We start from the raw sequence: 40,747 nt of genomic DNA, 5'->3' as shown, positions 1-40,747 counted from the left end.
CGGGCTGCGGGCTGCGGGCTGCGGGCTGCGGGCTGCGGGCTGCGGGCTGCGGGCTGCGGGCTGCGGGCTGCGGGCTGCGGGCTGCGGGCTGCGGGCTGCGGGAGCATGCCGTCCGGCGGGGCCTGGGGCGGGCGCCCGTACACCCGCGTCAAGCCCACCCCCTTCCCTAACGGGTGATCCCGGCCCGGCCCCTCCTCCTCCCCTCTCTCCTGCCATCCCCCTCCCTGTCCCCCATCCCCTCCCCCTCGCCGAAGGAGAACCCGTGCGGGTCACCCTCACCGTCGTGGACCCCCAGCTCGGTCGTACCGCCGACGTCGTCCTCGTGGCGGATGACGGGACCGCAGTCGCCGAGGTCGTCTCCGCGCTGGCACGGCACACCGGCTCGCCGCCGGACACCGCGGCCTTCGTCGACGGGCTGCCGCTCCGGCTGCCGTTGCGGGACGGCTGCGTGGTGAGTCTCGGCGGCCCCGGCGGCTGCGCGGGCGGCGAGCCGACGGGGCTCGTGGAAGTACGGGTCGCGGGCGGCCCCGACGCGGGCGGAGTGCACCGCCTGGGGGCCGGGAGGTACGTACTCGGCTCCGGCCCCCACGCCCGGCCCCGCGTCGCCGACCCCGAACTCCCGCCCTACGCACTCACCTTGCGCATCGCGCCGGACGGCACCTGCGCCTACGAGTCGACCGCCGGCGCCATCCGTATCGACGGCGCCCCCGCCACGCAAGCCGGCCCCTGGCCGCACGGCTCCCCACTCGCCCTCGCCGAAACCCTCCTCTCTTACGACCGCTACCTCCCGCCCGACGCCACCCTCACCCCCACCGAGGACGGCTCGGCGCTCGCCTTCAACCGCCCGCCCCGCCTCCACCCGCCCGCCCCCGCGCACCGCTTTCGCCTCCCCACGCCCGTCCCACCGCACGAGCCCCGCCCACTGCCCTGGCTCATGGCCGCGGCCCCGGTTCTCTGCGCCCTCCTCTCCGTCGCGCTCTTCGGCCGCTGGTACTACCTCGCCCTCGCGGCGCTCAGCCCCCTGCTTCTCCTCGCGACGCATTACCTGGACAAACGCCACGGCCGTACCTCGCACGCGGTACGCCTCAAGAAGTACGCCGCCCACAAGGCCCGCATCGAGGCCGCCGCACAGGACGCCCTCTCCGCCGAACGGCGGACCCGTATCCGTACCTCCCCCGACCCCGCCACCGTCCTCGGCCTCGCGACGGGACCCCGCGCCCGCCTGTGGGAGCGCCGCCGCACCGACCCCGACCACCTCCTCCTCCGTTTCGGCACCGGCGAACTGCCCTCCACCGTCGTCCTCGACGACCCCGCCGCCGACGAGCACGAGCGCGCCACTCCCCACCCCCTCACCGACGTCCCCGTCACCCTCCCCCTCGCCGCACTCGGCGTCCTCGGCATCGCGGGACCGGAGGCCCGGGCCCTCGCCCGTTGGTCCGTCGCCCAACTCGCCACCCTCCACAGCCCCCTCGACGTCCGCCTCCTCGTTCTGACGGAACCGGCGGGGCGCCCCGAGTGGGACTGGCTCCGCCACCTCCCCCACGCCCGCCCCACCGCGGCGGCGGGCCCCCACACCCTCATCGGCACGGACCCCGAGACCGTCGCCGCACGCGTCAAGGAACTCACCCGGCTGCTCGACTCCAGGAGCAAAGCGGCGAAGGAGCAGGGAAGTTCCGCCCAACGCCTCGATCCCGACCTCGTCGTCGTATGGGACGGCGCACGGCGGCTGCGGGAGTACGCGGGCGCCGTACGCCTCCTCCGCGAGGGCCCGCCCCTCGGCATCCACTCGCTGTGCCTCGACGCCGAGGAGACCGGTCTCCCCGCCGAGTGCCAGGGGCTCGTCGGCCCCGACCCCCGCCACCCGCACCGCCTGCGCGTGCGCCGCACCGGCTCCGCCCCCGTCGAATCCGTACGGCCCGACCTCGTCCGTACCGCCTGGAGCGAGCGCCTCGCCCGCGCCCTCGCCCCGCTCCGCGACCCCGGCCCCGGGACCCCCGACGCCGCTCTCCCCACCGCCTCGCGGCTCCTCCCCCTCCTCGCCCTCGACCCGCCCACCTCCTCCGCCGTACGAGCGCGTTGGCTCACCAACGCCCCCTCCACCACCGCTGTCATCGGCGAGTCGTACGAGGGCCCCTTCGCTGTCGACCTGTGCCGCGACGGACCGCACGGGCTCGTCGCCGGCACGACCGGTTCGGGCAAGTCCGAGCTGCTCCAGACCCTCGTGGCCTCGCTCGCCGCCACCAACACCCCTGAGCACCTGACCTTCGTCCTCGTCGACTACAAGGGCGGCGCCGCCTTCCGCGACTGCGACCGCCTTCCCCACACCGTCGGCACCGTCACCGACCTCGACAGCCACCTCACCGAACGCGCCCTCGTCTCCTTGCGCGCCGAACTCCACCGCAGGGAACGCATCCTGGCCGAGGCGGGCGCGAAGGACATCGAGGAGTACGGCACCGAAACACCGAGCACCGCCAGCCCTTCAGCCACACGCGACGTGCCCGGCGTCCCCGCCGCCAGGCGCCGTCCGCCTCTCCCCCGTCTCCTCCTCGTCATCGACGAGTTCGCCTCGCTCGCCCGGGAACTCCCCGATTTCGTCTCGGGCCTCGTCGACCTCGCCCAGCGTGGCCGCAGCCTCGGCATCCACCTCCTGCTCGCGACACAGCGTCCCGCCGGGGTCGTCTCACCCGAGATCCGCGCCAACACCACCCTCCGGATCGCGCTCCGCGTCACCGACACCGGCGAGTCCAGCGACGTCATCGACTCTCCCGAGGCCGCACACCTCCCGAAGACGACGCCGGGCCGCGCCCTGGCCCGTCTGGGCCACGCCTCGCTCATCCCCTTCCAGACCGCCCGCGTCGCGGGCGGCGCCCCCCGGGCGACGACCGCACCCCGCACCCTGTGGACCCACCCCCTGAACTGGGAAGACCTCGGCCACCCCACACCCGTGCCGCCCCCTTCCAAGGCCCTGGACGACGAGGGCCCGACCGACCTCAAAGCACTCGTCACCGCCATCCGCGAGGCCGCCTCGGCCCTGGCCATCCCGCCGCCGCACGCTCCCTGGCTCCCCCCACTCCCCGACCACGTCCCCCTCGGCAGCCTCACCACGGCGGACACCCCGCCCGGGGCCGCCCCGTACGGCATCGAGGACCACCCGGCCACCCAGTCCCGCAGCCACCTCGCCCTCGTACTCGACACCTTCACCCACCTCCTCATCGCGGGCTCTCCCCGCTCCGGTCGTTCCCAAGCCCTCCGCACCCTCGCCGGCTCCCTCGCCCGCGCCCATTCCTGCGCCGACGTCCACCTCTACGGCATCGACTGCGGCGACGGCGCCCTCGCCGCCCTCACCTCGCTCCCCCACTGCGGAGCGGTCGTCGCCCGCCACGAGACCGACCGCGCGAGCCGCCTCCTCACCCGCCTCACCGAGGAACTCGCCAGCCGCCAAGCCCTGTTCACCCGACTCGGTCACGCCGGCATCACCGAGCAACGCGCCGCCGCGCCACCCACCGAGCGCCTCCCCCATCTCCTCGTCCTCCTCGACCGCTGGGAAGGCTGGCTCCCCACCCTCGGCGCTCACGATCACGGCGAACTCACCGAGCAGCTGCAGGCGTTGCTACGGGAAGGCGCGAGCGCGGGTCTGCACCTCGTCCTCACGGGCGACCGCCAGCTCCTCCTCGGCCGCCTCGCCTCGCTCACCGAGGAGAAGTACGCGCTGCGCCTCGCCGACCGCGCCGACTACAGCCTCCTCGGCATCCCGCCCCGCTCCCTGCCCGCCCATATCCCGCCCGGCAGGGCCTTCCGCGCCGAGTCCGGTACGGCGACGCAGTTCGCCCTCCTCGACGCGCCTCCCGAAGGCCGCGCGCAGACCGCCGCGCTGACCGCGATCGGCGCCGCGACCACCGCGCGCGACGAGGCCGTTCCCGCCTCACGTCGCCCCTTCCGCCTCGACGCCCTGCCTCCCCGTATCGCTTTCACCGAGGCGTGGAAACTGCGCGCCCCGAACCGGGGGCCGCTATGGGCCCTCGCCGGGGTCGGCGGCGACACCCTCACCGCGCTCGGCCCCGACCTCAGCACCGCACCACCCGCCTTCGTCGTCGCCGGCCCCGCCCGTTCCGGACGCAGTACGGCCCTGTGTTCTCTCGCCCGTTCCCTCCACGCCAACGGCACCCGCCTCGTCCTCGTCACACCTCGCCCCTCCCCTCTGCGCGACCTCGCCCCACAAGGCGAGGCGCTCTTCACAGGCCCGGACCTCAAGGCCGCCGACCTCGAATCCGCCCTCGCACACGCCGAGGGCCCCACAGCCGTACTCGTGGACGACGCCGAAGTCCTCACCGACTGCGACGCGTCCCCCGTCCTCTCTCGCCTCCTCCGCGAAGGCAGCACCCTCGGCAGGGCACTCGTCCTCGCGGGGGACGAGGACGAGATCTGCGCGGGCTTCTCCGGCTGGCAACCCGAGGCCCGCACAGCCCGCCGGGGACTGCTTCTCTCCCCCCGCTCCACAGCGGCGGGAGACCTCGTCGGCCTCCGCCTCACCCGCCCCGAGACCGGCGGCCCGGTCATCCCGGGCCGAGGCCTGCTGCACACGGGCGACGGAGAGGCGGTACGGGTCACGGTGCCGCACTGAGCGCGGCGACACCCCGCCCCACCCGCGAGAGACCGCCCCGCACGGACGGGCCGGCAGCGATCCGGAGCCGACTTGTGCGGAACCGTAGCGGAATGCGCGAGGCGGTGCTTTGGACGAAAAAATCGTCTCACTCGGTCGAGTGAGACGTTGTGCGAGTTTCCCGAAGTTATCCACAGATGTGCGGAGAGGGGGGTGGGAGGAGGTGCGGACGCGAAAGAATGGATGCAGGGGCGCCCCCCGGGTGGGTGGGGGTCTGTCCTGAGCCTGGCGCGTCATGCGGAGGCTGGGCAGGCGCGCCTCGGGTGGTGGGGGTCTGTCCTGAGCGTGGCGCGTCATGCGGGGGCTGGGCAGGTGCACCTCGGGCGGGTGAGGGTCTGCCCTGAGCCCGGCACGCCATGCGGGGCTGGGCAGGCGCACCTCGGGCGGGTGGGGGCCTGACCTGAGCCCGGCGCGTCGCGCGGGGCCTGGGCAGGCGCACCTCGGGTGGTGGGGGCCTGACCTGAGCCCGGCGCGTCGCGCGGGGCCTGGGCAGGCGCACCTCGGGCGGGTGGGGGCCTGACCTGAGCCCGGCACGCCATGCGGGGCCTGGGCAGGCGCACCTCGGGTGGTGGGGGCCTGACCTGAGCCCGGCGCGTCATGCGGAGGCTGGGCAGGCGCACCTCGGGCGGGTCGAGGTCCGCCCTGAACCCGGCAGGCCTTGCAGGGGCTGGGCCCGGGGAGAACCGCACGCGCAGGGTGAGCCTGGCGCGCGGAAGGGAAACCGGGCACGCGGGAAAGTGGGCCGGGCGGCGGGAGGGAACGGAGCGGGAGGCCGAAGCCGACCGGGGGCGCAGGCGTTGCGCACAGGCACTGGTCAAGGGCCGGGCAGAGACTCTGCGGGGGGACTCGCCCAGGCCGGGCACCGGGCATGACGGCTGGTGAGGAACTGGGCGAGGTACCGCAGGGGCAAGGCAACTGAACGCGAGCCCGGCAGACACCAGAACTGGGCGCTGGACGCGACTCCGGCAGGCACCGGGACTGGGCGCTGGACGCGACTCCGGCAGGCACCGCGCCACAGCCACCGAACACCAACCCCGGCACAGCCACTGAACGCGAGCCCGGCACACACCGCGACACAGCCACTGGACGCGAGTCCGGCACAGGCGTCGGAACTCAGGACCGGCTGGGACTCGGACAGGGCCAGCCGGCCTGAACCAGACAGCCGAGCTCCGCATCCGGCCATGCCCGCCCGCTCGACGCGAGGCCAACCGAAGACCCGGCCCACAAACCCAGGCAGCACCTACGCACAGCGCCCCACCCCCTCCTCCTCACCCCTCCCCTCCCCCCAGCAGTCGCCCACGCCCAGCCCCGAGGGCGACCAGGCCCCACCGAGGCACCCCAAGCCCCGCTCCTCCCTCAGCCCTTACACCCGCGCCCGCGCACCCCCACCCCACCCGAGCCCACCCACACCCACACCCACCGACCTCGCAGGCGAGGCAGCACCGAATTCCACCTCCCCCAATTCCCCGCACTGGGCGGCGGCCCACCCCCTTTCCCAGCCCCGCCGCACCATTCGGAAACGTACGCCGTACAAGAAGTCCGCCCGCTCTTCCCGCTCGACGAGGTGGCAATCGGAAAGGAGCCATAAAGACACCGGGCATTTCCACCAAGCTCGCGCCGCACCGGACGCGGACGGCACCGCCCTATCCCCCACTCCTATCCCCCGGCCTCAATCCCTCCGCCCCTATCGGTCGACCTCTATCCATCACGTATCGGCCAAGGGAATACACCCGGAGGAGTGAACGCATTCATGACGACAAGCCGCAAATAGGGAAAGCGGAGCGACTACCGCACGACCGTACGTACGGCACAGGCGTACCGATGACGACCCACCGACCGCGCAGGGCCGCCCGACGCACGCACCCTCCCGACTCGCCACCCCGCGAGTCCCCCAGCCCAGACCCACCCCACGCATAAGCACCCGACAAGCCCCACGCGCCGACACCCCCCTACGCCACCACCTCCGACCCCATCCCGCGCAGCGCCCACCCAAGGTCAGCCCCTCTCAGCGCGCCCCCACGCACCACCCGCGCTAGGCCACCCCGCACGCCCCAGCCCAGGGGCACCCCCGCACCTACACCCACCCGGCGCAGCCTCAATCCGCTCTCCCGAGGCAGCCCTCACCCGACCCCCTGAACCCCCAAATCCCTGAGACCCCACGCCCCCAGCCCCCAGCACCCAGCACCCAGCACCCGGAGCCCAGAGCCCCCAAGGCCCCCGGCACCCGGTCCTTTGAGCCCCCAAGCCTCCGGAGCCCTCAGCCCTCAGCCCCCAGCCCTCGGACCCCAGGCCCCCACCCCCTCAAGCCCCGGCCGCCCCCCGCCCCCAACCCCCCTCAGGGCTCCCGCACCTCCACCCGCACATCCCCCGGGAACCCCGTCGTCGGCCCGACCCGGCGGGCGAACTCGCGGACTCCGCCGAGTTGCGGGGCCGCGAAGCGGAAGTCGAGGGTGCGGAAGTAGCGCTCCAGGATCTCGGCGTCGAAGCTCTCCCAGCGTGCCGCCTGCTCGGCGACCTTCGCGACCTCGACGAGCGACAGGTCGCGCGACTCCAGGAAGGCGCGGTGCACCTCGGCGACGACCTCCGGCTCGCGTTCCAGGTAGTCGCGGCGTGCCGCGAAGACCGCGAAGACGAAGGGGAGGCCCGTCCAGTCCTTCCACATCTGCCCGAGGTCGTGGACCTGAAGGCCGAGGCGGGGCCCGTCGTGGAGGTTGGCGCGCAGTGCGGCGTCGCCGATGAGGACGGCGGCGTCGGCCTCCTGCATCATCAGGCCGAGGTCGGGCGGGCAGGTGTAGTACTCGGGAGTGACGCCGTAGCGGTCCGCGAGGAGGAGCTGGGCCAGGCGCACGGAGGTACGGGAGGTGGAGCCGAGGGCGACGCGGGCGCCGTCCAGGTCCTCCAGCGGGCCCTTGGAGACGATCACGCAGGACATGACGGGGCCGTCGCAGCCCACCGCGATGTCCTGGAGCGCCACGAGGTCGTCGCTCGCCTTGAGGAACTCGACGAGCGTGATGGGCCCGATGTCGAGGGAGCCGCCGACGAGCTGTTCGCTCAGTTTCTCCGGCGTGTCCTTGGTCAGTTCGAGATCGAGGAGGGTGCCGGTGCGGGCGAGCCCCCAGTAGAGGGGGAGGCAGTTGAGGAACTGGATGTGCCCGACGCGGGGGCGGGCGGTGACGGGACGGTCGGTGGCGGCGGGGGCGGGGAAGTCAGAAAGGTCCACATCGCGAGACTAGACCTCTAAAGGGGGAAGGAATCGGGCGGGCCCGCGGGCTCGGGCGAACCTTGTGTTTTCGCGTATGTCAAGACGCCTTCACCTGGTTTCAGACATCCGGGTGAAGTGATCTTGCCCTCTATCGCTTTCGGGCGGCCCCATGCTAGGCTCGCCCGCAAGTTGCAGTTTGGTTTCCCTTGCAGTACAGAGCCTGCGGAGCATGTGACCGCGGGCTCTCGTCTTTTCAGGGTATGCATTTGTTTATCGCACGTGCAGGTTCTGGAGCAGGGCAACCCTTTGGCCCAAGGAGGGCTTATGGCTACCGGAACCGTGAAGTGGTTCAACGCCGAAAAGGGCTTCGGATTCATCGCCCAGGAGGGCGGCGGCCCCGACGTCTTCGTCCACTACTCCGCGATCAACGCCAACGGCTTCCGCTCCCTTGAGGAGAACCAGGCCGTGACCTTCGACGTCACCCAGGGCCCGAAGGGCCCGCAGGCGGAGAACGTCAGCGCGCTCTGACACCGGTCTCGCGGAGCCCATTCGCGAGCGGTGGACCGGATTCCCGGTCCCGGACCTAGTACGCAGTACCAAGAGGCCCTGTCTCTGCCCGGCGGCGGAGACGGGGCCTCTGTCTTCTACGGGAACGGGGCGCCCGATGACACGGGCTCAACCTCACGCGACCTCACCTCCCGCGGGTCAAACCGCCGACAGTCCCGACCCGTCCCGCACCTCCCCCGAGTCCCATCCCTCCCTCGGCACCGACGCCAGCAGTCGCGTGTACGGATGCGCCGGGGCGCTCAGGACCTCGGCGGTCGCGCCCTGTTCCACCGCCTCCCCCTTCCTCATCACCAGCACTTCTTCCGTCAGGGACTCCACCACCGCGAGGTCGTGGCTCACGAAGACCAGCGCCACGCCCGTCTCCTCACGGATCTCGCCCAGGAGTTGCAGGATCTGCGCCTGGATCGAGACGCCCAGCGCCGCCACCGCCTCGTCCAGGACGAGGACGCGGGGGGCCACCGCCAAGGCGCGGGCGATGGCGAGGCGTTGGCGCTGGCCGCCGGAGAGGCGGGAGGGGCGGGCCGTGGCCGCGCGGGCGCCGAGGCCGACCTGGTCGAGGAGACTCTCGGCGAGGTTCGGGGGGCGGTCGTGGAGCTTCAGGGCGGTGCGCAGGCAGTCGGCCGCTGTCAGGCGCGGGTCGAGTGACACGTACGGGTCCTGGAAGACCATCTGGATCTCGCGGGCCCCCGCCAGGCGGGCCGCGGCGCGGCGCGGGGTGCGGGCCTCGCGGGCGCCCGTCGATCTCGATACGCCCCGCGTCGGGGCGGGCGAGGCCGACGAGCATCCGCGCCACCGTGGGCTTGCCCGAGCCCGACTCGCCGACGATGCCGAGCGCCCCGGCGTGCGGCACGGTGAAGGAGATGCCGGTGGCGGCGGTGAGACGGCCGCCCCCTGGCAGCGGGTACGTCTTGCGGAGGCCGTCGACGCGCAGCGCGGGCGCGCCCCCGGCGCGACTGCCGTGTCCGCGGCGCCCGGCGCGGGCGCGGGTGTTCGGTGGGCGTCATGACGTGGTCCTTTCGGCGGACCCGCACAGCGCCGCCGACTCCGGCCGAGGAAGAGGTACGGGGCGGGGCCACGTTCTCGCCGAACGCGGTCCCGCCCCCGTACCCCGTACTTCCGTCCTGTCCTCAGACCCCGACGGGCTGCTTGTCCTCGGCGGACCGCTCCGCCGGGGCGGCCTCGGGCTCCTCGTCGAGGGGCGAGGCGTGCGCGTGGTCGAAGGCGACGCGGTCGAGGATCTTCTCGCGCGAGGCGACGATGATCGGCACGACGGACTGCCCGGCGACGTTGGTCGCGGTGCGCATCATGTCGAGGATCGGGTCGATCGCGAGGAGAAGGCCGACGCCCTCCATCGGGAGGCCGAGGGTGGAGAGGGTCAGCGTGAGCATGACCGTCGCGCCCGTGAGTCCCGCGGTCGCGGCGGAGCCGATGACCGAGACGAAGGCGATGAGCAGGTAGTCGCCGACGCCGAGGTGGATGTCGAAGATCTGCGCGACGAAGATCGCGGCGATCGACGGGTAGATGGCGGCGCAGCCGTCCATCTTCGTCGTCGCGCCGAAGGGCACCGCGAAGCTCGTGTACTCCTTCGGGACACCGAGCCGCTCGGTGACGCGCTGCGTCACGGGCATCGTGCCGACCGAGGAGCGCGAGACGAAGGCGAGCTGGATCGCCGGCCAGGCGCCCTTGAAGAACTGGAGCGGGTTGACCTTCGCGACCGTCGAGAGGAGCAGCGGGTAGACGCCGAAGAGGACGAGCGCGCAGCCCACGTAGACATCGGCGGTGAACGTCGCGTACTTGCTGATGAGGTCCCAGCCGTACGAGTTGATCGCGTTGCCGATGAGGCCGACCGTGCCGAGCGGGGCGAGGCGGATGACCCACCACAGCGCCTTCTGGAGCAGTTCCAGAACCGACTCGCTGAGCGTGAGGATCGGCTGCGCCTTCTCACCGATCTTGAGGATCGCGACGCCGACGACGACCGCCATGAAGACGATCTGGAGGACCTGGAGCTGCGAGAACGGCGTGATGATGTCGGTCGGGACGATCCCGGTGAGGAAGTCGATCCACGAGCCGGTGTGCTGCGGCTTCTCCCCGTCGGCCGGGGTGAGGCCCGTGCCGGAGCCCGGGTTGGTGACGAGGCCGATGACCAGGCCGATCGCCACCGCGATGAGCGAGGTGATCATGAACCAGAGCAGGGTGCGCACGGCGAGGCGTGCGGCGTTGTTGACCTTGCGCAGGTTGGTGATCGAGATCAGGATCGCGAAGAAGACGAGCGGCGCGACGGCGAGCTTCAGAAGCTGGACGAAGATCCCGCCGATCTTCTCCAGCGTGGTGCCGAGCCAGGAGATGTCCTGGCCCCGGGCGAGCCAGCCGAGCAGGGCGCCGAGGACGAGACCGCCGAGGATCTGCGCCCAGAACGGGATCTTGGGAAGACGGGGGCGAGCGGACTGCGGGCGGTCGCTCTGCGCGGCGGCAGACCGATCACCCGAAGGTATGTTCGCGGACACGGACACACTCCGGTGAGGCGTGGGTGAAAGGAGGGGACGGGGGCGATACGGGGGAGGTGCTCAGCCGCGCGTGCGCACGACGTCGCTCAGCCGCGCCGACAGGCCGCGCTGACCCGGCGACAGAGATCGACATGCAGCCGCGCCACGAGCAGCAGGCTGCTCCTGGGGTGGCGGGGTGTCGTCGCGTGAGTCATGTCCAGCACGTTAACACCAGCGCTTTGAGGCAATCAAAGCCTTACTTTGGGGCAGGGCTGGGAAACGGCGTGATCACGGCGGCGCGGGGGCGGACGCACGGGTGCGCGCGGGTACGGCGACGAGCGGGCGCCGACATGCGAAATCGCCGCACCCCGGAGGAATGCGGCGATGAGATAGGGAAGTTGACGGGACGTCAGGCCAAGGCGGCGCCGATTGGCGTGAACCGGTTCCCGGGGCTCGAGTGATTCGCGCCACAACGAGGGGAACTCCGGGAGGCCGCGCCCCTTTCGGGGCTTTCGCGAGGTTCGCGTCAGGCGGCGCGGGTGCCGCTGCCGGCCGAACCGCCGGCGGAGCCGCTGGACGCGCGGGTCGCGTCGTCGACCGCGTCCTCCGCCTCCTGGTTCGCCTGGAGGTTCGCCTTGGCCCGGTCGACGCGCTCGACGATCTGGCGAGAGGCGTCGTCCCGTACCCCGCGCAGCAGGACGAAGCTGAGCGGCGCGGAGATGACGAGTGCGAGGAGGATGACCCACAGGTAGTTGGAGTCGCCGAGCCCCTTCGGCAGGGCACCGCTGTAGACGAGGGCCCAGACGACCACGAAGCAGCCGGCGAAGACGCCGAAACGCATCAGGGTGTAACGGAGCATGTCACTTCACTCTTCCGTCGCGAATGGGCCCATTGCGGGGGCAGGACGCACCCCCCAGTGAAGCACGCGGACCCGCTGCCGCTGTCAAGGGGGTGGCGGCGCGCCCGTCCCTTCAGGTCAGCGGCAGGAGCATGAAGATGTCGTCGCGGTCGTCTCCGGGGGCGACGCGGATGCTGTCCGGAATCCGCCCGACCTCCTTGTACCCGCAGCGCTCGTAGAAGCCTTCGAGCCCCTGACCGCCCCGGCACGTGAGCCGGATCGCCTCGATCCCGCCGAGCGAGCGGGCGGCGTCGGCGGCCGCCGCCATGAGCGCCCGGCCCTCGCCCTGCCCCTGGAGGTCGGGGTCGACCATGACGGTGTACAGCCACAGCCAGTGCCGCATGAGGCGGTGCGCGTTGAGCGTGAGGAAGGCGGTGGCCCGTACGACCCCGTCCTCGTCCTTGCCGACGAGCAGCCGACTGCCGCCCTCGGTCATGGTCACGAGCTGCTTCACGAGCTGCGGCCGGATCTCCTCCGGAGTCACGGGCGGCACGAACCCGACCGCCCCACCGGCATTGGTGACCTTGGCCCACAGGCCGAGAATCTCGTCACGAAGCGTGAAATCCACAGCGGGATCGAGCGTGAAGGTAAGGGACATACCCCGATGGTAATCCTTACCCACACCCGCGCCCCGGGCACGCCTCCCAGCCCCGCCGCACAAAATTCAGCCCCTCCGGCGCTTGAGGAGCGGGGCCCGGGGCGGAGCCCCGAAACCGGGGCAGCGCCCCGCACGGGGCCCGGGGCGGAGCCCCGAAACCGGGGCAGCGCCCCGCACGGGGCCCGGGGCGGAGCCCCGAAACCGGGGCCCGGGGCGCAGCCCCCGGCCCCTCCCGCCCCCTCAGACCCGCATGGCCTGCGGCTCGTCCCGCCGCCCCCGCTCCGGCCCCTCGTACTCCTTGAGGATCTCGTAGCGCGTGTTCCGCTCCACCGGCCGGAAGCCCGCGTCGCGGATCAGGTCGAGCAGGTCCTCGCGGGTCAGCTTGTTCGGCGTCCCGAAGTCGTCCGCGTCGTGCGTGATCTTGTACTCGACGACGGAGCCGTCCATGTCGTCGGCACCGAACTGGAGGGCGAGCTGCGCGGTCTGGAGGCCGTGCATGACCCAGAAGACCTTGACGTGCGGCACGTTGTCGAAGAGGAGGCGCGAGACGGCGAAGGTCTTGAGGGCCTCGGCGCCGGAGGCCATCGTGGTGCGGGCCTGGAGCCGGTTGCGGACCTTGCCGTCCTTCATGTCGACGAAGTCGTGCTGGTAGCGCAGCGGGATGAAGACCTGGAAGCCGCCGGTCTCGTCCTGGAGTTCACGCAGCCGCAGCACGTGGTCGACACGGTGCCGGGGCTCCTCGATGTGCCCGTAGAGCATCGTCGCCGGGGTCTTGAGCCCCTTCTCGTGCGCGAGCCGGTGGATGCGGGACCAGTCCTCCCAGTGGGTGTTGTGGTCCACGATGTGCTGCCGGACCTCCCAGTCGAAGATCTCGGCGCCGCCACCGGTGAGCGATTCCAGCCCGGCGTCGATCAGTTCGTCGAGGATCTCGGAGGCGGGCAGCCCGGAGATGGTCTCGAAGTGGTGGATCTCGGTCGCGGTGAACGCCTTGAGCGCGACATTCGCCGGGAGCGCCTTCTTCAGCTCGCTCAGCGAACGGGGGTAGTAGCGCCAAGGCAGCGTCGGGTGCAGGCCGTTGACGATGTGCAGCTCGGTGAGACCGTCGTCCTCCATCGCCTTGGCGAGCTTGACCGCCTCCTCGATGCGCATCGTGTACGCGTCCTTCTCGCCCGGCTTCCGCTGGAAGGAGCAGTAGGCGCACGAGGCGGTGCACACGTTCGTCATGTTGAGGTGACGGTTGACGTTGAAGTGCGTGACGTCGCCGTTCTTGGCGGTGCGCACCTCGTGCGCGAGGCCGCCGAGCCAGGCGAGGTCGTCCGAGGCGTAGAGGGCGATGCCGTCCTCGCGGGTCAGCCGCTCACCGGCGCGCACCTTCTGCTCCAGCTCGCGCTTCAGTCCCGCGTCCATGCGGCCGCCTCCCAAATGTCGTGTTCCGTGCCCTGCCACGCTACCCCGCGCCCGCCGCTCCCCCACGGGCGCCCGGTCACTCCTCCTCGGGCAGTTCCCCCACGCGGTTCTCCCACTTCGTGGAGAGGACGACGGTGGTACGGGTGCGCGAGACGCCCTTCGTGCCGGAGAGCCGGCGGATCGTGCGTTCCAGATCGTCGACGTCGCCCGCGCGGACCTTGAGCATGTACGAGTCGTCGCCCGCGATGAACCAGCAGTCCTCGATCTCGTGCAGATCGCGCAGCCGCTGGGCGACGTCCTCGTGGTCGGCGGCGTCGCTGAGCGAGATGCCGATGAGCGCGACGACGCCGAGGCCGAGCGCGGCGGAGTCGACGGTGGCGCGGTAACCGGTGATGACGCCGGCCGCCTCCAGGCGGTTGATGCGGTCCGTGACACTCGGCCCGGAGAGCCCCACGAGCCGACCCAGCTCCGCGTAGGAGGCCCGCCCGTTCTCCCGCAGGGCCTGGATGAGCTTCCTGTCCACGGCGTCCATATCCCCGATACCTTTCATTATTCGCGTCCCGGCGAGCTTATACATAGAGAATCGAAGGCCCTTACGGCAAGTTTCCTGCGAAATGCGCGTGGCGCGGGGGCGCGCGTGAGGCTTTTACGGCGGTACGGGCACGGGCCGCGCCCGGCCGCACGGCCCGGCCCCGGCCCTGCCGTGCGGGCGGCCCTACCCCTCCCGTACGGCCCGTGCCTCACCCAGCTCGCCGCGCCACCTGCGGTAGAGCCCGTGCTCCACGCCCACCGCGTCGAGCACCCGCCCCGCGACGAAGTCCACGGCGTCCTGGAGGTGCGTGGCACCCGCGTAGAAGGCGGGGGAGGCGGGCAGGACGACGGCGCCCGCCTCGTCGAGAGCGAGGAGGTGTTGCAGCGTGGGGCGACTGAGCGGGGTCTCGCGCAGGGCGACGACGAGGGGGCGACGCTCCTTGAGGGTGACGCTCGCGGTGCGCTGGAGCAGGTCCTTGGAGAGCCCGAGCGCGATGCCCGCCGCGCTGGCGGTCGAGGCGGGCACGACGAGCATGCCCTGCGCGGGGTACGAACCCGAGCTGGGCCCGGCGCCGAGATCGCCCGCGGCCCAGTGCCGTACGTCGTCGAGCGGCGGTACGGGGAAGGTCTCCGGCTTGCCGTCGGCGCCGCGCGCGAGCCAGGCGCCGAGGTCCTCGCGCCAGTGGGCGTCACGGAAGGAGATCCCGGTCTCGTCGAGCAGCGTGAGCCGCGCGGCACGGCTCACGACGAGGTCCACGCTCTCCCCCGCGTCGAGCAGCGCGCGCAGCACGGCGGCGGCATAGGGCGTGCCGGAGGCACCGGAGACACCGACGACCCACGGGCGGCGCGGGGCGGCGGGGGGGTTGGCAGGACGGTCCGGCTGGGCATGCTCCACGGCGTCGAGCCTAATAGGTGGGGGTGCGGGGGAGGGGGGTGGGCGTGTGCGGGACAGTCTCCACCCGCCCCGCGCGGGACAGCCGCCACGCGCCCTTGGGGGGCGACCCACTGGCGAGCAGCACGCGTCCGAGACAGCCCCCACCCGCCCTGGGGGGCGACCCACTGGCGAGCAGCACGCGTCCGAGACAGCCCCCACCCGCCCTGGGGGGCGACCCCAATACCAGTCTCCCGCACCCCGCAACCGCCCCCCGACCATCCGCCCCCATCTGTGGACAACTCCGGGAAACTCGCACAACGACCCACTCTTCCGAGTGAGACGTTTTCCCACCGAGGGGTGTCCGGGCCCCGCTCCTGTGGATAACCGGCCCGCGACACGCCCGGGATGCCGGGTTTCGGAGGAAAGCGGGGCGGGGTGGAACCGGGGTCGCCGCCCGGGCGTTCGGACAGTCAAAGGGGGAGGACTTCATGACGGCAGGCACCACTCCGGCCCGCACCGGCGCCGCTCGCGGGGGCCGTTTCAAGACGGCGGCCCTGCTCGCGGGCGGCTGGCTCGCGCTCCTGTGGCTCCTGGAGTTCTACGACCAGTCGAACGGGAACGCGCTCGACACCTACGGCATCAGCCCGCGCGACGTCTCCGAACTGCGCGACCTGGTCCCGGCCGCGTTCCTCCACTTCGGGTACGACCACCTGGCGGCGAACAGCGTCCCGCTCTTCGTGCTCGCCTTCCTCACCGCGCTCTCGGGCGCGGGGCGTCTCATAGCCGTCTCGGCGGTCGTGATCATCGTGAGCGGCGCGGGCGTCTGGCTCCTCGCCCCGCCCCACTCCGTCACGGCCGGCGCCTCGGGCGTCGTCTTCGGCCTCTTCGGCTATCTGCTGGTACGGGGCTTCGTCGACCGCCGCGTCGTCGACGTCGTGCTCGGCCTGATCGTCGCCGCCGTCTACGGCTCGATCCTGTGGGGCGCCCTCCCCAACCAGTCCGGCGTCTCCTGGCAGGCCCACCTCTTCGGCCTCATCGGCGGCGTCCTGGCGGCCTTCGCCTTCCGTACGCCCCGGTCGGCCAAGTAATCAGGCGCCGGGGTCCACCGGAAGGCCGTCCGTCGGAAGGCGCACCTCGCCCAGGACCGGGCTGTCGATCTTCACGACAGTCCCGTAGGGAACGGTGTCGCGGCCGAGGTAGCCATCCGCCGACGGGTTCCAGTACGTCACGCACTCGGCCCGGTACGGATCGAAGATCAAGTAGTGGGGGATTCCCTTGGCCGCGTACCGCTGGGGCTTCAATCCATAATCGCGGGTTCGGCTACCCGGCGAAACGATCTCCACGACCAGCTCAGCGGTCGCGGGGTCGTACACGCTGCGGTTCTCATCGGCATCGGCTTGGGGAATGACCGCGATATCCGGGCAGAACTCGTTCTCGCCGTCGAAGAGAAACGCGACGTCGCTGGCCAAGCCCCACTCAGAAGCAAGGCATTGCCGCAAGGAGACCCACACCTCGACCATCGTCCGGTTGTGGTGTGGCTTGACCGGACTCATCACGATGCTGCCCTCGACTATTTCCGTGCTGTAGCCGGGGAACGCGTCTTCGAGCCGGCTGAGCTGCGAGTGCAGGCGCTCGGCATCGGTCAGAGACATGGTGAGCCTCCCTCCTGCTCCTCATGGTAGGCGTCAAGCTACCGCTACCGCCCGCTATGGCGGATACGAAAAGCAGAGGGGTCACGCCAAGGGGTGGACCGTCTTCGCGGGCTGACGCCCCTAAACCGTCAGCCCCCGCACCGCCAGATCCGCCAACGCGCACACGAACAGCGCGATCCCGATGAACCCGTTGACCGAGAAGAAGGCGCGGTTCAGGCGGCTCAGGTCGTGCGGGCGCACGATGGAGTGCTCGTAGACGAAGGCGACCGCGACGATCAGGAGGCCCAGCCAGAAGAGGACGCCCGCATCCGTGAGGAGGGCGAACCAGACGAGGAGGCCCGTCGTGACGACGGCCGAGGCGCGCGCGCCCCACAGCGCCGCCGGGATGCCGAAGCGCGCCGGGACCGACTTGACACCGTGCGCGCGGTCCGCCGCGACGTCCTGGCAGGCGAAGATCAGGTCGAAGCCGCCGATCCAGACGCCGACCGCGATACCGAGCACGACCGCGTGCCACGACCACTCGCCCGTGATCGCGACCCACGCGCCGATCGGCCCGATCGCCTGCGCGAGGCCGAGGATCGCGTGCGGGAGGTTCGTGAACCGCTTGCCGTACGGGTAGACGACCATCGGGATCACGGCGAGCGGCGAGAGCGCGAGGCACAGCGGGTTGAGAAGCGCCGCCGCGCCGAAGTAGAAGGCCAGCGCGACGATCGCGCCGGTCCACGCGGAGCGGACGGAGACCGCGCCCGTGACGAGTTCGCGGCCCGCCGTACGGGGGTTGCGGGCGTCGATCTCGCGGTCGATGATCCGGTTCGCCGCCATCGCGAACGTCCGCATGCCGACCATCGCGACGGTCACGAGGAGCAGATCGCCCCAGTGGATGTTCTCGTCCACCTGGAACATCGCGGTGAGCGCCGCGATGTAGGCGAAGGGCAGGGCGAAGACCGAGTGCTCGATCATGACGAGCCGCAGGAACGCCGAGACGCCTCCGCGCGACTGCGGAGGTCGTGCCGCCGCTCCCCCGCCCACCGTGGCCTCGCTGCTCACAGCCCGTACTCCTTCCACCGCTTCGTGACCCGCTCGGCGATCTCCGGATCAGAGGTGATCATCTCCGGCCAGCCGCCGTCACGCGTGTAGCCCTCCTCGGGCCATTTGCGGGTCGCGTCGATCCCGGCCTTGCCTCCCCAGAACTGCTGGTACGAGGCGTGGTCCAGGTGGTCGACGGGACCCTCGACGACGGTGAGGTCGCGGGCGTAGTCCGTGTTCCCGAAGGCGCGCCAGGCGACCTCGTGGAGGTCGTGGACGTCGCAGTCGGAGTCCACCACGACGATGAGCTTGGTCAGCGACATCATGTGGGCACCCCACACCGCGTGCATGACCTTCTGTGCGTGCTTCGGGTACTTCTTGTCGATGGAAACGATCGCACAGTTATGGAATCCGCCCGCCTCCGGCAGGTGGTAGTCCACGATGTCCGGCACGATGACCTTCAGGAGCGGCAGGAAGAAACGCTCGGTGGCGCGGGCGAGCGGCCCGTCCTCCGTCGGCGGGCGGCCGACCACGACGGACTGGAGCAGGGGCCGCTTCCGCATCGTGACCGTGTCGATCGTGAGCGCCGGGAAGGGCTCCTGCGGCGTGTAGAAACCGGTGTGGTCGCCGAACGGCCCCTCCGGGAGCGTCTTGCCCGGCTCCAGCCACCCTTCGAGCACGACCTCCGCGCGCGCCGGGACCTGGAGCGGGACGCTCACGCAGTCCACCATCTCGACGCGCTTGCCCTGCACGAAACCGGCGAGCAGGTACTCGTCCATGCCGCCGGGCAGCGGCGCGGTCGCCGCGTACGTCACGGCGGGCGGGCAGCCGAACGCGATCGCCACCGGCAGCCGCTCGCCCCGCCGCGCGGCGACCTGGTAGTGGTTGCGGCTGTCCTTGTGGATCTGCCAGTGCATCCCGATCGTGCGCGCGTCGTGCCGCTGGAGCCGGTAGAGCCCGAGGTTGCGCACGCCGGACTCGGGGTCCTTCGTGTGGGTGAGGCCGAGGTTGAAGAAGGAGCCGCCGTCCTCGGGCCACGTGAAGAGCGCGGGCAGCGCGTCGAGATCCACCTCGTCCCCGCGCAGGACGACCTCCTGCACCGGCGCGTCCTTCACCTTGCGCGGCGGTACGTGCGCCATCGCGCCGAGCTTGCCGAAGGCGTCCCACACCCCCGTGAACCCCTGCGGCAGCTCCGGCTTGAGGAGGCCGCCGATCATCCCGGAGATGTCCTCGTACGACTTCAGGCCGAGGGCCTTCAGGAGGCGGCGGTCGGTCCCGTACACGTTCATCGCCAAGGGCATCGAGGAGCCCTTGACGTTCTCGAAGAGGAGGGCGGGACCGCCTGCCTTGTTGACCCGGTCGACGATCTCACCGACCTCCAGGTGGGGGTCGACTTCGGCTTTGATGCGCGTGAGGTCGCCGTCGCGCTCCAGTGCGCGCAGCAGCGAGCGGAGATCGTCGTAAGCCATGCCGACCAGTATCCGGCACCCGTTAACCTGAGCCGGTAACGGGGCCCGGACGGGGCTCACGCCGCGAAGCGCGCGCCCGCCGTGAAGAGCGCCGCCGCCTCGCCTCGCACGACCGCCGCGACCCGCGAAGGAGAGCGACATGCTCCGGGTGCTCTTGATCCTGCTGCCGCTGGCGCTGTGCGTCTTCGCCTTCATCGACTGCGTGACGACCGCCGAGGAGGACGTCCGCTGGCTCCCGAAGCCGCTGTGGGCGATCCTCATCCTCCTCTTCCAGATCGTGGGGCCCGTCTGCTGGCTGATCATCGGCCGGGAGCGCGGGTACGCGGCCGGGGCGGCCTCGCGCGCGGGCGGCGGGCGCGGCGGCTGGGTCGCCCCCGACGACAACCCGGAGTTCCTGAACTCGCTGCGCAAGGACGAGCGGCCGGTACGCGAGGAGGACCGGCCGGTACGCGGGGAGGAGCGACCCTCCGTCCCCGAGGCGGACGTGCCCGCCCCCGCCGGGAGCGAGGACGACGCGGCCCGCCTCCGCGCCTGGGAGGACGACCTCCGCCGCAGGGAGGACGAGCTGAAGCGACGGGACGCGGACGAGGACAAGGGGAACGGGAAGGGCTGAGGGGCCCGCGAGGGGCACCCCGCCTTCGTACGATCCTCCCGGCCACCCGACGCACATCACACCGTCCCACCCCTCCTTCCTGTACGAAGCACCCACCTCGGTGCGCGAAACTGGACGACGGCCCCCGCCCGGACCACGCGAGCACCCGACGCGACCCCGCCCCGGCTCCTCCGCTCCGTCCGCCCGGCGAAGCCGCTCCCCCGTCGCCGCGGACCCGCCCCGCCGGTGTGTCCGCACGTCCGCTCACCGAGGCCATGACCAGCACGTCCACCGCCGCCGCCCCCGCCGGGGACCCGGCCACCACGCGACCCGCCGGTGTCGTCGAGACCTCGGGCGCCGAGCCGATACCCGAGGCCGAGCGCCACGGCCACCCCCGTCAGCTCCTGTGGACCTGGGCCGCGCCGCAGGTCGGCTGGGCGACCGCGTACATCGGTGTCCTCGCCGTCGCCGCCTTCGGGCTCGGTTTCCGCGAGGCCGTCGCCGCGCTCGTGCTCGGCGCGGCGTTCGGCGCCATCGCGCACGGGTTCCTCTCCGTGGACGGCCCGCGCTTCGGCGTCCCGCAGATGGTCCTCGGCCGGCTCTCCTTCGGCCACAGGGGCAGCGTGCTCCCCTCCACCGTGAACGCGCTCGTCTCCGGCATCGGCTGGTTCGCGATGAACACGCTCGGCGGGGCCTTCGCGCTCAACTCCCTCACCGGCCTGCCACCGCTGGCGTGCCTGCTGATCCTCGTCGTGCTCGAAGTGGTCGTGGGGTACGTGGGGCACGACCTCGTGCACCGCTTCGAGCGGTACGCGCTGCCCGTCCTCGCGGTGATCTTCCTGCTCGCGGGCGGGTGGATCTTCAAGGGCGCGCACCTCGGGCACACCGGGTCCGGGGGCGGTTTCGGCGCGTTCCTGCTCGCCTTCAGCGCCTCGTTCGGCTTCACGGCCGGGTGGAACCCGTGCGCGTCGGACTACACGCGCTACCTGCCGCGTACGACCTCGGCCCGGGCCACCGGCTGGTACGGGGGCCTCGGCCTGTTCCTGTCCGTGTCCGTCGTCTCGGTGATCGGCGCCGCCTCCGGTACGGTCCTCGCCCCCGAGGGCGCGAGCCCGACCGACGCGTTCACGGGGCAGTTGCCCGGCTGGCTCGCGCACCTCACGCTGCTCGCGATCATCATCGGCGGCATGGCGGCCTCGACGCTCAACGTCTACTCGGCCTCCGTCTCGCTCGCCTCGCTGGCCGTACGCGGGCTGCCGCGCGGCCTCAACCGCGCGAGTCTCACCGCGCTGACGGGCGCGGCCGGCACGGTCGCCGCGTGGGCCTCGCTCGACGACGCGGGCCACGCCTTCGAGTCGTTCCTCCTCGTGATCGCGTACTGGACGGCGCCGTGGCTGGGCGTCGTGCTCGTCGAGCAGTGGCGCCGCCGCCGCACCCCCGGGACGCTGATCGCCCGCCGCCTCGCCGACCGCCGCCACACGAACGCGGCCGGGCTCATCGCCCTGCTCGCGGGCGTCGCGGTCTCCGTCCCGCTCTTCTCCAACCAGGAGACGTACGTGGGCCCGCTGCCCTCGCACTGGCCGGGGCTCGGCGACCTCACCTGCCAGGTCGGCTTCGCGGTGAGCGCCCTGCTCTACGCGCTGCTGGCCCGTACCCGTACTGCGAAGGAGTCCTGATGACCACACCGCTCACCGCCGAACAGGCCCAGGAGTGGCTGCGCCCCGCGATCGAGGAGGCCCGCCAGGGTCTCGCCGAGGGCGGCGTCCCGATCGGCGCGGCCCTGTACGGCGCCGACGGCACCCTCCTCGGCCGCGGCCACAACCGCCGCGTCCAGGACGCCGACCCGTCCTCGCACGGCGAGACGGACGCCTTCCGCAAGGCGGGCCGCCAGCGCACGTACCGCGGCACGACGATGGTCACGACCCTCTCGCCGTGCTGGTACTGCTCGGGGCTGATCAAGCAGTTCGGCATCACGCGCGTCGTGATCGGGGAGTCCACGACGTTCAAGGGCGGCGAGGACTGGCTGGAGGAACAGGGCGTCGAGATCGTGCGGTTGACGGACCCGGAGTGCGTCGGCCTGATGACGGAGTTCATCGAGCGCTACCCGGACGTGTGGAACGAGGACATCGGGGAGGAGTGAAGGGCGGGGGCGGCGAGGGCAAGGGGCGGGCATCACCCCCTGGCCCGGGGGCAGTTGGGAAATATGAACCTCTCCGGGCCCGCCAAGCTGTCGCTGTGGTTCCTGCTCGCCTTCGTCGCCGGGGTGCTGTACCTGCGCCTCGGTCAGCACCTCGGCTGGGGCAGGTCGCTGCTGGTCGGGCTGATCACCGCACCCGTCGTGGTGGGGGCGTGGAAGTTCCGGGACTGGTACACGGACCGCGCCCGGCGCGCCGGGCTGCGGTGGCGGGAGCGGCGCCTGGCCCGGAGGCGGGCGCGGTAGCGGGCCCGGCGGCGCGTACGGGGCCACGCCCCGGACCGGTACGCGTGACTCCGCGCCCGTACCCCGCCCCGCCTCGTCCTACCGCCCCCGCCCGGCTTCCTCCCGCCGCGCCCGCCCGATACCGCTCGGCCACCACGCCCGCCCGCCCAGGTCCCGTACCAGCGCCGGGACCAGGAGGGAACGGACCACCAGCGTGTCCATGAGGACGCCGAAGGCGACGATGAAGGCGATCTGGGCGAGGAACGAGAGCGGGATGACGCCCAGGGCCGCGAAGGTCGCGGCGAGGACGACGCCCGCCGAGGTGATGACGCCGCCGGTCGAGACGAGACCGCGCAGGACGCCCTCGCGGGGACCGTGGTGCGCGGTCTCCTCGCGGACACGGGACATCAGGAAGATGTTGTAGTCCACGCCGAGCGCGACGAGGAAGACGAAGCCGTAGAGCGGGACCGAGGCGTCCGTGCCCGTGAAGCCGAACACGTGGCGGAAGACGAGCGACGAAACCCCCAGCGTCGCCGCGAAGTTGAGGGCGACCGTCGCGACCAGGAGGAGGGGGAGCAGGAGGGCGCGGAGCAGGCCGATCAGGATGGCCAGGATGATGAGCAGGACGACGGGGACGATGAGCGTGCGGTCGTGGGCCGCCGTGTCCTCGGTGTCGATCTGCTGCGCGGTGTAGCCGCCGACGCGGGTGCTCTCGCCGCCCGCCTCCCGTACGGCGTTACGCAGCGCGCGGACGGCGTCCTTCGCCGTCCCGCTGTCCGGGGCCGCCTTCAACGTCGCGTCGATCTCCACACGGCCCCGCGCGATCTGCGGTTTCCCGCCGGGGCGGCCGTCCGCTCCGACCGGCGCCGCCGAGTCCACGCCCGCGACGCCGCCCGCCGCCCGTACGACGGCGTCGGCGCGGTCCGCGTCGGTGAGGATCACGGCGGGCTGGCCCGAGCCGCCGGGGAAGTGGCGGTCCAGGGTCCGCTGGGCGCTCACCGAGGAGGCGTCGCCGACGAAGGTCTCGTCGAGCGGGACGCCGGAGGAGCGCAGGGTCGGGGCGAAGGCCGCGAGGGCGAGCAGGGCGACGGTGGTGGCGATCCACAGGCGGCGCGGGAGGCGGTCCACCCAGCCGGCGACGCGCTGCCACAACCCGCTCCTCCCTTCCGGATCACCGCCCGTGGTCGGCCGCTTGGGCCAGTACGCCGCCCGCCCGAGGAGGACGAGTACGGCGGGCAGGAAGGTGAACGCCGAGAGGAGCGCGCACCCGATGCCGAGGGCCCCGACCGGGCCGAGCGCGCGGTTGTTCGTCAAGTCGCTGAGGAGCAGGGCGAGAAGGCCGAGCGCGACGGTGGCGCCGCTCGCGGCGATCGCGCCCGCCGAACGGCGCAGCGCGGCCCGTACCGCCACGAACCTGTCGCCGTGCGCGGTCAGTTCCTCGCGGAAGCGGGCGGTCAGGAGCAGCGCGTAGTCCGTCGCGGCTCCGATCACGAGGATGGAGAGGATGCCGCGCACCTGGCCGTCCACGCGCACGACGTCGTGGTCCGCGAGGACGTACACGAGCGCGCTCGCGACGGCGAGGGCGAAGACGGCGCTGAGGATGACGAGGAAGGGCATGAGGACGCTGCGGTAGACGAGCAGCAGGATGACGAGGACGGCGACGAGGGCGACGCCGAGGAGGATGCCGTCGATCCCGGCGAAGGCGTCGGAGAGGTCGGCCTGGGTGGCGGCGGGGCCCGCGATGCCGACCGTCGTGCCGGGCACCTTCTCGGCCTGCGCGCGGATCGCGTCGAGCGTGTCGGGAAGCTTGTCGCCGAGACCGGGCCGCAGCGGCACGACCCCTTCGAGCGCCTCGCCGTCCTTCGACGGCAGCGCCGGGGACGGCCGCCCGAGGACCCCGTCCGCCCCGGCCGCCCGGCCGAGCGCCCGCGTCGCGGCCGCGCGCGCCCCGGCGTCGAGCCGCCCGCCGCCCTCGGCCGTCCACACGAGCACGGCGGGCAGCGACTCCTCACGGTCGAAGCGCGCGCGCTCGTCGAGCACCTTGGTGGACTCGGCGCTGCGGGGCAGGAACGCGGCCTGGTCGTTGGTCGACACCTCCCCCAGCCGTCCCGCGTAGGGACCGCACACGGCCCCGGCCCCCAGCCAGACGACCAGCAGGAGCAGCGGGACGAGCCAGCGGGTGGCGCGGGGCATGGAGCTCTCCTGGTGGGGACGTGCGCGGCGACCCCAACGGTGCCGACGGGGCATTCTGGCGCGGGGCCGGAGCCGTACGCCTGCCACGCGCCGAAGACGTGAAACGCGGTGCGGGTCAGGAGAAGAGCGCGCACGGGGTCCTCGGCGCCCTCTTCGCGCCCCTGCTTCGCCGCGACGAGGACCGGGCCCTCGCGTCCGGCGAGGCGTTCCGGGCCGCGCGCCGCCCCACGCACCCGGCCCCGCGCGCCCGGTCCCCCGCCGCCCCGCGCACCCGCCCCGCCCCTCGCGCCCACCCCGCGCCGCCGCTTCCCGCCAGTCTCACTCTTTGCTTTCGCTTGATTGCTTTGCGATTGTTTGGTGCAGCGTTCACGTAAATCGTCTGCTCCGCTTTCCCGGCGCACCGGTTCAGTGGCTTCGGCTCCTCAGCGAGCCGTAAGTGCCCACGTCAGCAAGGGGAATGGAATCGTCATGGCTGGAACGGGAATGTCTCGGCGGAGACTTCTGGGCTCGGCGGGGGCGGTGGCCGGTGGGGCAGCCGCGCTCGGTCTGCTGCCGCCGAGCGTGCAGCAGGCGGTGGCCGCCGGGCCGCCGCACGGCGGGTCGCTCGACGACGTCGAGCACGTCGTGATGCTCATGCAGGAGAACCGGAGCTTCGACCACTACTTCGGGACCATGCGCGGGGTACGGGGCTTCAACGACCCGCGCGCGCAACGGCTTTCGACGGGCAAGTCGGTGTTCTTCCAGCCCGATGCCGTCAACCCCGACGGCTACACGCTGCCGTTCCACCTCGACACGCACTCCACGAGCGCCCAGGCCATCCCCTCCACGAGCCACGCCTGGTCGGTGCAGCACGAGGCGTGGAACAACGGGAAGATGGACAACTGGCTGCCCGCGCACCGCAAGGCGGACGGCAAGAACGGCCCGTACGTCATGGGGTACTACACGCGGGAGGACATCCCCTTCCAGTTCGCGCTGGCCGAGGCGTTCACCGTCTGCGACAACTACTTCTGTTCCGTGTTCGGGCCCACCTGGCCCAACCGCATGTACTGGATGACCGGAACGCTCGACCCGAACGGCGAGCACGGCGGCCCGATCCTCAACAACACCGCGCCCGCCGGGGGTTACACCTGGACCACGTACGCCGAGCGCCTGGAGGCCGCCGGGGTGAGCTGGAAGGTGTACCAGGAGGACGACGACTACGGCTGCAACATGCTGGAGAACTTCGCGAACTTCCGCGACGCGAAGCCCGGAGATCCTCTGTACGAGAAGGGAGTTCGCCCCCAGCCCACCGGCACCTTCGAGGCCGACGCGCGCGCGGGCAAACTCCCCACCGTCTCCTGGATCATCTGCACCAGCGAGCAGTCCGAGCACCCCGACTACCTCCCCGCCGCGGGCGCCGACTACGTGGCATCGAAGATCGAAGCCATCGCCTCCAACCCGGAGTTGTGGCGCAAGACCGCGTTCATCCTCAACTACGACGAGAACGACGGCTTGTTCGACCACGTCGTGCCGCCCACTCCCCGGGCCGGTACCCCCGACGAGTTCGTGCAGGGGCTGCCCGTCGGGGGCGGGTTCCGGGTGCCGTGCGTCATCGTCTCGCCGTGGACGGTCGGCGGGTACGCGGCCGGGGAGGCCTTCGACCACACCTCCGTGCTCCAGTTCCTGGAGCGCGTGACCGGCGTGCGCGAGCCCAACATCAGCCAGTGGCGCCGCCGCACCTTCGGCGACCTCACCTCCGCCTTCGGCTTCCGCGACCCGGCCCACCGCCCCCCGCGCCTGCCGGATGACACGGCCGAGCAGTTGGAGGAGGCGAAGCACGAGGTGGAGACGCTGCCCAAGCCGACCCTGCCCGGCACCTCGACGCAGAAGGTGCCGCGCCAGGAGCCGGGCCGCAGGCCGCGCCGCTGAGAGGCCCGCGCACGGCAGAGCGCCCGCCCCGTACACGTACGTACGGCGGCGGGCGCTCGCGTGCCGAAGAGCGGCCGAAGAGCACGGACGCTCGGCCGTAGGGCTCACACCCCTGCGTACGAGTGCTTCCCCGTCACGAAGATGTTGACCCCGTAGTAGTTGAAGAGCCAGCACGCGAAGGCGAGCAGCGCCAGGTACGCGGCCTTGCGGCCCTTCCACCCGGCCGTCGCGCGCGCGTGCAGGTACATCGCGTAGGCGACCCAGGTGATGAAGGACCACGTCTCCTTCGGGTCCCAGCCCCAGTAGCGGCCCCACGCGTCGCCCGCCCAGATGGCGCCCGCGATGATCGTGAACGTCCACAGCGGGAAGATCGCCGCGTTGATGCGGTACGAGAACTTGTCGAGCGAGGCCGCGGCGGGCAGCCGCGACAGGACCGACTGCGCGAACTTGCCGGGCGTGCCACCGGCCGCGATCTTCGCCTCGTAGTGGTCGCGGAAGAGGTAGAGGATCGTCGCGACGGCGGCGACGTAGAACGCGGCGCCGCAGAAGATCGCCGTCGAGACGTGAATCCACAGCCAGTAGGAGTGCAGGGCGGGCACGAGCTGATCGCTCGCCGTGTAGAGCACCGTCGTCGCGAGGCCGAGGTCGAGCAGCACCGTGAGGGTGAGCGGCAGCGTCAGCCAGCGCACGTTCTTCTTCGCGAGCATGAGCCCGAGGAACACCGCCACGGCCACGGCCGAGAAGGTGATCGAGAACTCGTACATGTTGCCCCACGGCGCGCGCCGCACCGAGAGCGCGCGGGTGAGGACGCCGCCCGCGTGGATGAGGAAGGCGAGCACGATGAACGAGACCGAGATCCGGCCCCAGATGTCGCCCTTCTCGCTCCCGCCCGCCGCGCCGGGGCCGTCCGGCACGTCGCGGCTGCCGGACGCGGCGCGCGTGACGACCTCCGGGCGTTCCAGGACGGCCGTGCTGCCGCCCTTGCGGACCGCGACGGCGGGCGCCGCGGCGCTCGCGGCCACGGCGCCGGCCGCCTGCGCGGTCCTGCCGACCTTGCTGCGGCTGCCGAAGATCCACTCCAGGATGCTCGCGAAGAACGCGAGCAGGTAGACGGCCATGGCCGAGTAGATGAGGACGTTACTGGTGTGCGCCAGGGTCTCGTTGGTTCCGGCGGCGAGATTCACTTCTGCGCCCCTTCGGCGTCGGCGGGGTTCTGAGGGTTCCGCGGGTTCTTCTGATCCGGTACGGGTACGGGGGCGGCCTGAGCGGGCTCGCCCCGTACGGGCTCCGCCTCCGCGACGTCAGGAGCTTCCGCGAGCCCCGGCGCCTTCGCGTGCACCGCGTCCACGAGCGCCGCGAGTTCCTCCGGCAGCTTCGCCGACTCGCTGCGTCCGAGACCGGCGAACTCCACGACTGTCACGCCGTCGGCGTCCTGCGTGGCGCGGGCCCACACGCGGCGGCGCTGGATGAAGAGCGAGCCGGCGAGGCCGAGGATCGCCGCGACGGCGCCGCCGAGGGCGAGCCCGCCGCCCGGCTGGTGGGAGATCTGGAAGCTCGCCCACTCCTTGACGTCCTTCTCGAACGTGACCGAGCCGGCGCCGTTCGGGAGCTTCATCGTCTCGCCGGGCATGAGCTGCTTGGCGTAGATCTGCCCGTCGGCGGTCTTGAACTGCTTCATCTTCGCGGTGTCGAGCTGGTAGACGTTCTGCGGGACGCCGCCGTCGATGCCGAGGTCCCCGTGCCACGCGTTGAGCGCGAGCACCGGGTAGTCGAGCCCGGGGAACGAGGACGTCATCGTCGTACGGTCGATCGTGGGCAGGAAGCGGGCCTCGAAACCGAGCTGCTCCCGCTTCCCCTTCGCGTTCGTGTAGCCGTCCGCGACCTTCACCACGCCGGTCGCCGTGCCCATGCCGTCCTGCGGCAGCATCGCCACCGCGCCCTTGTAGACGACCTTGCCCTTGCCGTCGCGCACGGTGAACTGCGGCGCGTAGCCGTGCCCGTTGAGGAAGACCTTCGTGCCGTCCACGACGAGCGGGTGGTTCGGCTCGATCGCCTTGTGCCGCTCCGCGCCGTCCGCGCCCTCCTGGTACGAGACGTCCGCGCGGTAGACGCGGGGCGTGCCGCGCTGGGGGCCCTCCTTCTCGTACGTGCCCGTGAACTTGTCCAGCGTGAAGCTGAAGCGGTCCAGGTCGTCGTCGGTGAAGAGGCTGCCGCTCTTGAAGTCGTCGTACTGCGTCTTCGTGTTCGCGAAGCCGTCGCCCTCCACGATGAGCTTGCCGCCCTCGTACTTGAGGAGCGAGCCGCTCGCGAAGGCGACGAGCATGACGATCAGCGCGACGTGGAAGACCAGGTTCCCCGCCTCGCGCAGGTAGCCCTTCTCGGCGGTGACGACCGCGCCGCCGTCCTCCGTCGCGTAGCCGTCGGTACGGAAGCGGCGCCGCCGCAGCGCGCCGCGCGCCCACTCCCGCACCTGCTCCGGGCTCGCCTCCGTGCGCCACGTCGCGTACGCGGGGAGCCGGTCGAGGCGGCGCGGGGCGCGGGGCGGGCGGCCGCGGAGCTGGCCGACGAACTGCCAGGTGCGCGGGACGATGCAGCCGATGAGGGAGACGAAGAGCAGGATGTAGATCGCGGAGAACCACACCGAGCTGTAGACGTGGAAGAGACCGAGCTTCTCGTAGACCTGCGCGAGTGTGTCGTGGGTCTGCTTGAACTCGGCGACCTTCAGCTCGTCGGTGCCCTGCTGCGGGATGAGCGAGCCGGGCACGGCGCCGAGCGAGAGCAGGAAGAGCAGGATCAGCGCGACGCGCATCGAGGTGAGCTGGCGCCACATCCACCGCACCCACCCGGTGACCTCCCGGCCGAGCCACGCCACGTACCCGGTGAGGCCGGGCTTGCGCATCCCGCCGAACGAGCCGGGGACGGCGTGCTCGACGGGAGCGGTGGAGAGCTGGGCACCGGCGGCCTCGAGGCCGTCGTCGGCCTTGGGGGCGGTGTCGGTGTCGTGGGGGGTGGTGCTCATGGGTTCAGGTCTCCTCAGATCCCTGTCTGGAAGTTCGTGGTCCAGGTCTGGATGTGCTGCATCCAGCTGTCCCAGACACCGGTCAGGAGGAGAACGCCGGTGACGATCATCATCGTGCCGCCGATCCGCAGGACCCAGTTGTAGTGCCGCTTGACCCAGGAGAAGGCGCCGAGCGCCTTGCGGAAGACGAGGGCCGCGACGACGAAGGGGATACCGAGGCCGAGGCAGTAGGCGAAGGTGATGAGGGCGCCGCGTGCGGGGTCGCCGCCATCGGCCGAGAGCAGCAGTGCCGAGGTGAGCGTGGGGCCCACGCAAGGGGTCCAGCCCACGCCGAAAGCGGCCCCCAGGAGCGGCGCGCTGATCAGGCCGGCTGTCGGCCGCATGTGGAAGCGGAACTCTCGCTGCGACATCCAGGGCATGAGCCCCATGAAGAAGATCCCGAGCAGGATCATCAGCACGCCGAGCAACTGCGAGATGAGGCCTTCGTGCGCGAAGAGATTCCGCCCGAAGTACCCGAAGAGCGCCCCCGTCGAGACGAACACGGCGCTGAACCCGAGGACGAAGAGCGAGGCCCCGGCGAGCATGCGCCCGCGCTTCTTCTCGGCCATGTCCACGCCGCTGATCCCGGTGACGTACGACAGGTAGCCCGGCACGAGCGGCAGCACGCACGGCGAGAAGAACGAGACGAGGCCGCCGATGACCGCGACCGGGACGGCGAGGAGCAGGGCCCCGCTCATCACGGTCTCGTTCGTGTCCCCGAGCGCGGCCAGGGCCTGGAGCCCTGTCGGGTCGAGCGCACTCGCGCTCATCACTTCTCCGCGAGCAGGGGGTCGATCATCTTCCGCATCTTCGTGTAGTTGAGCGGCGTCAGCGCGCGGGCCGCGATCCGGCCCTCACGGTCGATGACGAGCGTGGAGGGGATCGCCTGCGGGTTGAGGCTGCCCTTGGGGAAGCGGAGCATCAGCTTCCCGCTCGGGTCGTAGAAGCTCGGGTACTCCACGCCGAAGCGCTTCTCGAAGGCTTTCGCGGGGCTGCGGTCGGGGTCGCGCGTGTTGATGCCGACGAACTCGACGCCGTCGGCCTTCGTCTCCTTGGCGACCTTCGCGAGGTAGGGGGCCTCCTCGCGGCACGGGGCGCACCAGGAGCCCCATACGTTCACGACGACCACCTTGCCCTTGTAGGCGGCGAGGTCGAGCGCTTCGCCCTCCAGGGACTTGCCGGTGAGCGCCGGGGCGTCCTTGCGGTCCGCCGGCTTCACGGTCGCGATGCCGCCCTTGCCGGCGACGAATCCCGTACCTCCGGAGCCGCCCGAGCTGCCCGAGCCGCAGGCCGACAGGAGCAGCGCCGCGACGGCCGCCCCGGCGGCGCCTGTCGCGAGGGTGCGCGAACGGCGACGGGACGAACGGTGCGGGGCCAGGTCGGCCCGGGCGGAACGAGCACTCATGTGAAAAGTTTCGCATGTCGCCCCCCGGGATCTTCGACACCCCCCTCAGAGGGGGAAAACCGCACGTCAGGTGGTATTTCCGGAGTGCCGGAACGGCGGCTGTCGGGCGGCTTTGCGGGGGCTGTGGGGCGCCGCGCGAGGCGGGTGCGGCGCGCGGGGGCGCCGCGCGAGGGAACGCCGCGCGCGGCCGCGCGGGGGGCGCCGCGCGGGGCGGGCGCCCCACAGCCGTCAAGGGCCCTCAGGCCCCGAACGCCTTGCCCTGCTGGGTCCCGCCCGCCTTCGACGGCTTCGCGCCCGCCCGCAGGTGCGGGGGTACGAGGTCGAGCGCCGGTTCCGCGTAGCCGACCGAGACGAGGTGGTCGCCCCGGTAGGTGAGCGTCGTGAGCGAGGCGAGGGTGCACTGCCGCTTGCGCGGGTCGTGCCACAGGCGGCGGCGCTCCAGGTAGCTGCGGAGAATCCAGATCGGCAGCTGGTGGCTCACGCACACGGCCTCGTGCCCGCGCGCCTTGTCGCGCGCGGCCTCGACGGCGGCGACCATCCGTACCGCCTGGTCGACGTAGGGCTCGCCCCAGGACGGCTTGAAGGGGTTGACGAGGTACTTCCAGTTGTCCGGGTTCTTCAGGGCGCCGTCGCCGACGCCGAAGGTCTTGCCCTCGAAGATGTTCGCGGCCTCGATGAGGCGGCGGTCGGTGGCGAGGTCGAGCCCGTGGCTCTTCGCGAGCGGGGTCGCCGTCTCCTGGGCGCGCTCCAGCGGCGAGGCGACGGCGTACGTGATGTCGCGCGGCGCGAGGTGCTCGGCGACGCGTTCGGCCATCTCGCGGCCGAGCGCCGAGAGGTGGTAGCCGGGCTTGCGCCCGTAGAGCACGCCCTCGGGGTTCTCGACCTCGCCGTGCCGCATGACGTGGACGACGGTCAGCTCCGCGTCGTCGCCGTTGTTGTTCACCGAAGCCACGAGGGCCCGCCTTCCGCTGGTGCCGATTCCGCCGGTGCCGATGCCGCCGGTGCCGTGATCGCTGCCGTGTGCATGGTCCTCACGCATTCTCGGGGGTGGCCCGCGCGGCGGCGCGCGCGGCCCCGGGGAGGGCGGCGGCGATGTGGTCGAGGGCGCGGTCGTCGTGGGCGGTGGAGACGAACCAGCACTCGAAGGCGGAGGGCGGCAGGTAGACGCCCTGGGCGAGCATCGCGTGGAAGAACGCGGTGTAGCGGAAGGAGTCCTGGCCCTTGGCGTCGTCGAAGTTCCGTACCGGCTTGTCGGTGAAGAAGACGGAGAACATGTTCGAGGCGGTCTGCACCTGGTGCGCGACGCCCTCCTTGGCCAGGGCCTCGGTGACGAGGGCCTGGAGGCGCGCGGAGGTGGCGTCGAGCCTCTCGTACGCGGCGGGGTCGAGGAGGCGGAGCTGCGCGAGCCCGGCGGCGGTGGCGACGGGGTTCCCGGAGAGCGTGCCCGCCTGGTAGACGGGTCCCACGGGGGCGAGGTGGGCCATGACGTCGGCGCGCCCGCCGAAGGCGGCGGCGGGGAAGCCGCCGCCCATGACCTTGCCGAAGGTCATGAGGTCGGGGGCGACGCCCTCGACGCCGTACCAGCCCGCGCGGCTCGTGCGGAAGCCGGTCATGACCTCGTCGGAGATGAACAGCGCGCCGTTCGCCTCGCACAGTTCCTTCAGGCCCGCGTTGAAACCGGGGGCGGGCGGGACGATGCCCATGTTGCCGGGGGACGCCTCGGTGATGACGCAGGCGATCTCGCCGGGGTGCGCGGCGAAGGCGGCGCGGACGGCTTCGAGGTCGTTGTAGGGGAGGACGAGGGTGTCGCCGGTCTGCGCTCCTGTGACACCGGGGGTGTCGGGGAGGCCGAAGGTGACGAGGCCGGAACCGGCGGCGGCGAGGAGGGCGTCCACGTGACCGTGGTAGCAGCCGGCGAACTTCACGACCTTGGCGCGGCCCGTGAAGCCGCGGGCGAGGCGGATCGCGGACATCGTCGCCTCGGTGCCGGAGGAGACGAGCCGTACCTGCTCGGCGGGGGCGATACGGGCGGTGACCTCCTCGGCGAGCGCGACCTCGCCCTCGACGGGGGTGCCGAAGGAGGTGCCGTGCGCGACGGCGGCCTGAACGGCCTCGATCACCTCGGGGTGGGCGTGGCCGAGGATCATCGGGCCCCAGGAGCAGACGAGGTCGACGTACTCGCGTCCGTCGGCGTCGGTGAGCCAGGCGCCCTGCCCCGAGGCCATGAAGCGGGGGGTGCCGCCGACCGCGCCGAAGGCCCGCACCGGCGAGTTCACGCCACCGGGGGTGACCTGGAGCGCGCGGTCGAAGAGGCGCTGCGAGACGGGGGCTTCGTAGGGGTAAGGCTGGGTCACGGCGGTCTCTCAGGGGCTCGGCGGCGGGGCGGGGGCGGCTGCTCGGCGTCCGGTCGGGCCCGCTTCGGCCCGGCTCCCGCGCGCGTCTGCGAAACTGGGGCCCGTACGGAACAGCTCACTGACGCCATGGTGTCAGAGCCGCGTGCGATCTCCTGACCAGGGACCGGCGGCGGCCGTGACGCGGCGGGGGCTCGCGGGGTCCGGCGGGGTTCCGGCCGATCCGGCGGGGCACGTTTCGGCGGGCTGGTGCGGGGGAGGTCAACGACACGATGATCGGGTTGTACGGCGAGGCCGTGCGACGCTGAGGGCAGTCGGGTGGACATATGCAACGCGGTGGCGGACTGGGCGAGGGGACCGGTGACCTCGGTCCTCGGCGTGCCAGGCGGGGACGGCACCGGCGCGAGGACGACACGGAGGAGCGCCGCGAATTGCCCACAGGGGGGAGCGGGCGCATGGGGGTGACCTACAAGTACTTCGGCGCGCCCGACGGCGCGACGGCGGCCCGGGTCCCGGTCTCGATGCGGCCCGAGGAGCTGGGCGGCGACGAGCTGGGCATGAACGGGATGTTCACGAAGATCAAGCCGGAGACGATGGCGGCGATGGTCCTCACCGGCATCCAGGGCATACCCCTCTACCGCGTCCCGCCGCTCGAACTCGTCGTCCTCCACCCGGACTACGCCGTGGTCAAGCTCCCCATGACCGCGGTCGACCCGCTCCGCGGCATCGGCGAGGAATCGGTCGGCGCCGCCGCCTTCATCTGGTCCACGGTCCCCGACCGCGGCGGCCCCCGCGACGCCTTCGACATCTACCGCCTGCTCCACGAGTGGCAGGACTTCAGCCAGCGGTTGCACGAGGCGGGGCATCAGCCGTACTGCTTGGTGTGGCCGTAGGGCGTGTCCGTAAAGTCAGGGGAGCCAGAGGCGGAGGCAGGCGAGGGTGACCATGGCTTGGTAGTGGCGGGCTCGTTTGTCGTAGCGGGTGGCGAGGGCTTTGTTCTGCTTGAGTTTGCTGAAGCAGCGTTCGACGAGGTTGCGGCGCCGGTAGGCGGCACGGTCGAGGCCGCACAGCCTCTCGCCCCTGCTGAGGCGGCCGTTGATCTGGTCGAGTCGTTCCGGGATCGTGCTCTTGATGCCTCGCTTGCGAAGGTAGGCGCGGATTTTCCGGGACGAGTAGCCCTTGTCCGCCGCGACGCGTTCGGGCCGGGTCCTGGGGCGGCCCGGGCCCGGCCTGCTGACGCGGATGCCGACCATGACCGCTTCGAACTGGGTGCAGTCGTTGACGTTCCCGGCGGTCAGGGTGAAGGCCAGCGGGCGGCCGCTCCCGTCGCAGGCGAGGTGGATCTTCGTGGTCAGCCCGCCGCGGGACCGGCCGATCGCCTCACCGGGCCAGACCTGCCCCTTTTTCGGGCCCCGGCCGCGTGCTGATGCGCCCGCACCGTCGTCGAGTCCACGCAGACGAGCGTCCAGTCGACCTCACCCACCGCGTCCGAGTGCTGCTGGACATGAGCCAGCAGACGCTCCCAGGTGCCGTCGGCCGACCAGTGACGGAAACGCTCGTAGACCGTCTTCCACGGCCCGTACCGCTCGGGCAGGTCACGCCAGGCAGCCCCCGTGGACAGCTTCCACAAGATCCCGTTCACCACCTGACGCCTGTCCCGCACCGGCCGCCCCATCCGGCCCGGCACCAACAACGGAGCGATCAACGCCCACGCCTCATCCGTCAATTCATGCCGTCGCACCACGAACAGAACAACGACCCACCGACTTTACGGACACGCCCTAGGGGCGGTACGGGGCTGGGCTGCCCCGTACGGCACCGGAGGGGGTGACGCGGGACGGTGCCTAGAGGCGCCCCGCGTTCCCTTTCCGGGCTCAGCGCACGTACCGCTTGAGGTCTTCCGTGGCGAGTGCGATACCGAGGCCCGGCAGCGAGAAGTCGGCCCCGAAGGGGTACGAGTGCGTCGTGCGGTACTTGCCGCCCTCCGGCTCGCTGTACACGACGGACTCGCAGGAGTCGCGGTCGATGAGGAGGTAGAGGGGGATACCCGCCTCGGCGTAGGCGACGGGTTTTTCCACGCGGTCGCGGCGGTTGGTGTCCGCGTCGTACGAGGTGACCTCGACCGCCATCAGAGCGCCCTCGGGGCTCGCCCACTCCTCGGGTACCGCGTAATGATCCACCGGAGCGAGCACGCCGTCCACGCGAGCGCGCCCCTTGCGGTACCCCTCGACCTGCAGTGACTGCTCGATCCACAGGTCCAGATCGGGCCGGGCCTGAATGCAGCGCCGCAACAGCCACAGCATGATCGCGTTGTGGTACCCGTCCGGCACTGCCTTCACCCCGATTTTTCCGCCCAGGAACTCCAGAGTGACCGTCTCCGGCGCGTGTGCCGTCAACTCCTCGAAGTCCTCGGTGCTCATCTGCGGGCGGTGATCAACGGCTGTCGCCATGTGCCGCCTCCCCTCAAGTCCCGGTGTGGGCTTCAAGGGTAGCGGCCCGGCGCTGCCTAAGGGCTCCCTCACGCCACCCCGCTCGGCGGCTCCTGCGGGGTGGAGAGCGGGGTCTGGGGGGCGGAGGTCAGGGGGCGGGACTGCTCCGCCGGGGGCAGGGGCCGGGACTCCTCCGCCGGGGGCCTCGCGTTCTCGGCTGCCTCCGCCATCGAGACGGTCAGGAGGATGACCGCGTCGTTGACGGCGCGCAGCCCGTGGAAGGTGCGCGGGACCAGGAGGATCTCGCCCATGTCGACGACCGCCTCGGCGAGCGTGTCGGACTGCGGGCGGGTGATCCTCACGCGGCCCTTGAGGACCTGGAGGGTGGCCTCGTCGGGGCCCTCGTGGTCGGAGAGGTCGGTGCCCGCGCACAGTGCGATGACCGTCTGGCGCAGGGCGTGACCCGTACCGCCCTGGAGGGTGCGGGCGGCGCGCTTCGAGGGGGACGCCATCGCTTCGAGGTGCAACTCGTTGGCGACGGTGTCGAGCGAGATCGGTTCCATCAGCTCCATGGGTCCAGCCTCACCCGGAGTGGCGCCGCCCGCACGGCGAGAGCGCCGTGCGGGTCGCCCCTCACTCCTCGCCGCGCAGCCGGGCGAGCTGCTCCGCGAAGGGCACGACCTCCTCGAAGGCGTCCCGCGGCGGACCGGGGCGGCTGCCCGTACCGCAGGTCAGGGAGGCCAGCTCGCCGGCCGCGCGCGCCATCCGGGCCGCGAGCGGGCCGCCGCCCCCGGAGCCCTCGCCGCCCGGGCCCTCGCTGCCCCAGTCCTCCGAGGCCGCGTAGACGCCGGTGGGGACGACGACCGCGCGCAGGTAGGCGAAGAGCGGGCGCAGGGCGTGTTCCAGGGCGAGGGAGTGGCGCGGTGAGCCGCCCGTCGCCGCGATCAGGACCGGTTTGCCGGTGAGGGCGTCCTGGTCGAGCACGTCGAAGAAGGACTTGAACAAGCCGCTGTACGAGGCCGAGAAGATCGGCGTCACGACGATCAGGCCGTCCGCGCGCGTCACGTGCTCCAGGGCCTCTTCGAGCTTCGGCGGCGGGAAGCCCGTCACGAAGGTGTTCGCGATGTCCTTGGCGTGGTCGCGCAGTTCGACGGTCTCGGTCTCGACCGGCTCGTCCGGGTCCTTCGCGGCGACGGCGGCGCGAGCCGCCTCGGCGAGGCGGTCGGCGAGCAGGCGGGTCGAGGACGGGACGCTGAGTCCGGCCGAGACGACGACGAGTTTCATCGGGCACTCGCTCCTTCGGGGGTCTGGTCTGCCTGGGTCCGGTCTGCCTGGGTCCGGCCTTCCCGGTCCTGCGCCGCGGCCACCCGCGCGGCGTGGGTCGGTGCGTCCGGTACGTCCGCCGGGCGGCCCTTGGCGAACTCCTCGCGCAGGACGGGGACGACCTCCTCGCCGAGGATGTCGAGCTGTTCGAGGACCGTCTTGAGCGGGAGCCCGGCGTGGTCCATGAGGAAGAGCTGGCGCTGGTAGTCGCCGATGTCGTCGCGGAAGGAGAGCGTGCGCTCGATGACCTGCTGCGGCGAGCCGACGGTGAGCGGGGTCTGCGCGGTGAACTCCTCCAGCGTGGGGCCGTGCCCGTAGACGGGCGCGTTGTCGAAGTAGGGGCGGAACTCCCGTACCGCGTCCTGCGAGTTCTTCCGCATGAACGCCTGCCCGCCGAGCCCGACGATCGCCTGCGCCTCGGTGCCGTGGCCGTAGTGCGCGTACCGGTTGCGGTACAGCCGCACCATGCGCTTGGTGTGGGACATCGGCCAGAAGATGTTGTTGTGGAAGAAGCCGTCACCGTAGTACGCGGCCTCCTCGGCGATCTCCGGCGAGCGGATCGAGCCGTGCCACACGAAGGGCGCGACGCCGTCGAGCGGGCGCGGGGTGGAGGTGAAGGATTCGAGCGGGGTGCGGAACTTGCCTGCCCAGTTGACGACGTCCTCGTGCCACAGCTTGTGCAGCAGGGCGTAGTTCTCGATCGCCAGCGGGATGCCCTCGCGGATGTCCTTGCCGAACCACGGGTAGACCGGGCCGGTGTTGCCGCGCCCGAGCATGAGGTCCATACGGCCGTCCGCGACGTGCTGGAGCATCGCGAAGTCCTCGGCGATCTTCACCGGGTCGTTCGTGGTGATGAGCGTCGTGGAGGTGGAGAGGACGAGGTGCTCCGTCTTCGCCGCGAGGTAGCCGAGCATCGTCGTCGGCGAGGACGGCACGAAGGGCGGGTTGTGGTGCTCGCCGGTCGCGAAGACGTCGAGACCGACCTCCTCCGCCTTCCGCGCGATGGTGAGGATCGCCTTGATCCGCTCGGCCTCGGTCGGGGTGCGGCCGTTGGTGGGGTCGGTGGTGACGTCCCCCACGCTGAAGATGCCGAACTGCATGCCCATGACTCTCGTCCGCCTCTCGACTGCCGATTTAGTTTATGGTTCAACTATACGCTGTGCCCGCGACAACAGGGAGGGGCCCGGCCTTATTCCGTCCCCGCGCCGGAGCGCGCGGACAGGCCCCTTCCAGGGCAGCACAGGGCGCGGGAGGGTGCAGAGGGAAAGCGCTGAGCTGGGGTTTTACGGGTCCGTGCGGACGAAGCCGCTGCTCGCGCCCACCACCCGGTGGCCCCGCCGCCCGTACCACTGGCGCGGCCAGTCCGCCGCGTCCGCGACGAGGAAGCGCACCCCGCAGCCCGCCCCGGCGGCGAGGTGCAGGGCGGTCGCGAGCACCGCGCCACCGTGACCGTGCCCGAGGTGCGCCTCGTGGGGCTGCGCCCCACACCCCGCTCCTCAATCGCCGGAGGGGCTGAATTTGTGCGGGGCTGGGTTCTCGCGGATGCCCGTGGGGGGCGCGGTTTCGTCGCGTGACACCATCCGGCGGGTGAGCGTGCTGAAATCCCTCGTCCTCTTCGTCGTCGCCGCCCTCTTCGAGATCGGTGGCGCCTGGCTCGTGTGGCAAGGGGTGCGCGAGCACAAGGGCTGGATCTGGATCGGCGCCGGGGTCGTCGCCCTCGGCCTGTACGGCTTCGCGGCCACGCTCCAGCCCGACGGCGAGTTCGGCCGCATCCTCGCCGCGTACGGCGGCGTCTTCGTCGCCGGGTCGATCGCCTGGGGCGTCGTCGCGGACGGCTACCGCCCCGACCGCTACGACATCACGGGCGCGCTCATCTGCCTCGCGGGAATGGCCGTGATCATGTACGCGCCTCGCGGCCGATAAACACAGCCGCGCCCCGGGGGCACTGAGCACGGCGGCGCGTCGCGCGGCCACCGAGCGCAGGCATCCCCGGGGCCCCGGAGCCGCGCGGCCCCCCGCGCCTATGCTGGAAAACGCCCCGTACCCGCACGCCCCCAGGAGCCCGTCCATGACCGCCGCCCCCCGTACCGCCGTCGTCACCGGAGCCAGCGGGGGCATCGGTGCCGCGAGCGCCACGCGGCTCGCCGAGGCCGGGTTCCGCGTCGTGCTGACCGCGCGCCGCGCGGACCGTGTCGAAGCGCTCGCCGCGAAGCTGCGCGAGGCGGGGCACCAGGCCGAGGCGTACGCGCTGGACGTCACGGACCGGGCCGCCGTGGACGCCTTCGCCCGCACGCTCGGCGAGGCCCACGTCCTCGTCAACAACGCGGGCGGCGCGCTCGGCGCCGACCCGGTCGCGAGCGGCGACCCGGACGAGTGGCGGCGGATGTACGAGGTCAACGTCCTCGGCACGCTGCACATGACGCAGGCCCTGCTCCCCGCGCTCACCGCGAGCGGCGACGGCACCGTCGTCGTGCTCACCTCGACGGCCGGGCACGGCACGTACGAGGGCGGCGCGGGGTACGTCGCGGCGAAGCACGCCGAGCACGTGCTCGCCGAGACGCTGCGCCTGGAGATCGTCGGGACCCCGGTGCGCGTCGTCGAGATCGCGCCCGGCATGGTCCGTACCGAGGGCTTCGCCCTCACCCGCTTCCACGGCGACGAGCAGAAGGCCGCGAACGTCTACAAGGGCGTCGCCGAGCCGCTGACCGCCGAGGACGTCGCGGACACGGTCGCCTTCGCGGTGACGCGCCCGAGCCACGTGAACATCGATCTGCTGGTCGTACGGCCCCGGGCCCAGGCCAGCAACACGAAGGTGCACCGTGAATCCTGACGGCCGGGCCCCCGAGGACCCCCTCGGTACCGATCCGCTCGAAGCCGACCCGCTCGCCCGCCTGGAGCACGAGTACGACCAGCGCAGGCTCGCCGAGGAGAAGCGCGACGAGCGGTACCTGTGGTGGTACCTGGCCTACTTCCTCTTCGGCATCCACATCGTCGCCTTCGTGATGATCCTCGCGATCAAGCACGCGGGCTGAGCCGGAGCGGGCGCGGCGGCACCCCCGTGACCGCCGCGCCCCGTCCCTCACCCCTTGACGCACACCACCTGCTTGAGCTTCGCGACGACCTCCACGAGGTCCCGCTGCCGCTCCATGACCTGCTCGATCGGCTTGTACGCGGCCGGGATCTCGTCGATGACGCCCGCGTCCTTGCGGCACTCGACGCCCCGCGTCTGCTCCTCCAGGTCCTTGAGCGTGAAGCGCCGCTTCGCCGCGTTGCGGCTCATGCGACGGCCCGCGCCGTGCGAGGCGGAGTTGAACGCGGCGGCGTTGCCGAGGCCCTTCACGATGTACGAGGACGTGCCCATCGAGCCCGGGATGATCCCGTACTCGCCGCTGCCCGCGCGGATCGCGCCCTTGCGCGTCACGAGCAGGTCGACGTCCTCGTAGCGCTCCTCGGCCACGTAGTTGTGGTGGCAGCTGATCTCCTGCTCGAAGGCCGGCTTCGCCTTCTTGAACTCCTTGCGGACGACATCCTTGAAGAGCCCCATCATGACCGCACGGTTGTGCTTGGCGTACTCCTGCGCCCAGTAGAGGTCGTTGCGGTACGCGGCCATCTGCGGCGTGTCCGCGAGGAAGACGGCGAGGTCGCGGTCGACGAGGCCCTGGTTGTGCGGGAGGGCCTGCGCGATGCCGATGTGGTGCTCGG

The 40,747-nt window shown here is 71.8% G+C and carries 35 protein-coding genes and 2 pseudogenes (1 of these 37 cut by a window edge); 12 read left to right on the top strand and 25 right to left on the bottom strand.

Features of this window, described 5'->3' with window-relative positions; all coding sequences use genetic code 11:
- Window positions 1-262: 262 nt before the first annotated feature.
- Window positions 263-4,621, top strand: a complete 4,359-nt coding sequence (locus ACIP4O_RS28990) for an FtsK/SpoIIIE domain-containing protein (protein WP_401578966.1) — start codon at window positions 263-265, stop codon at window positions 4,619-4,621.
- Between the two features lie 2,374 nt (window positions 4,622-6,995).
- Here ACIP4O_RS28990 and ACIP4O_RS28985 read toward each other — a convergent pair.
- Window positions 6,996-7,880, bottom strand: coding sequence for a menaquinone biosynthetic enzyme MqnA/MqnD family protein (locus ACIP4O_RS28985; protein ID WP_401578964.1), 885 nt, complete (start codon window positions 7,878-7,880; stop codon window positions 6,996-6,998).
- 306 nt (window positions 7,881-8,186) lie between these two features.
- Between ACIP4O_RS28985 and ACIP4O_RS28980 the strand changes: the two genes are divergently transcribed.
- Window positions 8,187-8,390, top strand: a complete 204-nt coding sequence (locus ACIP4O_RS28980) for a cold-shock protein (RefSeq protein WP_008746266.1) — start codon at window positions 8,187-8,189, stop codon at window positions 8,388-8,390.
- Between the two features lie 177 nt (window positions 8,391-8,567).
- Here ACIP4O_RS28980 and ACIP4O_RS28975 read toward each other — a convergent pair.
- The 7 genes and pseudogenes from ACIP4O_RS28975 to ACIP4O_RS28945 form a co-directional block, all read right to left on the bottom strand.
- Window positions 8,568-9,360: pseudogene (locus ACIP4O_RS28975) on the bottom strand (ABC transporter ATP-binding protein).
- 196 nt (window positions 9,361-9,556) lie between these two features.
- Entirely contained in the window at window positions 9,557-10,921 is a 1,365-nt protein-coding gene (locus ACIP4O_RS28970) for a dicarboxylate/amino acid:cation symporter (RefSeq protein ID WP_401579070.1), read from the bottom strand.
- A 517-nt stretch (window positions 10,922-11,438) separates the two neighbouring features.
- Complete coding sequence (locus ACIP4O_RS28965) at window positions 11,439-11,771, bottom strand: DUF4229 domain-containing protein (protein ID WP_361332769.1); 333 nt, start codon at window positions 11,769-11,771, stop codon at window positions 11,439-11,441.
- A 112-nt stretch (window positions 11,772-11,883) separates the two neighbouring features.
- Window positions 11,884-12,408, bottom strand: coding sequence for a GNAT family N-acetyltransferase (locus ACIP4O_RS28960; protein WP_401578962.1), 525 nt, complete (start codon window positions 12,406-12,408; stop codon window positions 11,884-11,886).
- A 240-nt stretch (window positions 12,409-12,648) separates the two neighbouring features.
- Window positions 12,649-13,815, bottom strand: a complete 1,167-nt coding sequence (gene mqnE / locus ACIP4O_RS28955; protein WP_401578961.1) for an aminofutalosine synthase MqnE — start codon at window positions 13,813-13,815, stop codon at window positions 12,649-12,651.
- Between the two features lie 76 nt (window positions 13,816-13,891).
- The gene (locus ACIP4O_RS28950) at window positions 13,892-14,347 is read right to left on the bottom strand and encodes an Lrp/AsnC family transcriptional regulator (protein ID WP_030997018.1); all 456 of its coding nucleotides are present in this window, start codon (window positions 14,345-14,347) and stop codon (window positions 13,892-13,894) included.
- Between the two features lie 183 nt (window positions 14,348-14,530).
- Complete coding sequence (locus ACIP4O_RS28945) at window positions 14,531-15,241, bottom strand: UbiX family flavin prenyltransferase (protein ID WP_401578958.1); 711 nt, start codon at window positions 15,239-15,241, stop codon at window positions 14,531-14,533.
- A 467-nt stretch (window positions 15,242-15,708) separates the two neighbouring features.
- Between ACIP4O_RS28945 and ACIP4O_RS28940 the strand changes: the two genes are divergently transcribed.
- The gene (locus ACIP4O_RS28940) at window positions 15,709-16,308 is read left to right on the top strand and encodes a rhomboid family intramembrane serine protease (protein ID WP_401578957.1); all 600 of its coding nucleotides are present in this window, start codon (window positions 15,709-15,711) and stop codon (window positions 16,306-16,308) included.
- Here ACIP4O_RS28940 and ACIP4O_RS28935 read toward each other — a convergent pair whose 3' ends face one another.
- From ACIP4O_RS28935 to ACIP4O_RS28925, 3 genes are all read right to left on the bottom strand, one after another.
- On the bottom strand, window positions 16,309-16,872 hold the full coding sequence (locus ACIP4O_RS28935) for a Uma2 family endonuclease (protein WP_401578955.1): 564 nt from the start codon (window positions 16,870-16,872) through the stop codon (window positions 16,309-16,311).
- A 120-nt stretch (window positions 16,873-16,992) separates the two neighbouring features.
- Window positions 16,993-17,919 carry a menaquinone biosynthesis prenyltransferase MqnP gene (mqnP, locus tag ACIP4O_RS28930; protein ID WP_401578953.1) on the bottom strand — a complete coding sequence of 309 codons (927 nt, stop codon included), beginning with the start codon at window positions 17,917-17,919 and terminating at the stop codon, window positions 16,993-16,995.
- Window positions 17,916-19,367: a menaquinone biosynthesis decarboxylase gene (locus ACIP4O_RS28925; protein ID WP_401578951.1), complete on the bottom strand. Its 1,452-nt coding sequence runs from the start codon at window positions 19,365-19,367 to the stop codon at window positions 17,916-17,918. The genes mqnP and ACIP4O_RS28925 overlap by 4 nt, the downstream gene beginning before the upstream one ends.
- A 139-nt stretch (window positions 19,368-19,506) precedes the next feature.
- Between ACIP4O_RS28925 and ACIP4O_RS28920 the strand changes: the two genes are divergently transcribed.
- The 4 genes from ACIP4O_RS28920 (at window position 19,507) to ACIP4O_RS28905 (ending at window position 22,399) form a co-directional block, all read left to right on the top strand.
- On the top strand, window positions 19,507-19,980 hold the full coding sequence (locus ACIP4O_RS28920) for a PLDc N-terminal domain-containing protein (RefSeq protein ID WP_401578950.1): 474 nt from the start codon (window positions 19,507-19,509) through the stop codon (window positions 19,978-19,980).
- 227 nt (window positions 19,981-20,207) lie between these two features.
- The gene (locus tag ACIP4O_RS28915; protein ID WP_401578949.1) at window positions 20,208-21,635 is read left to right on the top strand and encodes a purine-cytosine permease family protein; all 1,428 of its coding nucleotides are present in this window, start codon (window positions 20,208-20,210) and stop codon (window positions 21,633-21,635) included.
- Window positions 21,635-22,099, top strand: a complete 465-nt coding sequence (locus ACIP4O_RS28910) for a nucleoside deaminase (protein WP_401578948.1) — start codon at window positions 21,635-21,637, stop codon at window positions 22,097-22,099. The genes ACIP4O_RS28915 and ACIP4O_RS28910 overlap by 1 nt, the downstream gene beginning before the upstream one ends.
- A 63-nt stretch (window positions 22,100-22,162) precedes the next feature.
- Window positions 22,163-22,399 (top strand): hypothetical protein, encoded by a 237-nt coding sequence (locus ACIP4O_RS28905; protein WP_401578946.1) that lies wholly within the window; start codon window positions 22,163-22,165, stop codon window positions 22,397-22,399.
- A gap of 78 nt (window positions 22,400-22,477) precedes the next feature.
- Here ACIP4O_RS28905 and ACIP4O_RS28900 read toward each other — a convergent pair whose 3' ends face one another.
- Window positions 22,478-24,571: an MMPL family transporter gene (locus ACIP4O_RS28900; RefSeq protein ID WP_401578944.1), complete on the bottom strand. Its 2,094-nt coding sequence runs from the start codon at window positions 24,569-24,571 to the stop codon at window positions 22,478-22,480.
- 483 nt (window positions 24,572-25,054) lie between these two features.
- On the opposite strand from ACIP4O_RS28900, the gene ACIP4O_RS28895 reads away from it, so the two are divergent.
- The gene (locus ACIP4O_RS28895) at window positions 25,055-26,479 is read left to right on the top strand and encodes an alkaline phosphatase family protein (protein WP_401579068.1); all 1,425 of its coding nucleotides are present in this window, start codon (window positions 25,055-25,057) and stop codon (window positions 26,477-26,479) included.
- Between the two features lie 104 nt (window positions 26,480-26,583).
- Here ACIP4O_RS28895 and ccsB read toward each other — a convergent pair whose 3' ends face one another.
- The 6 genes from ccsB to hemL all read right to left on the bottom strand — a co-directional run bounded on the left by ccsB (window position 26,584) and on the right by hemL (window position 33,296).
- Window positions 26,584-27,663 carry a c-type cytochrome biogenesis protein CcsB gene (gene ccsB, locus ACIP4O_RS28890; RefSeq protein WP_401578942.1) on the bottom strand — a complete coding sequence of 360 codons (1,080 nt, stop codon included), beginning with the start codon at window positions 27,661-27,663 and terminating at the stop codon, window positions 26,584-26,586.
- Window positions 27,660-29,498, bottom strand: coding sequence for a cytochrome c biogenesis protein ResB (locus ACIP4O_RS28885; protein WP_401578940.1), 1,839 nt, complete (start codon window positions 29,496-29,498; stop codon window positions 27,660-27,662). Before ACIP4O_RS28885 ends, ccsB begins: the two co-directional genes overlap by 4 nt.
- 14 nt (window positions 29,499-29,512) lie before the next feature.
- Entirely contained in the window at window positions 29,513-30,307 is a 795-nt protein-coding gene (locus tag ACIP4O_RS28880; RefSeq protein WP_401578938.1) for a cytochrome c biogenesis CcdA family protein, read from the bottom strand.
- Complete coding sequence (locus tag ACIP4O_RS28875) at window positions 30,307-30,942, bottom strand: TlpA family protein disulfide reductase (RefSeq protein WP_401578936.1); 636 nt, start codon at window positions 30,940-30,942, stop codon at window positions 30,307-30,309. Before ACIP4O_RS28875 ends, ACIP4O_RS28880 begins: the two co-directional genes overlap by 1 nt.
- A 238-nt stretch (window positions 30,943-31,180) precedes the next feature.
- Window positions 31,181-31,840: a histidine phosphatase family protein gene (locus tag ACIP4O_RS28870; RefSeq protein ID WP_401579066.1), complete on the bottom strand. Its 660-nt coding sequence runs from the start codon at window positions 31,838-31,840 to the stop codon at window positions 31,181-31,183.
- A gap of 133 nt (window positions 31,841-31,973) precedes the next feature.
- The gene (gene hemL, locus ACIP4O_RS28865; protein WP_401578934.1) at window positions 31,974-33,296 is read right to left on the bottom strand and encodes a glutamate-1-semialdehyde 2,1-aminomutase; all 1,323 of its coding nucleotides are present in this window, start codon (window positions 33,294-33,296) and stop codon (window positions 31,974-31,976) included.
- Between the two features lie 323 nt (window positions 33,297-33,619).
- Between hemL and ACIP4O_RS28860 the strand changes: the two genes are divergently transcribed.
- Window positions 33,620-34,186 (top strand): hypothetical protein, encoded by a 567-nt coding sequence (locus ACIP4O_RS28860; RefSeq protein WP_361332813.1) that lies wholly within the window; start codon window positions 33,620-33,622, stop codon window positions 34,184-34,186.
- A 15-nt stretch (window positions 34,187-34,201) separates the two neighbouring features.
- On the opposite strand, the gene ACIP4O_RS28855 is transcribed toward ACIP4O_RS28860, so the two are convergent.
- The 6 genes and pseudogenes from ACIP4O_RS28855 to ACIP4O_RS28830 all read right to left on the bottom strand — a co-directional run.
- Window positions 34,202-35,034 (bottom strand): IS5 family transposase gene (locus tag ACIP4O_RS28855; RefSeq protein ID WP_401579064.1). Its coding sequence is split into 2 segments (ribosomal slippage): window positions 34,202-34,686 and window positions 34,686-35,034, totalling 834 coding nucleotides; the frame shifts between segments, so codons are not numbered across the junction.
- A gap of 133 nt (window positions 35,035-35,167) precedes the next feature.
- A complete protein-coding gene (locus tag ACIP4O_RS28850) occupies window positions 35,168-35,743 on the bottom strand; it encodes a Uma2 family endonuclease (protein WP_401578932.1) in 576 nt (191 codons plus the stop codon).
- A 68-nt stretch (window positions 35,744-35,811) separates the two neighbouring features.
- The gene (locus ACIP4O_RS28845; RefSeq protein ID WP_361332818.1) at window positions 35,812-36,294 is read right to left on the bottom strand and encodes a cupin; all 483 of its coding nucleotides are present in this window, start codon (window positions 36,292-36,294) and stop codon (window positions 35,812-35,814) included.
- 61 nt (window positions 36,295-36,355) lie between these two features.
- Window positions 36,356-37,006, bottom strand: coding sequence for an FMN reductase (locus tag ACIP4O_RS28840; RefSeq protein ID WP_401578930.1), 651 nt, complete (start codon window positions 37,004-37,006; stop codon window positions 36,356-36,358).
- Window positions 37,003-38,145 (bottom strand): LLM class flavin-dependent oxidoreductase, encoded by a 1,143-nt coding sequence (locus tag ACIP4O_RS28835; RefSeq protein WP_401578928.1) that lies wholly within the window; start codon window positions 38,143-38,145, stop codon window positions 37,003-37,005. Before ACIP4O_RS28835 ends, ACIP4O_RS28840 begins: the two co-directional genes overlap by 4 nt.
- A 183-nt stretch (window positions 38,146-38,328) precedes the next feature.
- Window positions 38,329-38,514: pseudogene (locus ACIP4O_RS28830) on the bottom strand (GNAT family N-acetyltransferase); the annotation flags it as partial.
- Window positions 38,515-38,632: 118 nt separating this feature from the next.
- Here ACIP4O_RS28830 and ACIP4O_RS28825 point away from each other — a divergent pair.
- The 3 genes from ACIP4O_RS28825 to ACIP4O_RS28815 all read left to right on the top strand — a co-directional run bounded on the left by ACIP4O_RS28825 (window position 38,633) and on the right by ACIP4O_RS28815 (window position 40,077).
- Window positions 38,633-38,968 carry a YnfA family protein gene (locus ACIP4O_RS28825; RefSeq protein ID WP_401578926.1) on the top strand — a complete coding sequence of 112 codons (336 nt, stop codon included), beginning with the start codon at window positions 38,633-38,635 and terminating at the stop codon, window positions 38,966-38,968.
- 145 nt (window positions 38,969-39,113) lie between these two features.
- Window positions 39,114-39,875, top strand: a complete 762-nt coding sequence (locus ACIP4O_RS28820; RefSeq protein ID WP_401578924.1) for an SDR family NAD(P)-dependent oxidoreductase — start codon at window positions 39,114-39,116, stop codon at window positions 39,873-39,875.
- A complete protein-coding gene (locus tag ACIP4O_RS28815; RefSeq protein WP_401578922.1) occupies window positions 39,865-40,077 on the top strand; it encodes a hypothetical protein in 213 nt (70 codons plus the stop codon). Before ACIP4O_RS28820 ends, ACIP4O_RS28815 begins: the two co-directional genes overlap by 11 nt.
- A gap of 47 nt (window positions 40,078-40,124) precedes the next feature.
- Here ACIP4O_RS28815 and ACIP4O_RS28810 read toward each other — a convergent pair whose 3' ends face one another.
- Window positions 40,125-40,747: the 3' portion of an RtcB family protein gene (locus ACIP4O_RS28810; protein WP_401578920.1), read on the bottom strand. The gene runs 571 nt beyond the window's last position; the window shows 623 of its 1,194 coding nt (coding positions 572-1,194); its start codon lies beyond the right edge, outside the window — the gene reads right to left on this strand; the stop codon is at window positions 40,125-40,127.

This window comes from Streptomyces sp. NPDC088923 (assembly GCF_044749745.1).
In the GTDB taxonomy this organism is placed as follows: domain Bacteria; phylum Actinomycetota; class Actinomycetes; order Streptomycetales; family Streptomycetaceae; genus Streptomyces.
This window is presented reverse-complemented; position numbering and strand designations above follow the sequence as displayed.

What these genes read in the sequence shown, in the direction of transcription:
- ACIP4O_RS28980 (WP_008746266.1), top strand. Translation starts at nt 8,187, where the DNA reads ATGGCTACCGGAACCGTGAAGTGGTTCAACGCCGAAAAGGGCTTCGGA.
- ACIP4O_RS28965 (WP_361332769.1), bottom strand. Translation starts at nt 11,771, where the DNA reads ATGCTCCGTTACACCCTGATGCGTTTCGGCGTCTTCGCCGGCTGCTTC.
- ACIP4O_RS28960 (WP_401578962.1), bottom strand. Translation starts at nt 12,408, where the DNA reads ATGTCCCTTACCTTCACGCTCGATCCCGCTGTGGATTTCACGCTTCGT.
- mqnE (WP_401578961.1), bottom strand. Translation starts at nt 13,815, where the DNA reads ATGGACGCGGGACTGAAGCGCGAGCTGGAGCAGAAGGTGCGCGCCGGT.
- ACIP4O_RS28950 (WP_030997018.1), bottom strand. Translation starts at nt 14,347, where the DNA reads ATGGACGCCGTGGACAGGAAGCTCATCCAGGCCCTGCGGGAGAACGGG.
- ACIP4O_RS28940 (WP_401578957.1), top strand. Translation starts at nt 15,709, where the DNA reads ATGACGGCAGGCACCACTCCGGCCCGCACCGGCGCCGCTCGCGGGGGC.
- ACIP4O_RS28935 (WP_401578955.1), bottom strand. Translation starts at nt 16,872, where the DNA reads ATGTCTCTGACCGATGCCGAGCGCCTGCACTCGCAGCTCAGCCGGCTC.
- ACIP4O_RS28925 (WP_401578951.1), bottom strand. Translation starts at nt 19,367, where the DNA reads ATGGCTTACGACGATCTCCGCTCGCTGCTGCGCGCACTGGAGCGCGAC.
- ACIP4O_RS28920 (WP_401578950.1), top strand. Translation starts at nt 19,507, where the DNA reads ATGCTCCGGGTGCTCTTGATCCTGCTGCCGCTGGCGCTGTGCGTCTTC.
- ACIP4O_RS28910 (WP_401578948.1), top strand. Translation starts at nt 21,635, where the DNA reads ATGACCACACCGCTCACCGCCGAACAGGCCCAGGAGTGGCTGCGCCCC.
- ACIP4O_RS28905 (WP_401578946.1), top strand. Translation starts at nt 22,163, where the DNA reads ATGAACCTCTCCGGGCCCGCCAAGCTGTCGCTGTGGTTCCTGCTCGCC.
- ACIP4O_RS28900 (WP_401578944.1), bottom strand. Translation starts at nt 24,571, where the DNA reads ATGCCCCGCGCCACCCGCTGGCTCGTCCCGCTGCTCCTGCTGGTCGTC.
- ACIP4O_RS28895 (WP_401579068.1), top strand. Translation starts at nt 25,055, where the DNA reads ATGTCTCGGCGGAGACTTCTGGGCTCGGCGGGGGCGGTGGCCGGTGGG.
- ACIP4O_RS28885 (WP_401578940.1), bottom strand. Translation starts at nt 29,498, where the DNA reads ATGAGCACCACCCCCCACGACACCGACACCGCCCCCAAGGCCGACGAC.
- ACIP4O_RS28880 (WP_401578938.1), bottom strand. Translation starts at nt 30,307, where the DNA reads ATGAGCGCGAGTGCGCTCGACCCGACAGGGCTCCAGGCCCTGGCCGCG.
- ACIP4O_RS28875 (WP_401578936.1), bottom strand. Translation starts at nt 30,942, where the DNA reads ATGAGTGCTCGTTCCGCCCGGGCCGACCTGGCCCCGCACCGTTCGTCC.
- ACIP4O_RS28870 (WP_401579066.1), bottom strand. Translation starts at nt 31,840, where the DNA reads ATGCGGCACGGCGAGGTCGAGAACCCCGAGGGCGTGCTCTACGGGCGC.
- ACIP4O_RS28860 (WP_361332813.1), top strand. Translation starts at nt 33,620, where the DNA reads ATGCAACGCGGTGGCGGACTGGGCGAGGGGACCGGTGACCTCGGTCCT.
- ACIP4O_RS28850 (WP_401578932.1), bottom strand. Translation starts at nt 35,743, where the DNA reads ATGGCGACAGCCGTTGATCACCGCCCGCAGATGAGCACCGAGGACTTC.
- ACIP4O_RS28845 (WP_361332818.1), bottom strand. Translation starts at nt 36,294, where the DNA reads ATGGAGCTGATGGAACCGATCTCGCTCGACACCGTCGCCAACGAGTTG.
- ACIP4O_RS28840 (WP_401578930.1), bottom strand. Translation starts at nt 37,006, where the DNA reads ATGAAACTCGTCGTCGTCTCGGCCGGACTCAGCGTCCCGTCCTCGACC.
- ACIP4O_RS28835 (WP_401578928.1), bottom strand. Translation starts at nt 38,145, where the DNA reads ATGCAGTTCGGCATCTTCAGCGTGGGGGACGTCACCACCGACCCCACC.
- ACIP4O_RS28820 (WP_401578924.1), top strand. Translation starts at nt 39,114, where the DNA reads ATGACCGCCGCCCCCCGTACCGCCGTCGTCACCGGAGCCAGCGGGGGC.